The 57,671-nt window shown below is 67.6% G+C and carries 46 protein-coding genes, 1 tRNA gene and 1 pseudogene (1 of these 48 running past the window's edge); 19 read left to right on the top strand and 29 right to left on the bottom strand.

Annotated elements, in window-relative coordinates; genetic code table 11:
- Window positions 1–30: 30 nt before the first annotated feature.
- A complete protein-coding gene (locus E4J89_RS03225; protein ID WP_136784676.1) occupies window positions 31–498 on the top strand; it encodes a tRNA (cytidine(34)-2'-O)-methyltransferase in 468 nt (155 codons plus the stop codon).
- Window positions 499–570: 72 nt separating this feature from the next.
- Window positions 571–1,155: an anti-sigma factor gene (locus tag E4J89_RS03230; protein WP_136784677.1), complete on the top strand. Its 585-nt coding sequence runs from the start codon at window positions 571–573 to the stop codon at window positions 1,153–1,155.
- A 185-nt stretch (window positions 1,156–1,340) separates the two neighbouring features.
- Here the strand turns inward: E4J89_RS03230 and E4J89_RS03235 are convergent, their stop codons facing one another.
- The 4 genes from E4J89_RS03235 to E4J89_RS03250 form a co-directional block, all read right to left on the bottom strand.
- A complete protein-coding gene (locus tag E4J89_RS03235) occupies window positions 1,341–2,087 on the bottom strand; it encodes a PIG-L deacetylase family protein (protein WP_136784678.1) in 747 nt (248 codons plus the stop codon).
- 5 nt (window positions 2,088–2,092) lie between these two features.
- Window positions 2,093–3,037 carry an electron transfer flavoprotein subunit alpha/FixB family protein gene (locus E4J89_RS03240; RefSeq protein WP_136784679.1) on the bottom strand — a complete coding sequence of 315 codons (945 nt, stop codon included), beginning with the start codon at window positions 3,035–3,037 and terminating at the stop codon, window positions 2,093–2,095.
- Window positions 3,038–3,070: 33 nt separating this feature from the next.
- Window positions 3,071–3,886 (bottom strand): electron transfer flavoprotein subunit beta/FixA family protein, encoded by an 816-nt coding sequence (locus tag E4J89_RS03245; RefSeq protein WP_205754389.1) that lies wholly within the window; start codon window positions 3,884–3,886, stop codon window positions 3,071–3,073.
- A gap of 151 nt (window positions 3,887–4,037) precedes the next feature.
- Window positions 4,038–5,564: a trypsin-like peptidase domain-containing protein gene (locus E4J89_RS03250; protein WP_136784680.1), complete on the bottom strand. Its 1,527-nt coding sequence runs from the start codon at window positions 5,562–5,564 to the stop codon at window positions 4,038–4,040.
- 336 nt (window positions 5,565–5,900) lie between these two features.
- On the opposite strand from E4J89_RS03250, the gene E4J89_RS03255 reads away from it, so the two are divergent.
- Both E4J89_RS03255 and E4J89_RS03260 read left to right on the top strand, forming a co-directional pair.
- Entirely contained in the window at window positions 5,901–7,955 is a 2,055-nt protein-coding gene (locus E4J89_RS03255; protein WP_136784681.1) for a TPM domain-containing protein, read from the top strand.
- Window positions 7,956–8,030: 75 nt separating this feature from the next.
- Window positions 8,031–8,798 (top strand): PspA/IM30 family protein, encoded by a 768-nt coding sequence (locus E4J89_RS03260; RefSeq protein ID WP_136784682.1) that lies wholly within the window; start codon window positions 8,031–8,033, stop codon window positions 8,796–8,798.
- 71 nt (window positions 8,799–8,869) lie between these two features.
- On the opposite strand, the gene E4J89_RS03265 is transcribed toward E4J89_RS03260, so the two are convergent.
- The 4 genes from E4J89_RS03265 to E4J89_RS03280 form a co-directional block, all read right to left on the bottom strand.
- Window positions 8,870–9,991 (bottom strand): hypothetical protein, encoded by a 1,122-nt coding sequence (locus E4J89_RS03265; RefSeq protein WP_136784683.1) that lies wholly within the window; start codon window positions 9,989–9,991, stop codon window positions 8,870–8,872.
- A gap of 148 nt (window positions 9,992–10,139) precedes the next feature.
- Window positions 10,140–10,213 (bottom strand) — tRNA-Met (locus tag E4J89_RS03270).
- A gap of 45 nt (window positions 10,214–10,258) precedes the next feature.
- Entirely contained in the window at window positions 10,259–13,183 is a 2,925-nt protein-coding gene (locus E4J89_RS03275; RefSeq protein ID WP_240691712.1) for a UPF0182 family protein, read from the bottom strand.
- Window positions 13,184–13,454: 271 nt separating this feature from the next.
- Window positions 13,455–14,588: a S16 family serine protease gene (locus E4J89_RS03280; RefSeq protein ID WP_240691676.1), complete on the bottom strand. Its 1,134-nt coding sequence runs from the start codon at window positions 14,586–14,588 to the stop codon at window positions 13,455–13,457.
- Window positions 14,589–14,865: 277 nt separating this feature from the next.
- On the opposite strand from E4J89_RS03280, the gene E4J89_RS03285 reads away from it, so the two are divergent.
- A complete protein-coding gene (locus E4J89_RS03285) occupies window positions 14,866–16,296 on the top strand; it encodes a zinc-dependent metalloprotease (protein ID WP_136784684.1) in 1,431 nt (476 codons plus the stop codon).
- On the opposite strand, the gene E4J89_RS03290 is transcribed toward E4J89_RS03285, so the two are convergent.
- Window positions 16,293–16,982: a YgjP-like metallopeptidase domain-containing protein gene (locus tag E4J89_RS03290; RefSeq protein ID WP_136784685.1), complete on the bottom strand. Its 690-nt coding sequence runs from the start codon at window positions 16,980–16,982 to the stop codon at window positions 16,293–16,295. The two genes, E4J89_RS03285 and E4J89_RS03290, sit on opposite strands and share 4 nt — an antisense overlap.
- 151 nt (window positions 16,983–17,133) lie before the next feature.
- Here E4J89_RS03290 and E4J89_RS03295 point away from each other — a divergent pair, with 151 nt between their 5' ends.
- Window positions 17,134–18,207, top strand: coding sequence for a TOMM precursor leader peptide-binding protein (locus E4J89_RS03295; RefSeq protein ID WP_136784686.1), 1,074 nt, complete (start codon window positions 17,134–17,136; stop codon window positions 18,205–18,207).
- A gap of 43 nt (window positions 18,208–18,250) precedes the next feature.
- On the opposite strand, the gene E4J89_RS03300 is transcribed toward E4J89_RS03295, so the two are convergent.
- Window positions 18,251–20,383, bottom strand: a complete 2,133-nt coding sequence (locus tag E4J89_RS03300) for an ATP-dependent DNA helicase UvrD2 (protein WP_136784687.1) — start codon at window positions 20,381–20,383, stop codon at window positions 18,251–18,253.
- The gene (gene nudC / locus E4J89_RS03305) at window positions 20,380–21,327 is read right to left on the bottom strand and encodes an NAD(+) diphosphatase (RefSeq protein ID WP_240691677.1); all 948 of its coding nucleotides are present in this window, start codon (window positions 21,325–21,327) and stop codon (window positions 20,380–20,382) included. Before nudC ends, E4J89_RS03300 begins: the two co-directional genes overlap by 4 nt.
- 162 nt (window positions 21,328–21,489) lie before the next feature.
- Here nudC and E4J89_RS19650 point away from each other — a divergent pair.
- Window positions 21,490–22,422: pseudogene (locus tag E4J89_RS19650) on the top strand (macrolide 2'-phosphotransferase); the annotation flags it as partial.
- A gap of 676 nt (window positions 22,423–23,098) precedes the next feature.
- On the opposite strand, the gene E4J89_RS03315 reads toward E4J89_RS19650, so the two are convergent.
- From E4J89_RS03315 to E4J89_RS03325, 3 genes are read right to left on the bottom strand one after another with little or no spacing between them, the layout of a single operon-like run.
- On the bottom strand, window positions 23,099–26,455 hold the full coding sequence (locus tag E4J89_RS03315) for an ATP-dependent DNA helicase (protein ID WP_240691678.1): 3,357 nt from the start codon (window positions 26,453–26,455) through the stop codon (window positions 23,099–23,101).
- Window positions 26,452–29,700: an ATP-dependent DNA helicase gene (locus E4J89_RS03320; protein WP_136784690.1), complete on the bottom strand. Its 3,249-nt coding sequence runs from the start codon at window positions 29,698–29,700 to the stop codon at window positions 26,452–26,454. The genes E4J89_RS03315 and E4J89_RS03320 overlap by 4 nt, the downstream gene beginning before the upstream one ends.
- The gene (locus E4J89_RS03325) at window positions 29,697–30,071 is read right to left on the bottom strand and encodes an MGMT family protein (RefSeq protein WP_136784691.1); all 375 of its coding nucleotides are present in this window, start codon (window positions 30,069–30,071) and stop codon (window positions 29,697–29,699) included. The genes E4J89_RS03320 and E4J89_RS03325 overlap by 4 nt, the downstream gene beginning before the upstream one ends.
- Before the next feature lie 116 nt (window positions 30,072–30,187).
- Between E4J89_RS03325 and E4J89_RS03330 the strand changes: the two genes are divergently transcribed.
- From E4J89_RS03330 to E4J89_RS03345, 4 genes are all read left to right on the top strand, one after another.
- The gene (locus E4J89_RS03330) at window positions 30,188–30,886 is read left to right on the top strand and encodes a 3'-5' exonuclease (protein ID WP_136784692.1); all 699 of its coding nucleotides are present in this window, start codon (window positions 30,188–30,190) and stop codon (window positions 30,884–30,886) included.
- 184 nt (window positions 30,887–31,070) lie between these two features.
- Window positions 31,071–32,063 carry an ATP-binding cassette domain-containing protein gene (locus tag E4J89_RS03335; protein ID WP_136784693.1) on the top strand — a complete coding sequence of 331 codons (993 nt, stop codon included), beginning with the start codon at window positions 31,071–31,073 and terminating at the stop codon, window positions 32,061–32,063.
- The gene (locus E4J89_RS03340; RefSeq protein WP_136784694.1) at window positions 32,060–32,797 is read left to right on the top strand and encodes a methionine ABC transporter permease; all 738 of its coding nucleotides are present in this window, start codon (window positions 32,060–32,062) and stop codon (window positions 32,795–32,797) included. Before E4J89_RS03335 ends, E4J89_RS03340 begins: the two co-directional genes overlap by 4 nt.
- Window positions 32,798–32,954: 157 nt before the next feature.
- Window positions 32,955–33,794, top strand: coding sequence for a MetQ/NlpA family ABC transporter substrate-binding protein (locus E4J89_RS03345; protein WP_136784695.1), 840 nt, complete (start codon window positions 32,955–32,957; stop codon window positions 33,792–33,794).
- Between the two features lie 90 nt (window positions 33,795–33,884).
- Here the strand turns inward: E4J89_RS03345 and E4J89_RS03350 are convergent, their stop codons facing one another.
- The 9 genes from E4J89_RS03350 to hemE form a co-directional block, all read right to left on the bottom strand.
- A complete protein-coding gene (locus tag E4J89_RS03350; RefSeq protein WP_136784996.1) occupies window positions 33,885–35,057 on the bottom strand; it encodes an AI-2E family transporter in 1,173 nt (390 codons plus the stop codon).
- A gap of 139 nt (window positions 35,058–35,196) precedes the next feature.
- On the bottom strand, window positions 35,197–36,531 hold the full coding sequence (hemL, locus tag E4J89_RS03355; protein ID WP_136784997.1) for a glutamate-1-semialdehyde 2,1-aminomutase: 1,335 nt from the start codon (window positions 36,529–36,531) through the stop codon (window positions 35,197–35,199).
- Window positions 36,532–36,607: 76 nt separating this feature from the next.
- A complete protein-coding gene (gene hemB / locus E4J89_RS03360; RefSeq protein ID WP_136784696.1) occupies window positions 36,608–37,582 on the bottom strand; it encodes a porphobilinogen synthase in 975 nt (324 codons plus the stop codon).
- Window positions 37,579–38,499: a uroporphyrinogen-III synthase gene (locus E4J89_RS03365; protein WP_136784697.1), complete on the bottom strand. Its 921-nt coding sequence runs from the start codon at window positions 38,497–38,499 to the stop codon at window positions 37,579–37,581. Before E4J89_RS03365 ends, hemB begins: the two co-directional genes overlap by 4 nt.
- 2 nt (window positions 38,500–38,501) lie before the next feature.
- Window positions 38,502–39,473: a hydroxymethylbilane synthase gene (hemC, locus tag E4J89_RS03370; protein WP_136784698.1), complete on the bottom strand. Its 972-nt coding sequence runs from the start codon at window positions 39,471–39,473 to the stop codon at window positions 38,502–38,504.
- A complete protein-coding gene (locus E4J89_RS03375; RefSeq protein ID WP_240691713.1) occupies window positions 39,470–40,606 on the bottom strand; it encodes a ferrochelatase in 1,137 nt (378 codons plus the stop codon). The genes hemC and E4J89_RS03375 overlap by 4 nt, the downstream gene beginning before the upstream one ends.
- A gap of 56 nt (window positions 40,607–40,662) precedes the next feature.
- Window positions 40,663–41,370: a hydrogen peroxide-dependent heme synthase gene (hemQ, locus tag E4J89_RS03380; protein WP_136784700.1), complete on the bottom strand. Its 708-nt coding sequence runs from the start codon at window positions 41,368–41,370 to the stop codon at window positions 40,663–40,665.
- Between the two features lie 64 nt (window positions 41,371–41,434).
- Window positions 41,435–42,910, bottom strand: a complete 1,476-nt coding sequence (gene hemG / locus E4J89_RS03385; protein ID WP_136784701.1) for a protoporphyrinogen oxidase — start codon at window positions 42,908–42,910, stop codon at window positions 41,435–41,437.
- 2 nt (window positions 42,911–42,912) lie between these two features.
- A complete protein-coding gene (hemE, locus tag E4J89_RS03390) occupies window positions 42,913–43,974 on the bottom strand; it encodes a uroporphyrinogen decarboxylase (protein WP_136784702.1) in 1,062 nt (353 codons plus the stop codon).
- A 191-nt stretch (window positions 43,975–44,165) separates the two neighbouring features.
- On the opposite strand from hemE, the gene E4J89_RS03395 reads away from it, so the two are divergent.
- Window positions 44,166–45,497 (top strand): glutamyl-tRNA reductase, encoded by a 1,332-nt coding sequence (locus E4J89_RS03395; protein WP_136784703.1) that lies wholly within the window; start codon window positions 44,166–44,168, stop codon window positions 45,495–45,497.
- 51 nt (window positions 45,498–45,548) lie between these two features.
- Here the strand turns inward: E4J89_RS03395 and moeB are convergent, their stop codons facing one another.
- Window positions 45,549–46,733, bottom strand: coding sequence for a molybdopterin-synthase adenylyltransferase MoeB (gene moeB / locus E4J89_RS03400; protein ID WP_136784704.1), 1,185 nt, complete (start codon window positions 46,731–46,733; stop codon window positions 45,549–45,551).
- 109 nt (window positions 46,734–46,842) lie between these two features.
- Here moeB and E4J89_RS03405 point away from each other — a divergent pair, with 109 nt between their 5' ends.
- The 3 genes from E4J89_RS03405 to E4J89_RS03415 are packed head-to-tail and all read left to right on the top strand — an operon-like array spanning window position 46,843 to window position 48,051.
- On the top strand, window positions 46,843–47,463 hold the full coding sequence (locus E4J89_RS03405; protein ID WP_240691679.1) for a TetR/AcrR family transcriptional regulator: 621 nt from the start codon (window positions 46,843–46,845) through the stop codon (window positions 47,461–47,463).
- Between the two features lie 58 nt (window positions 47,464–47,521).
- Window positions 47,522–47,746, top strand: coding sequence for a DUF3107 domain-containing protein (locus E4J89_RS03410; protein ID WP_136784705.1), 225 nt, complete (start codon window positions 47,522–47,524; stop codon window positions 47,744–47,746).
- Window positions 47,747–47,751: 5 nt separating this feature from the next.
- On the top strand, window positions 47,752–48,051 hold the full coding sequence (locus tag E4J89_RS03415; RefSeq protein ID WP_136784706.1) for a hypothetical protein: 300 nt from the start codon (window positions 47,752–47,754) through the stop codon (window positions 48,049–48,051).
- Window positions 48,052–48,058: 7 nt separating this feature from the next.
- Here E4J89_RS03415 and E4J89_RS03420 read toward each other — a convergent pair whose 3' ends face one another.
- Both E4J89_RS03420 and E4J89_RS03425 read right to left on the bottom strand, forming a co-directional pair.
- On the bottom strand, window positions 48,059–48,394 hold the full coding sequence (locus tag E4J89_RS03420) for a 4a-hydroxytetrahydrobiopterin dehydratase (protein ID WP_136784707.1): 336 nt from the start codon (window positions 48,392–48,394) through the stop codon (window positions 48,059–48,061).
- Between the two features lie 131 nt (window positions 48,395–48,525).
- On the bottom strand, window positions 48,526–49,221 hold the full coding sequence (locus E4J89_RS03425) for a ferritin-like fold-containing protein (RefSeq protein ID WP_136784708.1): 696 nt from the start codon (window positions 49,219–49,221) through the stop codon (window positions 48,526–48,528).
- A gap of 51 nt (window positions 49,222–49,272) precedes the next feature.
- Here E4J89_RS03425 and E4J89_RS03430 point away from each other — a divergent pair, with 51 nt between their 5' ends.
- From E4J89_RS03430 to E4J89_RS03440, 3 genes are all read left to right on the top strand, one after another.
- Window positions 49,273–50,835 carry an RNB domain-containing ribonuclease gene (locus E4J89_RS03430; RefSeq protein WP_136784709.1) on the top strand — a complete coding sequence of 521 codons (1,563 nt, stop codon included), beginning with the start codon at window positions 49,273–49,275 and terminating at the stop codon, window positions 50,833–50,835.
- Between the two features lie 310 nt (window positions 50,836–51,145).
- Complete coding sequence (locus E4J89_RS03435; RefSeq protein WP_240691714.1) at window positions 51,146–52,783, top strand: DEAD/DEAH box helicase; 1,638 nt, start codon at window positions 51,146–51,148, stop codon at window positions 52,781–52,783.
- On the top strand, window positions 52,783–53,745 hold the full coding sequence (locus E4J89_RS03440; RefSeq protein ID WP_240691680.1) for a DNA methyltransferase: 963 nt from the start codon (window positions 52,783–52,785) through the stop codon (window positions 53,743–53,745). Before E4J89_RS03435 ends, E4J89_RS03440 begins: the two co-directional genes overlap by 1 nt.
- Before the next feature lie 174 nt (window positions 53,746–53,919).
- Here E4J89_RS03440 and E4J89_RS19655 read toward each other — a convergent pair whose 3' ends face one another.
- From E4J89_RS19655 to E4J89_RS03450, 3 genes are all read right to left on the bottom strand, one after another.
- A complete protein-coding gene (locus E4J89_RS19655; RefSeq protein WP_240691681.1) occupies window positions 53,920–54,051 on the bottom strand; it encodes a putative transporter small subunit in 132 nt (43 codons plus the stop codon).
- 10 nt (window positions 54,052–54,061) lie between these two features.
- Window positions 54,062–55,759, bottom strand: a complete 1,698-nt coding sequence (locus E4J89_RS03445) for a sodium:solute symporter family protein (protein WP_136784710.1) — start codon at window positions 55,757–55,759, stop codon at window positions 54,062–54,064.
- Window positions 55,760–56,153: 394 nt separating this feature from the next.
- Window positions 56,154–57,020 carry a PHP domain-containing protein gene (locus tag E4J89_RS03450; RefSeq protein WP_136784711.1) on the bottom strand — a complete coding sequence of 289 codons (867 nt, stop codon included), beginning with the start codon at window positions 57,018–57,020 and terminating at the stop codon, window positions 56,154–56,156.
- A gap of 188 nt (window positions 57,021–57,208) precedes the next feature.
- On the opposite strand from E4J89_RS03450, the gene E4J89_RS03455 reads away from it, so the two are divergent.
- Window positions 57,209–57,671: the start of an aminopeptidase P family protein gene (locus E4J89_RS03455; RefSeq protein ID WP_240691715.1), read on the top strand. Its footprint extends 995 nt past the window's final position; only the first 463 of its 1,458 coding nucleotides appear in the window; it begins with the start codon at window positions 57,209–57,211; its stop codon lies beyond the right edge, outside the window.

Genomic DNA, 57,671 nt, shown 5'->3' on the forward strand with positions numbered 1-57,671 from the left:
CGGTGCTTCGGCGCGCTTAGGATGGAATCCGTGTTCCGCATCCTCTTCTACACTCCCGAGATCCCCGGCAATACCGGCAACGCCATCCGGCTGGCCGCGGTCACCGGAGCCGAACTGCACCTGGTTGAACCCCTGGGCTTCACCTTCGAAGACTCCAAACTCCGCCGCGCCGGCCTGGATTACCACGATCTGGCCGTGGTCCACGTCCACGCCAATCTGGAGGCGGCCTGGCAAGCCCTGCGGCCGGAACGGGTCTTCGCTTTTACCTCGGACGGTGAGACCTCCTACACCGACGTCTCCTACGTTCCCGGCGACGTTCTGATGTTCGGCCCGGAGTCGGTTGGGCTGCCGGATGCGGTCAAGCAGGATGCCCACGTGACCGCACGCCTGCGCCTGCCCATGCTGCCGTCCCTGCGGTCGCTGAACCTGGCCAACTCGGCCTCGATCGCCGTCTACGAAGCCTGGCGGCAGCACGGCTTTGCCGGCGCAAAGCTGTAGAGGCCGCCGGAAACAGCGGCGTGTCGTCGGCGAAGGAGCCGCCGCGCTTGGGGACCGATAGACTGGCACCCTATGGATACGCCACAGCCATCTGATCGCCTGGCCAGCCCCGCAGACTCCGAGGGGAACGACTACGCAGCAGCGGATGAGGACCATTCCGTACTGCACGCCGACCAGTTGACCGGCGGACCGGAAGAGGACGGGCGGCGGCACATGCCCGCGGTGACCAAGTGGCTGTTGTTGGCCCTGGCCGCCATCGTGGTGATCATCGGAGCCATCGCCGTCGCGGGGGCCCTCGGCGGAACCTCCGACCAGGACGTTGCCGACGCTCCCGACGTCGTCACCAGCCAGCAGGACGTCGAAGGCGGCGGCACCGTCGACGCCTCGATCTCGCTGGGCAAGAACGCCGCTGTCCTGACGTTCAATGATGTTGCGGCGTCCGAGGGACGCACCTACCAGGTGTGGCGGGTTCCGCTGGACGGCTCCGCGCCGGTATCGGCCGGAACTATTGATGCCGCCGACATCTCCGCAGGCAATCCCGTGGTGATCGATGGCATCTCCACGACCCGCGAACTGGCTGTCTCGGTCGAGGCACCCGGCGGGGCGGAGTCCCCCAGCCTGCCGTTCGCCGTGATCATTCCCACGCCGGCCGGCTAGCCCGCGCCGGCTGGCCGGACCCGCGGCGTTGGGCGGGCACAGCGTCGGGCCGCCACAGCGTTGGACCGCCACAGCGCTGGCCAGCCCGCGCCAAGCGGCGGAATCCTGCAGCAATTTGATACCCACGGCAGTGCCCGGCCCGCAGCGGCGCCGGGCGCTGCTGCCGAATCGGCAGACTTCCGGCGTCAGAAGCCGGCGATCGTCTCCGGAGTGTTGATCCCGACCACGTGGAACGCCTCCGAGCTGCGGCCTGCGGGAAGGCCGCCGCGTGCGGCGTTCTCGGCCAGATTCTGTCGCACCCGGGTGTCCATCGCGGCCAGGTCCGGGTGCTGGCTTGCGTGGATCCGGATGGCTGCCAGCTTGGTGTCGACCCAGTCGGTGATGTCCACGTGGTGGTTCTCCCGTTCCCGGGGGCCACCGTAGAACCACAGATAGGGCACCTTGTGGGCTGCCAGACCTTCCTCGAGCAGTTCCGGATAGGCATACGGGTTCTCCACTGCCGGGTAAATAGCACGGGTCACGATTTCGCCGCAGGCCAAGTGGTCCGGGTGGCTCTTCTGGATCCGCTCCCAGGCCCGCTCCGGGTGCATGGACAGCACGATGTCGGGACGGATCCGCCGCATCAACGCCACCGTCTGCCGGATGACTTCATGGGTGGGCTCCAGATAGCCGTCGGGCTGGTGCAGGAAATGCAGGTCCGTCACCCCGGCCAATGCGGCCGCCTTCGCCTGCTCGGCCGCCCGCAGCTCCACAATGTCGGCGCGCTGCGCGTCGTCGAAGCCTCCGGCGTCGCCGTCGGTCATGATGCAGTAACTCACCTGCACGCCCGCGGCCGTCCAGCGGGCGATCGTGCCCGCCGCGCCGAAATCCAGATCGTCCGGGTGGGCGGCAAACACCAGGACCCGCGCCGGCTTGAACTCAGCAGCCGTCATCGCCGCTAGCCCTTCCGCCGGCGGATCTCGGCGGCGGCCTGTGGCAACACCTCGGCCAGGTCGCCGACGATGCCGAAGTCGGCAATCTCAAAGACCGGCGAGTCGGCGTCGTTGTTGACCGCCACAATCACCTTGGCGGTCTGCATGCCGGCTTTCTGCTGGATGGCGCCGGAGATGCCGGCGGAGACGTAGAGCTGCGGCGAGACGGTCTGGCCGGTCTGGCCCACCTGTGCCGAGTGCTCGATCCAACCCGCGTCGGTCGCGGCCCGGGATGCACCCACGGCCCCGCCCAGCGCGTCGGCCAGGTCCTCGATCGGAGAGAAGTCTCCGCCGGTGCCGCGGCCGCCGGCAACCACCACGCGGGCCTCGGTCAGCGCCGGCCGCCCGCTGGCTGCCTTCTCCGCGCGGTGCGTGATGCGCGCCGCCGGACCGAAGTCCCCGACGTCGACCGTCGTCACTTCCGGCACCGCCGCGGCGTCCGCGGGAGCCTCGGTGACGGCGTTGGCCTTCACCGTGACAATCGGCGTACCCCGGCCCACCTGTGCCTGCACCGTGTAGGAACCGGCCAGCACGCTCTTGGTCACGGTCAGGTCGGCGGAGACCCCGATCGCGTCGGTGATCACGCCGGAGTCCAGCTTGATTCCGGTTCGGGCGGCAATCTCCTTGCCTTCGAACGTGTTGGGCAGCAGCACCGCGGCCGGGTCGGCTGCACGGGCGGCAGCGGCAACGAACGCGGCCTTCGGGGCCACCAGGGCTCCGTCCAGGTCCGCGGACGGGCGGTAGAGCGTCCCGACGCCGTAGTCCCCGAGCGTGGTCCGGACGGCGTCGGTGAGGTCTCCGTTGAACGCTGCCACCGGCTCGCCAATGGTGCGCGCCAGCGTGAGCAGTTCCAACTGGCCCTTGTGGAGGGCCTGGCCGGGGTGGTCGATAAAGACAAGAACTGTAGGCATGGTGCCGGTATCCTTCGCGGTTTCCGTGGCGGACTAGAGCAGGTTCTGGGCGGCCAGGAAGTCCACCAGGCGGATGCCGGCGTCGCCCTCATCGTTGATGATGGTGCCCTGCGATCGCGGCGGGCGTGCTTCGGCCGTCCGGACAGCGGTCCAGGCGCCGGCGGTGCCGACCTCTGTTGGCTGAATGCCCAGATCCGCCAGCGTCACTGTGGCAACCGACTTTTTCTTGGCCGCGATGATGCCCTTGAAGTTCGGATAGCGCGGTTCGTTGATCTGGTCCGTGACGGATACCAGCGCCGGAAGTTCGGCTTCGAGCGTGTCGGAATGCGTGTCCCCGTCGCGGCGGGCACGGACCGTGGTCCCGTCCAGTTCGAGGCTGGCGACGAAGGTCAGCTGCGGCAGGCCCAGTCGCTCGGCCAGCTGGGCAGGAACCAGCGAGGTTTCGCCGTCGGTGGAGGCCATGCCGGTGAGGACCAGGTCCACGTCGCCGAGGCTACGGATGGCGGCGGCCAGGACCAGCGACGTTCCGGTGGCGTCGGAGCCGGCCAGCGCGTCGTCGTTCACATGCAGGCCCTCGGTGGCGCCGATCTGCAGGGCTTTCTTCACTGCAGTGGCGGCCGCTGCCGGTCCCATGGTCAGCGCAATGACCCGGTTGCCGGCCTTCGGACCGCCGCGCTCCTCCGCCAACTGCAAGGCGGATTCAATGGCATATTCGTCCAGTTCGGACAGGATGCTCTCGGACCGGTCCACCGTTGCCGGATCGCCGGTCAGATGGCGGTCGAACTGTGCGTCCGGTACATATTTGACCAGCACCACGATGTTCAAGGCTGTGCCTGCTGCTTTTTGCATCCTCGCTGAACTTCCTTCCGCCGTCCACGGCCCGCGCGGGTGTTGCGGGTCGCTGCAAACACCCTAACCTTACCGGGAACGCCGGCCCGGTAAACACTTGCGGCCCCGCCGTGGGAAGCAGGGCCGCAGGAGCGTCGCAGGAAGGTGGAGGTCAGGCCTGACCCTCGCTCAGGGTCACGTCGGCGGTGTGTGTTTCGCCGCCGCGCAGGTAGGTCACCTTGACCGTGCTGCCGGCCGCATGTTCACGGATGGCGGCGGTCAGTGACTGGCTGTCCTCAATAGCCCGGTTTTCCACGCCGGTGATCACATCGCCCTTCTGCAGTCCGGCCTTCGCTGCCGGTGAATCCTTCACTACCTCGACCACGTCCGCGCCGACCGAGAATTGCGTGTTGCCGGCGGAATTGCCGGACGCCTTGGCGGTGACCGAGACCCCGAGCATGCCGTGGCTTGCCGACCCGTCCTTGATCAGTTCCTGGGCAACCCGCTGTGCGTAGTTGCTGGGGACGGCGAAGCCGACGCCGATGCTGCCGCTGTCTTCGCTGGAGGACGCGATGGCCACGTTGACGCCGATCACCTCGCCCTTGGTGTTCACCAGCGCGCCGCCGGAGTTGCCGTGGTTAATGGCCGCGTCGGTTTGGATTACGTTCAGGAAGATGCTGCCCTGGTTGGCGGACTGCTTCTCGCCGGGGAACTGGAAGTTGAACTGGTCGTTGGGACTGGGCTGGGCATTGTCGCCGGAATTTTCCGGAACCGCCGAGGACGAGACGCTGATGGTCCGGCTCAGCGTGGACACGATTCCGTCCGTGACGGTCCCCGCCAGCCCCAGCGGCGCGCCGATCGCGATCGTGGTGTCGCCGACGTTGAGCTTCCCGGAGTCGCCAAACGCCGCCGGGGTGAGGCCCTCGGCGTCGATCTTGATCACGGCCAGATCCGACAGCGGGTCGGTGCCCACAACCGTGGCCTTGTGCACCTTGCCGTCGCTGGTGCGGACTTCGACGTCGGGATTGGACGTTTGGCCGCCCAGCGTCACCACATGCGTGTTGGTGAGGATGTGACCCTCGGTGTCCAGGATGATGCCGGAGCCGGAACCGCCGGTATTGCCGCTGGCCACCGAAATCGTCACCACGCTCGGAGAAGCCTTGGCTGCGGCCGCGGTGATTTCGTTGACCGAATCGGTGTTGTTCACGATCAACTGCTTGGGGGCGTCGCCGGTAATCGATGTGCCCGCTGTTCCATCGGCCAGTGCCTGCGACCCCACGGCCACGCCGCCGCCGGCCAGACCCGCCAGCAGCATGCCGGCAATCAGCGTCCCGGTGCCGAAACGCTTTTTGGCGCTCACCGCGCTCTGCTGCCCGCCGCCGTAGCCGGATGTTGCCCCGTAGCCGTGGCTGCCGTAGCCACCATGGCCGGATGAAGTGTCCTGGCCGTAGGGCGGCGCGTTGTGCTGGCCGAAGCTACCCGGAGCGTACTGGCCGTATTGCAGCGTCGGGGAGGTCAGGGGCTGTGTCTGTTCCTGTCCGGGAACCTGCCGGGCCGCATCTGGGGCCGGGGAACTGAACTGCTCGGTGTCGTTGGCAGCGGACCGCTGCTCTCCGGACCCGTAGGCCGGCGGGTTCTGCGGCTGGGGCGGTACTGCCCGCGCGGGCCGCTGCTGCGGGTCCTGATTGTTCTCGGTCATGGCAGGTCCTTTCTTGGTCTGCAGTCCACTATGCACGGCGTCGCTGGGATAACGTCGCACGTTTCCTGAAAGGTTTCTGGGAAGCAGCCGGATGCGTACGACGGCGGTGCGTGGCGCCGTCTGGTAGCCCCGCAAGTCGCCAGAGCGGCGCAAGGAGCGGATCTGCAGGGGTCGCGGTGTCGCCTGTAGCGTTCGCCGCAGGCGGAGGGCACCGGTGGACTGCGTCAAATACAGGACCATAGAATCACAATGGCGGATCCGTCCCGGTTCGGGGCCGGAGCATGCTGACGAGCCGGGGCACCACGGCCCCAGTTTGCGTTTGCCGAAGGGACCTACATGCGTTCATCGTTCAGGCGTCTGGCGGCCACAGCCGGCCTGACCGCAGTCTTCCTTGCGCCGGCTTCACTGGCGCACGCCGTGCCTCCGGTCGACTTTCCGCCAGGCGAGTTTGTGATGGACCAAGCCGGCGTGCTGGGTGCCCGATCTGGTGAAGTCGAGGACGCCGTGCGCGAACTGCAGCAGTCTGAAGGCTTGAACGTCTACATCGTGTACGTGGACGAGTTCACCGACCCGACCGACCGCGGACAGTGGGTGCTGGACACATCGAAGCTAAACTCGATGGGCTCCACCGACAGCATGCTCGCCGTCGCCGTCGACACCCGGGAAGCGTACTTCCAATCCGCCCCAGGCAATCCGGTGGCTTCCAAAGACCAGAATATTTACCAGTCGGCCGTGCCCGAACTGAGCCAAGACCAGTGGGCCGACGCTGCCCTCACCACGGTTGCTGCCGTCAAGGACGCTGCGACGGGCGGCGATGGATCGGTCAAATCCGGCGGCGGTGTCTCGCTCGCCCCGGTGCTGCTGATCGGCGGCGTGCTGGTGGTGGGCGGCGGTGCGGCCCTGCTCTATACCCGCTCCAAGCGGAACAAGAAGCTCCGGCAGCAGCCGCAGCTGGTCCCCGGCCCCGACGGCCGTCCGCTCGATCCGCATGATGCCATGTCCGTTGTGGATCTGCGGAAGAAGGCCGGGAGCCTGCTGGTGGCCGCGGACGACGCGATCAAGTCCAGCGAGCAGGAACTGGGCTTCGCCATGGCGCAGTACGGCGATAAAGCAGTGCAGCCGTTCCGCCAGGACATCGCGGCGGCCAAGTCCCACATGATGGAGTCCTTCAAGCTGCAGCAGCAGCTCGACGACCATATACCGGACACCGAACAGGAGCAGCGCGCCTGGCTCGGCGACATCATCCGTCGCTGTGAAGCGGTCAATGATTCCCTGCAGGCGCACAAGGAAGACTTTGACGCGCTGCGGGAGCTGGAGAAAACCGCGCCGCAGGCACTTGAGCAGGCACGCGCTGCTGCGCAGGATACCCGAAGCCGCCTGGCTGACGGCACGGCGCGGTTGCAGGAGCTCCGCGGCCGCTACGCCGACACCGCGCTCCAACAGGTTGCCGACAACATCGATCAGGCCGGAGAGCGGCTGGATTTCGTCGAAAACGCAGCCACCACTGCACAGGGCAAGCTGGACGAGGGAGACCGCAGCGCCGCCGTGATCGCCGTGCGTGCCGCCGAGGAAAGCCTGCACCAGGCCAACATCCTGCTGGAGGCCATCGCCAAGACGGCCAAGGACCTCGACGACGCCCGGAACAGCATGGAACGGACCGTCTCCGATGCCGCCCAGGACATTGCCCAGGCCAAAGCCATGATGGCGTCCGGACAGCATCCCGAGCTGGCCGGGCCGGTGGCCGGTCTGGAAGCAGCGCTGTCCGCGGTCCAGCAGCAGGTCGCCGGAGGGCGCATCGACCCGATCATGATGGCGCAACGGCTTGAGGAAGCCATGGATCCGCTGGATGCCTCGCTCTCCGGCATCCGGGACGCGCAGGACCGCAACCGGCGAGCCAGGGAGGCCCTGCAGCACGCCATCATGTCTGCGCAGGCGCAGATCTCCGGCACCTCCGATTACATCCAGGCCCGCCGCGGAGGGGTCCGGAGCGAAGCCCGCACCCGACTGGCCGAGGCCGAACGGAACCTGGACCATGCCCTGGCGATCGCGGACTCCGATCCGGAACAGGCCCTGAATTACGCCCGGCAGGCCAACGCCCTGGCCCAGCAGGCCAGCCAGATGGCCCAACAAGACGTGGACGGCTTCGGCGGCATGGGCGGATTCGGCGGCGGCGGCATGTTCGGCGGCCGGGGCGGCGGGTTGGGCGGAGCCATCCTCGGCGGCATCTTGATCGATTCCATTCTGCGCGGCGGCCACGGCTCGCACGGCGACGGCGGGATCTTCGGCGGCGGCGGGGGTGACGTTTTCGGCGGCGGCGGCTTCGGCGGTTTCGGCGGTGGCGGCGGCTTCGGCGGCTTCGGTGACGGCGGCGGAGCAGGCGGAAACTTCTAGACCAGACAGGCCGGGCAGCCAACCGGCTGCCCGGAAGGCAAACAGTTCGAGTAACCCAGATCGAAAGGCATCACCGTGGTAAAGCACTCCATTTTCGGCCGCATCGCACAACTGGCCAAGGCGAACATCAACTCACTGATCGACCAGGCCGAAGATCCGCAGAAAATGCTGGATCAGATGGTCCGCGACTACACGAACAACATCGCCGAAGCCGAAAGCGCCGTCGCGCAGACCATCGGCAACCTGCGGATGCTGCAGGACGACTACAACCAGGACCTTGAGAACGCCAACAGTTGGGGCAACAAGGCGCTGGCTGCCAGCCGCAAGGCTGACGAGTACCGTTCCGCCGGGCAGGCAGCCGATGCCGAGAAGTTCGACAACCTTGCCAAGGTAGCGATCCAACGGCAGATTTCGTCGGAGAACGAAGCCAAGGGCGCCGAGCCGACCATCTCGTCACAAACCGAGATCGTTGAGAAGCTCAAGCAGGGTCTCAACCAGATGAAGTCAAAGCTCAATGAGTTGCAGAACAAGCGCGATGAACTGATCGCCCGTTCCAAGACCGTTCAGGCCCAGTCCCAGGTCCACGACGCGATCAAGAGCATCGATGTTCTGGACCCGACCAGCGAAGTTGGCCGCTTCGAGGAAAAGATCCGCCGCGAAGAGGCGAAGGTGCGCGGTCAGGCCGAGCTGGCTGCCTCCAGCTTGGATGCCCAGTTCGAGAGCCTGGAAGACCTCGGTGAGCAGACCGAGGTGGAGGCGCGGCTCGCCGCCCTGAAGGCCGGCAGCAGCGCGGGGCCGTCGTCACTCGAGGCGGGCAAAGAAGCGACGTCGGAAACCTACTGACCCTGCAGCCGACGCGGACGCGATGAATGGCTCCGGCCGCACCTGAAGAGGTGCGGCCGGAGCCTTCTTCTTTAGCGGCGGGGTTTCGCTGCCCGGAGGGAGCGGTGGCCTGCAGGGCGTCCGCGTTTGGCCGGGACATCCGGGGCGCGGCGGAGGGCCCGCGGATTGAAATGCCGCGGCCGGTGCTCGCCTGCCACCAGCGGGCCGGCCGGCTGTTCGCGCAGCCCCGTCTCTCCCCCGTCCTGGCTCGGCAGTGGTTGGCGGGACCCCCCGGTGGATACCGTCCGCGGCGTCGCTGCCGGCGATGCCGCAATTGACTCGACTGCCGCAGCAGCAGCTGGGCCGCGCAGCGACCCTCGTTGACCATCCCGGGGCTGTGGCTTACGCAGCAGGAGCCAGCCGGTCAGTGCCAGATAGGCAGCTGGGATCAGCCACACCGGAATGGTCTGCAGAGCATCGGTCAGTGCCCCGTGGACGCCGTGTGCGGCGTCGATCAGCCGGTCTTCGACCTGGGTTCCGGCGGCGTCGCGCACGGCGAAGAAGGCGTAGTAGGCGGTGCCCAGCCCGGCGAGCAGGAGCAGGTAGCCTTGCGCTTTATCCAGCATGAATCCGGTGGCGGGCCATCGCCGCCCGGCGGCGCCACCCAGCCATGATGCGGCGGCGCAGAGAAGACCGAAGCCGGCGAGCAAGCCGAGGAGGTAGGCAGCGATTTCCACACCGGCGGCGCCCGCACCGGTCCCCCGCTCACCTTCCATTCTCGCCAGCAGCTCCGGAAGCTGCGGCGCCAATGAAGCCAGTCCGGTCACTGCACCGGCTACTGCGAGGCCGGTCAGCCGGATGCGTGATCCACCAACCGGGGACGCTGCCTGCAGCAGCGGCACGCGGCCGCCCGCGACCAGGAAGGATGCCAGCAGCACGACCAGCATCCCCGTGCCGGCCGAGACATACGCCAAAGCGCCCGCCGCGTCCGCCGGGCCGCCCGGCACCAACAGCGCCAGCGTAAATGAGGCAGCATAGCCGCCGGTCAAGGCCAGCGCAGCGGCGGCAGACCAGCGCGTACCGCCTGATGTCGTCGGGTCGGAGGCACGGGCGGCGACCATGGCGAGCCATACCGGCAAAAACAGCAGGCTGCATGGATTGAATAAGGCTGCTACTCCGGCGGCGAGGGCATAGCTGGGCACTGATTCAAACATGGGATAAACAGCGATCTTTCCAGGGGAAAATCGGGACGGGTGAAACCATTCTATCCGCCGCGCCCAGCCCAGTGATCCGCGCCGGAAATGCTGCTGGGAACGCAAATGCCCCGTCCGAGGTGACCTCGGACGGGGCATTTGTGTTTCGTTGCGGGGAGAGGATTTGAACCTCTGACCTCTGGGTTATGAGCCCAGCGAGCTACCGAACTGCTCCACCCCGCGGCGCAGTGAATACTCTACCGGCCGCGGGATGGTGAAGCAAATCGATCAATTGCCCTCGGTGGCCGGGGGCGACGGCTGCTCGGTTGCCGCGCCGGCGCCGTCCGGGGCCTTCCCCGAGATGGCACCTTCGGCGTCGATCGCGTCCTGGAGCGCCTGCTGCAAGCGCTTCTGGGCTTCGCCGTAGGCTGCGAAGTCGCCCTTCGCCAGCGCTGCCTGCCCATCCTGGATCGCAGTGCGGGCCGTTTGCAGCGCCGTCTGCAGCTTTTCCTCGGAGGTGGTCGTTGACGGAGCCTCCGGCGTCGCCGGTGTCTCACCCACGTTGCCTTGGTCGCCGGTGGTGGCACCCGAGTCGCCTTGGAAGACCTGGTCCAGTGCTTCGGACAGCGTCGGGGCAAAGCCGACCGACTCGCCGAAGCTCACCAGCACCCTGCGCAAGATCGGGTAGGAGGAAGCGCCCGAGGACTGGACGTAGACCGGCTGCACGTACAGCATGCCGCCGCCGACCGGAAGGCTGAGCAAGTTGCCGTTGATCACTTCGGACGCGCCCTGGCGCAGCAGGTTCAGCGCCTGCGACACTTCGGTGTCCGAGTTGAACAGGTTCTGCGCCTGGCCGGGGCCGGGCACGGTGATGTCGCGCGGCATCTCGAGCAGCCGCATGGTGCCGTAGTCTTCCGCCTTCTCGCCGGCTTTACCGGTGCCGGCATCAGCGTTGACCGACAGGAATCCATACAGCACGTTTCGGGCCGGCTGGCTCGGCGGCGTGAACGGGATGAACGGAGTAGTCAGGGAGAACGAGGTCTGATCTTGGTTGGGCATCTTCAGCGACAGGTAATACGGCGGCTGCTTCACCGACGATCCCTCGCCCAGCGTCGGGTCCGCGGGAACGCTCCACGCGTCGGAGTTCTCGTAGAACTGGCCGACATCGGTCACGTGGTAGCGGGTCAGCAGTTCACGCTGCACCTTGAAAAGGTCCTCCGGGTAGCGGACGTGGGCCATCAGATCGGCCGACATTTCGCTGTACGGCTTGAGCGTCGTCGGGAAGACTTTTTGCCAGGCCTTGAGCAGCGGATCGTGGTCATCCCACGCGTACAAGTCCACCGACCCGTCGTAGGCGTCAACCGTTGCCTTGACGGAGTTGCGGATGTAGTTGACGTCCTCGGCCGGCAGCGCGACCGTGGCCCCTTCCCGGGTGGTCGAATCGGTCGTCGCCGATTCCAACTGCTGCGGGGTGGAGTACGGGAAAGCCTTGCTGGTGGTGTACGCGTCGACGATCCACTTCACCCGGCCATCCACGATCGCAGGATAGGCGTTGCCGTCCACCGTCAAGTAGGGAGCCACCTTCTCGACACGTTCGCGGGGATTGCGGTCGTAGAGGATCTGGGATTCGGAGTTGACGGCGTCGGAGACCATCAGGTCAGTGGACTGGAACTTCAGCGCGTACACCAGACGGTTGAACCAGTTGCCGATCCGCGGACCGCCATCGCCGTCGAACGTATTCCGGGTGTCGGTTTCGGCATTGGCGCTCTGCGGCCGGTCGATCTCGATCGGATTGCTGCCTTTGGGCGCGCCGACAATCGAATAGTCCGGCGACTTTTCGCCGAAATAGATCCTCGGCTCATAGCTGGAGTCATTGGCCAGTGCACCCTGGGTCGGGATTCCGGAGAGCAGGAAGGAGGGCTTTCCGTCGGGCTCGACCCTGGATCCGGAGGCTGCCACGACTCCATAGCCATGCGTGTACAGCAGGTGCTCGTTGACCCAGCCGGCGGGCACACCCGCGGTGTTCAGCTCACGGACCGCGATAACGGTGTCCTGCACCTCGCCGTCGATCTTGTAACGGTCCACGTTGAGGGTTTTGTCGAACTGGTAGTACTGGCGGAACTGTTCCAGCTGGGCAAACGCGTCGGAAACCAGGTTCGGGTCCAGCAGCCGGATGTTCGCCGTGGTCTCGGCATCCTTGCGGAGCGCACCGGCTTCAGCCTCCAACGTCGCCTTGTAGTTGGTGGACTCGATCTTATCCAGTCCGTACGCCAGTTGGGTCAGCGCAATATTCCGTTGGATGTAATCCGCTTCCACCTTCTGCTCGTTGGGCTCCACCTGGAAACGCTGCACGATCCACGGGTAGACGCCGCCGGCCAGAATGGCGGTCACGATGAGCATCGCGGTGCCGACGATCGGCAGGCGCCAGCGTCCGACAAACGCCGAAACGATGAACAGGATGGCCACCAGCACGGCGGCGACCGCCAGGATGGCCTTGGTAGGAATCACCGCATGGACGTCCGTGTACAGCGCTCCGGTCCACTTCCCGGCGTCGGACTGCACCGTGGCATAACGGTCCAGCCAGTAGTTGATGCCCTGCAGGATCAGGAAGAGCGCGGCGAATACGGCCACATGGATCTTGGCAGCGGTGGACGCGAAGAAACCCTTGTCCTCCAGCCGGATCCCGCCGTAAAGGTAGTGGGTCAGCAGCCCGGCGATGCCGGCGATCAGCACGACGCTGATCAGGAAGCCGTTGATGAAGCCCAGGAACGGCAGCGTGTTCATGTAGAAGCTGTAGTCCAGGCCGAACTGAGGATCGGTCTGGCCGAACGGCTGCTGGTTGAAGAACAGCAGCACGGTCTGCCACGCCGAGGCAGCCGCGGTGCCGGCGAAGGCACCCAGCACCACCGGGATGCCGATCATCAGCAGGCGGCGGACCGGTTCCAGCTGCTGCTGGTAGCGGTTCAGGTTGTCCTGCAGCGAGCTGTCCGGCGCGTACACCGGGCGCGAACGGTAGGCGATCCGCAGGCTGAAGTAGACGGCAAGGCCCATGATCAGGAACGCCGCTAGGAAAATGGCAATCCTGGTGCCGTTTTCTTTGAGGAAGACTTCCAGATAGCCCAGCTGGTTGTACCAGAGGATGTCTGCGTAAATCTGGGAGAAGAAGACGAAGCCGATCACCAGGACCGCCACCACAATCAGGGTGGGTACCAGTGCGGAGCGTTTCTTGCCAGAGTTGCTGGGCGGTGTTGGCCGGTCGCCGTAGGACCGGTCTTGTCCGAACGTCACTCGTTACCTCGTTGTTTGCGGGCTTAGCATCGCGGCGAACCCGCCGCTGCCGGGGATACACCCCCTAGTTACCACGAACGGACGTCTCGGAGGGTTCCTGTCCCATTCTGCCTTGTCAGCACCGGCCCGGGCGAACCGCGGCGGGGGTTAGCCCGTGACTGTTGCCTGAATGTGACCGCCCGGCAGCTGAAACGAATCAGCTGCAGCCGGGCAGGGATGACGTGTCCCCGCCCTCGCCGGCCAGTGTGACGGCGTGGACGGCCTCGTCCAACGTAGCCACCGAGACCACCTGCAGCCCGTCCGGAACATGGCCGGCCACCTCCGCGCAGTTGGCCTCCGGCGCCAGGAACACGGTAGCCCCGGCTTCTGCCGCGCCGACCAGTTTCTGCCGGATGCCGCCGATCGGACCGACGGTGCCGTCGGCGTCGATGGTTCCGGTCCCGGCGAAGTGCTTGCCGCCGGTCATTTCCCCTTCGGTCAGGGTGTCGATGATGCCCAGCGCAAACATCATGCCGGCGCTGGGGCCGCCCACGTTGTCCAGTTGGATCTTGACCTGGAACGGGAAGTCGAATTCGGTGCCCAGCATGACGCCCAATTGGTACACGCCGTCGCCGTTTTCCTTCGGGGCGACGTCCACGGTTTCCTTCCGGCCGTCGCGTGTGATGCCCAGTTCCACCGGCGCACCGTCACTGGCATTGAGTTCATCGCGCAACACGTCAATGCCGGTGACCGGCCGGCCGTTGACCGTCCGGATGGTGTCCTTGGCCTCCAGCTTCCCGGCTGCCGCGGCATCCGGAGTGAAGTCGGCTACCGACAGGGTCTGGGAGTACTTCACATCCAGCTGCGTCAAAGCCGCCGCGATAGAGGACTCCTGTGACGACGCCATCAACGCAGCGTTCTGCTGTTGGATGTCGTCCTGCGTCACGTCCGGCGGGTAGACCAGATCGGTGGGCGCGACGCTGCGCTGCGGGTTGAGCCAGGCGGCCAGGACCTGCAGCATGTTGACCTGCGAGTTGCGTCCGCCCTCCACGTACACCGTCGTGAGATCCAGGGCGCCGGACGTCTTGTAGGTCCGATGGTCCGGGACCTCGATCAGCGGCGTTCCGGAGACTTCGCCAATGGTGTTGATCGCCGGGCCGGGCGTCTCGATGACATATCCCGCGGGCAGCGCCAGTCCTACCACTCCGGTCACTACGGCCACGACGGCGGCGGCGGCCATGACCGGCCCCCTGCGTTCCCGGGGACGCGGCGCAACCGGCTGCTGGCCGGCGCCTTCGCCGGCCCGGCCGTCCATGCCCGGCTCGGTGCCGTTGTTGGTGGACTGTGTCACCTGATGAATTCCCTCTCGGAACGCTCCGGATTGCTTGCTGACGGCACTGCCGCCTGACGGCGCTGACGGTGCCTGCTCTAGCGTACGCCGTTGGCCCGGCATCGGCGGTCCTGGGGCTGCTCGGCCTAGAGCGAACTGCCCGTCCTCCGGCGCGACAAGGAATCCCGGCTGCCGGTAACGTTGGAGTGACGCAACATCCCGGGCGCTGTCGCCGCGGCCTCCGCGGCAGCGGCTGCGGCCCGTGCCCGTTCCAACCCCTCGAGGACCGGTGGTAGTGATGACCCCCAAGCAGCCAGATGACGACGCGCAGGATCCGCTGTCGGAGATGTTCGCCCGGCTCTTCGGCGGTCAGGCAGGGGACGTGGATCCCGCAGCTATGGCCAAGGCCGCAGGCCTGCCTTCCGACCCCAATTCGCTGGCCCAGATGTTCCAGCAGGTCCAAGCCATGATGAGCGCCCCGTCGGAGGGGCCCGTCAACTGGAAACTTGCCCACGAAAACGCCCGCAAGGTGGCAGCTTCGGACAGCGACCCTTCGGTATCCGCGCAGCAGAGCCGCGCGATTGACGAGGCGCTCCGCCTGGCGGAGATGTGGCTCGATCCCGCCACGACCATTCCCGGCACGGGAGTGATTGGCCGGGCATGGTCCCGAGCCGAATGGGTCGAGGCAACGTTGCCCACCTGGAAGCGGCTGACCGAGCCGGTTGCCAACAGCATCGCGTTTGCGCTGACCTCGGCGCTCACCGAGCAGGTGCCGGAAGAGATGAAGCAGATGCTCGGCGGGGCGCACTCCATGCTGCAAAACCTGGGCGGTGCGATGTTCGGCATGCAGCTGGGCCAGGCTGTCGGCGCGCTGGCCAAGGATGTGGTCAGTTCCAGCGACATCGGAGTTCCGCTGGTGGAGGGAAAGATGGCCCTGCTCCCGGCCAACGTCAAGGCCTTTGGTGAAGGCCTGGACATCCCCGCGCAGGACGTACTGCTCTTCCTGGCCATCCGGGAGGCGGCCCACACCCGGTTGTTCACCCACGTTCCCTGGCTGTCCGGCTACCTGCTGGGCGCGATCGAAAGCTACGCGCGCGGCATCCACATCGACATGAGCCGGATCGAGGAAGTCGCCCGCAACATCGACCCCAGCAATCCTGAGTCCATGCAGCAGGCGCTCTCGCAGGGCGTCTTCATGCCGCAGCGCACCCCGGAACAGGACGCCGCACTGATCAAGCTGGAAACAGCCCTCGCGTTGGTCGAGGGCTGGGTGGATGAACTCACCGCCAGCGCCGCGGCCAACTTGCCCTCCGCCCCGGCGCTGCGCGAAACGGTCCGGCGACGCCGTGCCACCGGTGGCCCGGCCGAACACGCGTTCGCGGCCTTGGTGGGCCTGGAACTGCGGCCCCGGCGGTTGCGCGATGCTGCAGCGCTCTGGGCTGCGCTGAAGGAGGAACGCGGGATCGAGGGACGCGACGACGTCTGGAACCACCCTGACCTGCTCCCGACGCCCGAGGATCTGGACGACCCGGCAGGCTTCAGCGCCCGCCGGAAACTGCTGGACGCCTCGGAAGCTGAAGTCGATGAGGCGCTGCAGAAGCTCTTGAGCGGCGGATTCGACGAGCAGCCGGATGGCGGTGGCTCCCCGGACCAGGACGGGCCTTCCGACGGGGAGGATGACGGTTCGGAGGGCGGCCAGGACAACTCCGGCAACGGCGACCGCAGCTAGCTAGCGCCCTCGCTCTCGCCGTCCAGCACGTCGCCGTCACCCTCAAGCACGTCGCCGTCGTCGTCCTGCAGGCCGCGGCCCATGGCAAAGGCTGCGCCGGAGAGGAAGGCCTTGGCCCGCTCCAACTGGGGGTAGGGCTGCAGCAGCCGCCAGAAGCGTGGCCCGTGTCCTGCCTCCAGCAGGTGGGCGAGCTCGTGCAGGATCACATAGTCCACCACCCATGCGGGCATCTCTTTGATCTTGTCCGAAATGCGGATGGTGCCGTGCGCCGGCGTGGCCGATCCCCAGCGGTCGTTCTGGTTGGACACCCAGCGGATGCTTTCCGGCACGGCGTCGCCGGCCAAGTAGCGCTCCGACAGCTCTGCCGCGCGGCGGGCCAGCTCGGCGTCATTGGTTGCAGTCCGGCCCGCCGGACGCGCCGTGCGGGTCTCGAGTTTGGCCAGCATCCGCCGCACCCACTCCTGTTCCTGCGCCTGGCTAAAGTGCCCGGGAATGGAGATCACGGCCGCCCCGTCCCGCCATGCGGCCGAGACCGTCCGGCGCCTCCGCGCGGAGCGTTTGACCACCACGGGGGCACCGTTGGATGTGGTCAACGGCACACGATCTCCGGCGCCCGCCACCAGCGGCACCGGCCGCGAGGTTGCTGCTAAACCGCGGGAATTCTGCGTCTGTTCTGCTCGGGACATGCGTTGAGGTTACCGGGTGCCTCCGACCGGCCGCATCCGCTCATGGCTCCAACCCCGCTTTCTGTGGATAACCATCCGGCAACGGCCAGCGCCGTGCCAGCATGGACTATCCAGTTCGCTCCCGGTCAGGGGACAACCGCAAGGAGGCGCCATGGCTCGGCTGAAACTCAATCCCGGCCTGCGCATGGTCGAATTCGCAGCCGGCCGTGTGCAGTTCGGCCTAGGTGCCGGCGGCCTGGTGCTCGAAGGAACCGAGGAAACCGACCGGCGCTTCCTGCGCCGGCTGCGCCAGGGCTTCGAATCGGCCGAACTGGACGCAGTGCGCACGGACTGTGGCCTGACGGCGGAACGGGCCGCGATGCTGCTGGCGGCGCTGGCTCCGGTGCTGGTTCCGGATTCCGGCGGCGAACGCTTGTCCGGTTTGCGCGCGGACCGGCTGGCCCCGGACGCCCGCCACTGGTCTGCCGTCTACTCGGCCGATAGCGAGGGATCGCTGGCCGCACGTAGCCGCTGCGTGGTGCAGATCATCGGGCTGGGTCGCACCGGTGCAGCGTTGGCCACGGCCTTGACGGCTGCCGGCGTGGGTACGCTTCTGCTGGAGGACCCGGCGGTGGTGGGCCCGGCGGACGTGGGCTCGGGCGCCTTCCGGATCACCGACATCGGGCTGACCAGAGGACAGGCTGTTAGGCGCGCGGCGCGCCAGATCGATCCGACCGTCGCCTGCCATCTCTTGCCGGGCTCGACCGCGGAGCAAGGCGCCGCCGGCATTTTTCCGCGGGCGCTTAACCTGGCCATCTATCTCGACCGCGACGTGGCAGACCCTCGGGTCTCGGCCGCGCTGCTGAGCCGGGGCCACCCGCACCTGAGCGTCCTGGTGCGCGAACACGACACCTTGATCGGACCGCTCGTGGTCCCAGGCCACACCAGTTGCCTCGGTTGTGTGGAACTGCACCGAACGGATGCCGATCCGGCGTGGCCGGAAGTCGTTGCCCGGCTGACCGGCACGCCGGTGAAAGCGGCCGGCCGGATTTCCGCCGACGAGGTCTCCCAGTCGGTAGCGGCCGCCGGTTTGGCGGCCCATCAGGCTCTGCTGTTCCTGGACGGACGGAATCAACCGGGCAGCTTTTCCGCCGTGCTCAAGCTCGAAAGCGGTGACGGCACCGTGACCCGGCACGCCTATCCCCCGCACCCGGGCTGCGGCTGCGTACTGGCGGCTGCATCCTGACACCGGCCGGTACCACTGGGAACCGCGGCAGCGGCCGACAGGCTCAGTTCGCGGCGAGGATCCGCAGCACGTCTTCGCCGTAGCGCTCCAGTTTGGCGGGTCCCACGCCGGCCAGCTTGGAAAGCTCGGGGAGCGACTGCGGCCTGGCCTCGGCGATCGCCACCAAGGTGGCGTCGGTGAAGATCACGAAAGCCGGCATCGACGCGCTGCTGGCGGTGTCTTTGCGCCACTCGCGCAGCGCCTCGAACGTCGACTCCTCGTAGGTGGGCGGACAGTTGTGGCACCTGCCGACCTTGCGCTCCGCACCGCTGCCCAGCAGGGTCCCGCACACCCGGCAAACCGCCGGGGCGGCCTGCTTACGGCGGGCCGGGCGCTGGCCGGATACGCTGCGAACCGAGGATGATGATGCCGGCCGGAGCCCGTCCAGAAACCGTGACGGCTTGCGGTTGGCGCGGCCGCCCGGAGTCCGGGCCAGCGACCAGGAGAGCGCCAGATGCTGGCGGGCACGGGTGATGCCGACGTAGAGCAGGCGGCGTTCTTCATCCACGGCCTCGTCGGTATCGGCGAAGGAGATCGGCATCAGTCCCTCGCTGAGGCCGACCAGGAACACCGCGTCCCATTCCAGGCCCTTGGCCGAGTGCAGCGATGCGAGGGTAACCCCCTGCACCGTGGGAGCGTGCTGTGCCGCCGCGCGTTCATCCAGTTCGGCGACAAAGTCCAGCATGGTGAACACGCCGCCAGCTGCCGAACCGCGGGCTGCATCCAGTTCATCGGCCAGCCCCACCAGCGCGGCCAATGATTCCCAGCGCTCACGCACTGCCCCGCCGGCCTGCGGCGCTTCGCGGGTATAGCCCAGGTTCGCCAGCACATCGCGGACCAGTTGCGGTACCGGCTCGGTTCCCGCAGCGCGGGACGAAGCGCGCAGCTGCAGGATCGCATCGCGGACCTCCCGACGCTGGAAGAACCGCTCGCCGCCGCGCAGCTGATAACCGATGCCGGCACTCGCCAAAGCCTGCTCGTAAGCCTGCGACTGGCCATTGGTCCGGAAAAGCACCGCAATTTGGGCGGCCGCCACACCGTCGTCGAGCAGACCGCGTATGCGGGTGGCCACCTGCGCCGCCTCCGCCTCGTCGTCGGCGCACTCGGTGAAGGACGGCTCCGGTCCCGCCGGGCGCTGGGCAATCAGCTCCAGCGGCGTCGGCCAGCTGTCCCCGCCGCGCGACGGCTGCCGGGTGCGGGCGGCCAACAGCGAATTGGCCAGCTGCACCACCTGGGGTGTTGAACGGTAGTCCCGGACCAGCTTCACCACATCGGCGCCGGGGAAGCGTTTGGTGAACTCCAGCAGATGGCGCGAGGTCGCGCCGGTGAAGGAGTAGATGGTCTGGCTGGCGTCGCCGACCACGCACAGTTCGTCGCGGTCACCCAGCCAGAGATCCAGCATCCGCTGCTGCAGCGGCGAAACGTCCTGGTATTCATCCACCACGAAGTGCCGGTACTGGTCCCGTACGGCGGCGGCGACCTTTGCGTCCTCTTGCAGGATCCCGACGGTGATCAGCAGGACATCCTCAAAGTCGATGATGTTCCGGTCCGTTTTGACGTCCTCGTAGGCCTGGTAGAGCCGCGCCACCGTGGTCTGGTCGTAGCCTGCCGGCGCCGCACGCCCGGCCGCCCGGCGGACATAGCTCTCCGGCGTGAGCATGGAGACCTTGGCCCACTCGATTTCGGCGGCGAGGTCGCGGATGGCAGCCCGGTCCGTGGTCAGCCGCAACCGCCGCGCAGCTTCGGCGATCACGTTGGCCTTGTGGTCCAGCAAACCGGGCAGCGGACCGCCGACCGCCTGCGGCCAGAAGAACTGCAACTGGCGCAGTGCCGCGGCGTGGAAAGTCCGGGCTTGCACGCCGCCGACGCCTAGGTCACGCAGCCGGGTCCGCATTTCGGCAGCCGCCCGGGCGGTGAAGGTTACCGCCAACACCCGCTGCGGCTGATACACCCCGGTGTGCACGCCGTAGGCGATCCGGTGGGTAATCGCCCGGGTTTTGCCGGTACCCGCTCCCGCGAGGACGCACAACGGGCCGGCGAGACTGGTGGCCACCTGCCGCTGTTCCTCGTCCAGCCCGGTCAGGATTTGTTCCTCGAGGCTGCCCTCCGGCCGGGGCACCGCCGCCGCAGCGCTCATTGCCCGGCCTGCGGCAGCTCGCCGCCGTACCAGTGCTCGATCAGCGCGCGGGCAATGGAGATGCCGCTGGCGACCTGGACCTCGTCGGCCTTCAGCGCCGCGGCCAGTTCCGCACGGCTGAACCAGCGTGTGTCCAGGATCTCCACCCCATCCGGCACGGAAACCGCGTTGGTTGCCACGGCGGTGAAACCGATCATTAACGACGCCGGGAACGGCCACGGCTGGGAGCCAAGATACGTGGGCGAATGCACCACGACGCCGGACTCCTCCTCAATCTCTCGCACCACCGCCGCCTCCAGCGACTCCCCGGGTTCCACGAATCCGGCCAAGGTGGAATAGCGGCTGGCCGGCCACGCGCTGTTGCGGCCCAACAGCAGCCGATCGTCCTCGTCAATCACTGAAACGATGATCGCGGGGTCGGTGCGCGGGAAGTGCTGGCTGCCGTCGGCGGGGCAGCTGCGAACCCAGCCGCCTTGCTCGATTTCCGTACGCTGCCCGCAGCGCGGACAGTGCGTGTGCGTCAGATGCCAATTGGAGATGGCCAGGGCTTCCACGAACAGTCCGGCGTCCTGGGCCGAGAGCTCCGCTGCCACATCGCGCAGGCTCAGCCACTCGCCGTCGTACGCCTCCGGTTCCGCGCCTTCGGGCAGGACGGACAACACAATCTCGGTGCCGACCGGTACGTCCGCCCCTTCCACCGCCCGGCCCAGGTAGACGGACAGCTCGGTGGCGGCCCGTTCGCGGCTCGGGAACAGCGCGATCCGGCCGCCGCGGACCAGCGTTTTGCCGTTTGCGATAAGCATCACATAGGTGCTGTCGCTGCCCCAGATGCCGTCCAGCAGGCCGGGGTGGCTGCGCCGTTCGCAGCCGCGGTCCATGGTGGTGCGCGCCAGCATCAACTGGCCCAGCGGCGGGAACCCGGCGGAGGCGGTGCTAAGACTCATGCATCTACCGTACTCACCGCGCGGCCCGGACCGTTATTCGGACAGCGGCTTCTGTGGAATGCCCGACGGCGGTGGGCTCGGGTGCAGCTTGCGACACCGTTCCGGCGACTCGCCGCGGCCGTGGACCGGCTGCCGGTACCGGTTGCACGTACGGTGGACTACGTGAGAAAGACACCTCTGGAGCTGGCGGCGATAGCCAGCGCGGCCGTACCCGGGTTGACGCCCACGGGCGTTGCCGGCTTGCCAGACGATGCTGCGGATTTCCAGTCCGCTGTGCTCACCGACTCGGCCGGCAAGCGGTGGCGGGTGCGTTCGCCCAAGCACGCCGAGGCCAGCATGCGGCTGGAAACGGAGCTGCTGGTGCTCCGCGCCTTCTCCCCTGCCATCCGTGCAGAGTTGCCCTTCCAGGTGCCCACTGTCGCCGGAACCGTGCAACAGACCGAACTGCGCACGTTTGTCTACAACCACGTGCCCGGCAGCACGCTCGGGCTGGAGGCGCTGGTCGCCTCCGGTGCCTCCGTCCCGGTGTCGATCGGACGGGCAACCGCCGGCATCCACGATCTGCCGCCGTCCATGGTCGACGCCGCCGACCTGCCCAGTTACACCGCGGACCAGTTCCGCCAGCGCAAGCTCAACGAACTGGACCAGGCCGCCACCACCGGCAAAATACCGCCCGCCCTGCTGCGCCGCTGGGAGCACGCCCTGGAAGACGTGGCCCTGTGGAAGTTCAACCCGTGCGTGGTGCACGGTGACCTGCATGAAGACAACCTGCTGGTCCATGACGCCAGTGTCTCCTCGGTGACCGGTTGGACCGACCTGCGCATCGGCGATCCGGCCGACGACTTTGCCTGGCTGGTGGCCGTGCACGAGCAGTCGTTCGCCGACGTCGTCCTGGAGTCCTACCGGAAGTACCGCAAGGATCCGGTGGACCCCCACTTGATGCGCAGGGCAGCGCTGGCCGCTGAATTCGCCTTGGCGCAGTGGCTGGTCCGGGGTCTGGCAGCGGACGACCAGGCAATGGTGGATGAAGCCGTGGAGATGCTGAACGAACTCGAATCGGACGTTGCGGAACACGGCGGCCAGCCCATCAGCGTCACCGCTCCCCCGCCGCCGGCCGTCCCCCCGACCATCCTCGCGGCAGCGCCGGAGCCGGAGACCGCAGGTGCCTCTGCGGGCGCCGCCGGCGCGGCGAGCGCTGCTCCCACGGCCATGCCGGAGGACGGCGATTCAACGGGCGCCGCTCAGGACAAGGTTGGAGAATCCGGTTCCGCCGCGAACGAGAACTCTTCAGCGGGGGGCGGGACTCCCGCCGCCATCGACGGTCCCCGCGTGCACCTTTCCAGCGGTGCCGGTCACGGGAAAGTGACCCTGCTCCCGGTTGAGGAACCGGCGGCCGACGCAGGTGCGTCGACAGCGCCCACGGGCTTGCCCGCCAGCCAGGCTCCTGCCGGCCATAATCCGGGCGCCGCCCCTCCGGCTGACGTGGCTCCTGCCGGCCAGGCTACGTCCGGCGATACTCCGGTCGCCGCCCCTCCGGCTGACGTGGCTCCCGGTGGCCACGCTCCGTCCGGCCACACGCTGTCCGGCCAGGAGAGCAGCGCACCAGAGAGCAACAGTCCGGAAAACAGCGGTCCGCGCCCGGCAGAATCTCCCAACCGGGAAGATGCCCCGGAAACCGGCCCCGCGTCGGTCGATACCACAGCTTTGCCGGTCATCAACCAGCAGTGACCGGCGCCGCGGCAGCCGTCGCCGCGACCGCCGGGCCGGGCTTCTAGGCGTAGGCCCGGAGCACGGCCGCTTCCAGTTCCTCTTCACCGGCGAGATCGTGCGGTCTCACCAGCTTGTCCTGGGGCACGTAGTAGAACGCGGCCTTGACCTGGTCCAGATCGAAACCCTGCAGCCTGGCCCACGCGAGCCGGTAGACAGCCAGCTGCACCGACTTGACGGCCAACTGCCGGCCTGTCGGCGCCGTGCCGGTCTTCCAGTCAATAAGGTCCCAGCAGCCGTCGGCATCGCGGAAGACGGCGTCGATGCGCCCGCGCACCACCACGTCGCCGACCCGGGTCTCCACGGGTACCTCGATGGCTGTCGGCACCCGGTCGGCCCATTCGGAGTTCTTGAACGTTGTGATCAGCCCGTCCAGGTCGTACGCTTCGTCGACGTAGGAGTCGGCCGCCCCCGGATACTCCTCGAGGTCCAGCATTCCGGTGGTACCGAAGAATTCCTCGATCCAACCGTGGAAGGCCGTGCCCTTCCTGGCTGCCATGCCTGGCTTGCGCGGCACCGGGCGGCGCAGGCGCCGTGTGACTTCGTCCGGATCGTCGGCCAGGTCCACCAGCAGCGAAGCCGAGATGTGTGCGGGCAACTGCACTTCTCCCGCCGTTGGCGCGGCATTATGCCGCTCCAGTAGCAGCCTGGCTTCATGCGCCCAGGCCGAATCCGCGGGCGGCGTGCGGTCCTGCGCGAGCGATTCGAGAACCGACTGCGCTGCTTGTTCCATCGCTGCGCGGCGGCCGGCACGTTGCCGCTGCGGGACTCCGTTGCGGTAGATCCGCGGCCCTTCCAGTGGGTCGTAGGGCCACAGGGCCGCTTCCACTTCGGCGCGGAACGGGTTCTCCGGCCCAAGATCCTCTTCCTGCACCCACTGCGCCACCTGCACCGTGCCGGGTTCGCTCTGCGATAACTCGTGCAGTTCGGCCAGAAAGACGGAGGTGGCCGTCGGCTTTACCTTGCTGCCGGACCAGCCGGCGGAACTGCAGACCAGCAGGTGTTTGGCGCGGGTGTAGGCCACGTAGGCCAGCCGGCGCTCTTCGTCTTCACCGTGGGCTTGGACATCCGCTTTGTAATCCGCTTCCGCGTTCAACCAGGACAGCTGGTCCGGCTGATCGGTGTCCCACTGGGGCAGGTCGGAGCGGTCGCCGCGCAACGGCCAGGGCAGCGCGGCGTGGCCGCTGCTCCACCGGCTGTCCGACGACGAGGGGAAAGCGCCGTCGTTGAGCCCGGGCACGAAGACCGCATCCCACTCCAGCCCCTTGGACGCGTGGACGGTGAGCAGTTGCACGGCATCATGCCGGACATCCACCTGGGCCATGTCCAGGCCGCCTTCCTCGGCGGCGGCGGCCTCCAGCCAGGCGAGGAAGGCGAGCAGGTCCACGCGTTGTGAGGTCTGCATGAAGGCAGCCGCGGCGTCATGGAAAGCATCAAGATTGCGCCGCGCCTGGTGGATGCTCTGGCCGGGTTTGGAGGCGACCTCGATGTCCAGCAGCATGGTGCGCTCCACTTCACCCAACAGCAGGGTCAGGTCATCGCCGATGAAGCTGCGCAGGTAGCGGACCTCGTCCGCCAGACGTGCCAGCCGCTCGAGCGCGGCAGGCGTCAACGAGCGTCCATAGCGGGAGGTCCATCCCGGCCTGGGCAGCCGGTCGAGGGCCTCGATCAGGGACGCAGACTCGGCCAGGTCGTGTTCGACGACGGTTTCCGTTGCCCCCTCATCGCGGTCCAGCTCCGGGGCTTCGCCGGCCCGGACGGCGCTCAGGCGCTGGCGCTCCAGGTCGCGCGACCAGTCGGCCAAGGCCATGAGGTCGGCGGGGCCGATCCGCCATCGGGCACCGGCCAGCAGCCGCATGAGTGCATCGGAGCGTCCCGGATCTGCCAGCACCCGCAGCGTGGCCACGAGGTCCACGATGTCCGGCTGGGCCAACAGTCCGGCCAGCCCGACAATTTCGTAGGGAATGCCGCGTTCGTCCAGGGCCTTGGCGATCCCGGGGATTTGGGCCCGCCGCCGGCACAAAACCGCGGCGCTGACCTGCTCCGCCCGGCCGGTTTCCGGGTCCCTGGCGAAGACCGTCTTCCTCGCACGTTCGATCGCGTCGGCAACGGCATTGGTTTCGTCCGCCTCCGTCGCGTACCGCCCCAGCACCACAGTCCCTTCCGTGGCTCCGGGCCGGGGGCGCAGCGGCGGGACACTGATCCTGCCGGGACGCGGCCGGTTCGGGTCTTCCCTGTTCAGCGGCGAGGAAATCCGGTTGGCCATCCGCAGGATGTTTTCGCTGTTGCGCCAAGCAACGGTCAGGAACCCGGCCGGAGCGGGGGCACGGCGTCCGTCGTCGTCCACCAGCGGGAATTGCTCTTGGAAAGCGAAGAGTTGGCCGGTTGAAGCACCGCGGAAGCCGTAGATGGACTGGTTGGGGTCCCCCACCGCGGTCACGGCGTGCCCGTCGCCGAACAGTTCGGAGAACAACACCATCTGCGCGTGCGAGGTGTCCTGGAATTCATCCAGCAACACCACCTTGTAGCGGCTGCGTTCGAGCTCGCGGGCCTGCGGCACTTCCCGGGCGATGCGGGCGGCCAGCGAGACCAGGTCGCCGTAGTCCAGGACACCGCGTTCCCGCTTGGCGCGGTTGTACGCGCCGGCGAGGCCCGCCACGGTGATCCGTGTCCGCAGCCGATCCAGCAGTTTCCGCACGTCCTGCTTGGCCGGCTTGGTGCTGCCGTCCACATAAGGGAGGGCGGCCATCCGCTCCACCTCCGCCGCCAGGTAATCGGCCGCCTGCTCAGGGGTCACCAGATGCTCCGAGCATTCTCCGGCGAACTGCATGACGGAGCCGACCAGCGTCGACTTGGCGGCGGCCAAGTGTTCGATCGGGCCGTCATAGGCTTCCACAACGTGGCTGGCCAGTTGCCAGGACTGCGCCGTGCCCAGCAAGACCACGTCGCGTTCAATGCCCAGACGCAGCCCGTAGTCGCTGACCAAGCCGTTGGCATATGAGTGGTAGGTGGAGACCTTGGGCTCCACGAACCCGGCGGCGTTGTCCGGCTCCTGCGGCAGCAGCCCCTTGCGGTCCAGCCTGGCCAGCTGGGCGCGGATCCGGGCGGCAAGTTCCCCGGCGGCCTTGCGGGTAAAGGTGACCCCGAGGATTTCGTCCGGCCGGACCAGTCCGTTGGCCACGAGCCAGACGACGCGGTCGGCCATGGTGGCCGTCTTGCCGGATCCGGCGCCGGCTATGACCAGCAGCGGCTGCAGCGGGGAACTGATGATGGCGGACTGTTCCTCGGTGGGCAGATGCTGGCCCAGCGAACCGGCAAGTTCTTCCGGGGTGTAGGTGGTGGTGACCGATCCGATGCTCACTCGGTGACCTGCTTTCCTTCTGCGCACAACGGGCAAATTTCCGGTGCCCGGCAGCCGTGGCCGCCATTCCGGGACCGCTGCGGGTCGTGCCGGGCTTCAAATTGCGCGGCAGACATCAGTGCCGCCGCCTCATGGATCATCGGCGTAGCCCAGTCTTCGCCGTCGGCCAGGCTGTCCTGCTGCTGGACCTTGACCGTTTTCAGGTCCTGGCCGAGTTGGACCAGGGAGGCGCCGCCGGGGGCCGGTTGTTGCCCGGAAAAACCACCGGCCTGCACCGCCGCCTGGTAGCTTCCGAGCTGTGGGTGCCGTTCCAGATCCGCTTTCGTCGGGGCAGAACGGCCCGTTTTCAGGTCCACGATATGCAGCCGCCCGTCGGCGTCCAGCTCCAAACGGTCCACCTGTCCGCGGAGCCTGGCCACGCGCTCGGGCCCCTGCAAATCGACGGAGAAGTCCTGCTCGACGCCGACCAAGCTCCGGCCTTCCGCCCGCATCTGGACGACGTACTGGGCAAGTCTGCGGACCATGCCTTCGGCCCGGTTGAAGTCCAACTGGCCTTCCCAGTTTTCCTTCATGCCCAACTGCGGCCAGCGGCGGACAAGTTCCGCCACGTATTCGGTCCCCGTGCCGTCGGGAAAGTCCTGGGCAATCCCGTGGACCAGCGTGCCCAGGCTGCGGGCGAAATCGGTGGCGGCCTCTCCCCCGGCGGCCTGGATGAACCAGTCCAGCGGGGACTTTTGGACGGCCTCCACCTTCGACGGGGACACCGGGACAGGTTCACCTTCCGGCACCACCGGTGCTGTGCTGCTCAAGGGCAACAGTCCCCACCAGTCGCGCGGATGCGCACCGGGCACCGGTACCGGGCTGGCAGCCAGCATGGCGAGGACGGCCGCAGCGTCGGCGGCCGGTTCCGGACGGTCCGTTGCCTGCTGGGCGGCCTGGCGGAGTTCCGCGGCCAGAGCCCGCACCGTGCGCGGCCGGAGTACTTCTGTGGGCGGGCGCGGAGTCTCCGGGTCCAGCCACGGATCAACCAGGTCCAGAAACTGGGACGGCTGGGCATCTTCTGACTGCACGGCCGTGCAGATCAACCGGCGTTCGGCTCGGGAGATGGCGGTGGAGAAGCTGCGCAATTCGTCGTACCGGATCTCGCGCAGGCGGGCCACCGCGTCGATCCGCCGTGCTTCCTCAACGCCGTGTTCCAAGACGTCGACGAACTGGGTACTGCCCAACAGTTCACCGCGCAGCCTGGTGTTCGGCCACACTCCCTCCTGGACGCCTGCGACGATGACCAGCGGCCAGCCACGTCCAGCCGCCGAGGCCGGAGTGAGCAGTTCAACCGCCTCCCGCAACTGTGCCCGCGGCGCCAGGTTGTCCATCGGCAGTTCCTGGTTGAGCAGGTACTCCAGGAACTGCCGCGGGCTAGAGCCGGGGAGCTGGTCAACATACCGTTCGGCTGTCTGGAACAACGCCATCATTGCGTCGAGATCCCGGTCGGCCCGCACCCCGGCCGGCCCGCCTTGCAGCGCCTGTGCAGCCCAGCGGTCCGCCAACCCGGCTGCGGACCACAAGGCCCACAGCACCGTCTCCGCATTGGCCCCCGGCGCGGCCGCTGCCTCCCGGCCCGCCTGCAACATGCGCGCCACCCTGCGTGCGGCCCCGCCTTCCCTCCCGAGTGTGCTGAGGAACGCAGCGTCGCCCAGTGCCTCCACGAGCAACGCATCGCTGGAGCGGCCCCCGCCGCCCAGCAACTCTTCGCGCCGCAGGGCCTGGCGAAGGCGGCGCAAGTCGATCGCCGTGGCACCCCCGAGCCGGGAGGTCAGCAGTGAAACCGCGCTGTCAGCGGTGAGCAGGTCCGGGTCGAGCGCCATGGCCAACGCATCCAGCAACGGCCGGACCGCGGCTTCATCGCGCACGGCGGTCTCTGCCACCGGAACTTTCACCGCGATGTCCTGCCCCGTGAGATAGCGTGCCAGCGCGGAGAGCTGGCCGCCGGTCCGGACGATCACGGCCATCTCGCTGAGCCTGTACCCCTCGAACAACCGGGCTTCGAGAATCCGTTGGGCCACATAGCGGTGCTCGTGGACGGGCGAGGCCACCACATGCGCACTGGCGGACGGAGCTCCGGCCCTGAGCGCGGCACCCGGGGCTGCTTCGGCGTGTGCCCTCGGTGCAGGATGGACGAGTTCGCGGGCGCGGTGGGCGCCGGCAACCTGGGAGATCCTGGCCGCGGTGGATTGCCAGGCGGCGGCGACCGCCGGCACCATCCGGTGCGAGGTAGTCAAGACCAGTGTCCGCAGCGGTTTCTCCCGGGTGCCGAGGAGCCCCGGAAGTTTGCCAATCACGTCCGGCCGGGCGCCGCGGAACCCCTGGACGACAGTGTCCGGCGAGGCGGCTAGCAGGGCGTCTTGTCCCTCGACAAGCAAGGCCAGCAGCTCGAAGACGGCGGGATTGGCTTCCTGCAGGTCGTCCGCGAGGATCAGCTGCAGCCGGCTGCGCTCCCGCTCAAGGAGGCCCGGATGCTCCAGCAAAAGCTGGCGGGCCGAGGTAATGATGCCGGCCGGGTCGAAGGCCTCGGGCATTCGGAGGTCGATCAGATCCCGGTATTCGCGGTACAGCCGTGCCGCCGCGGTCCAGTCCGGGCGGCCGCACTCGGCGCCCAGGAGTTCCAGCTGCGCGGCGGTGCTGCCATACTCGGTCAACCGGTCGAAAAGCTGGCGGATTTCCTGCCGGAAGCCGCGGGTAGCCAGCGCCTGCTGCAGGTCTTCCGGCCAGCCCGCACCTTGGCCGTATCCCGCACGGTGGCCTGCCAGCAGCTCGGCGATGATCTGGTCCTGTTCCGGTCCGGACAGAAGTCGGGGCGCCCGCTCCACCAGCGGAAGCAGCCCCTCCACCCGGGCCCGGCGGATCAGGTCAAAGGCGTAGGCTGACCAGGTTCTGGCCGGGGATGTGCCCAGGCTGCGGTCCAGTCGCGCCGTCAGGGCATCCCGCAGTCGCGAGGCAGCCAGCCGGTTGGGGGCCATGAAGAGCAGTCCGGCCGGGTCCAAGCCGGTCTCCTGCACCCGCCGAACCGCATGCTCGACCAGGGCGGTGGTCTTCCCTGTACCAGGACCGCCGAGCACCAGCACCGGGCCGCAGCCGGCGGGCAGGCCGATGACGTCGCCCTGGTCGGCACTCGGCAGCGGGGCACCGGCAGAGGTGGCTTCGGGCCGGACCAGCTTCAGCCCCGCCGGTGGCTTCGTCTCCATCATGCGCCCATCCCATCAGTCGGCTCGGACACTTTGCGCCGCAGCCGCTCGATCGCTGCAAAATCTTCGGGCCGGGGCATCCAGCGGGCCTGGGCCATGCGGACCTTGGCCGGTCCGGCGGCCGGCTCCGCCAGTGGTGTCCCCTCCTGGCGGTAGTGCGTCACGGCCCGCGCCATCAGCTCATCGGGCAAGGAACCATCGGCACGAATGATGCGCCACCACGGAGCGGCATCCCCATGCAGGGACATGATCCTGCCGACCAACCGGGGCCCGCCCGCATCGAGCAGCTCGGCCACGTCGCCGTACGACAGCACGCAGCCGCGCGGCACGATCGCTGCGAGGTCCAGGACCGCCTCTACTACCGCTTCCCGCATTACACCATTGTAATTTGATCCGCCCGGGCTGCCCGCCCCAAGCCGACAGCGCCAGTTTTCATACGCGCCGCTGCGCCTCCCGGATTTCGTCCGACCCGGCGGCTACGGTTACCGGTATGAACAGCTGGCATGAACGCCCCCGGGCCGCATTCGATCTGGAAACCACGGGCCGCGATCCGCATACTGCCCGGATCGTCACGGCTTCCCTGGTCCTGGTCGACGAAGCGGGACGTCCCGTGCAGGAGCGCGAGTGGCTGGTGAATCCCGGCGTCGACATTCCCGCCGAAGCTGCAGCGATCCACGGGATCAGCACGGAGCGGGCACGCGCCGAAGGCCTCGACGCGGCCGCCGCCACGGCCGGGATTGCCGAGTCGCTGGCAGCGCTCTTTGACGCCGGCATTCCAGTCATGGCCTTTAACGCCGCCTACGATTTCACCGTGCTGGCCAACGAATGCTCGCGCTACGGCTTCCCAGCCCCCACGGCGGCTCCGGTGATTGATCCGTTTATCCTGGACAAGCAGATGGACCGCTACCGGCGGGGGAAACGCACCCTGGTAGCGCTGTGCGAGCTCTACGGGGTGCGCTTGGAGGCTGCGCACACGTCGGCGGCGGACGCCCTGGCAACCATCGGCGTCGCGGATGCCCTCGCGAGCCGTTATGCAGCATTGTGCATCGACGCCGTCGAACTGCATGAACGGCAAATCGGCTGGTGCGCCCAACAGGCGGCCAGCTTTCAGGAATGGTTGCGGCGCACTGATCCGGAAGCAGTCGTGGACGGCGTCTGGCCCGTCCGCTTGATGCCTGTGACTGTTTGAGGAACCCCCGGACCCGCAACTCCGTCGATCCCATCGATCACCCTTCTGTCAACTTCGGGTCGCCGTGTGACGCAACCTCTTGTCGAATTCCGGCGCACTGGCGCGGCTGTCATAATTAAGACTTGGCGGCGACGCGTGCTATGGCGTCCGCCAATGCTTCCTGACTTCAATTCCCCGAGGTTCCATGATCACCGTTACCGACCTGCGCAAGGTCTACCGCCAGGGCAATCGCGAAGTGGTGGCCCTGGACGGCGTCAGCCTGTCCGTTCCCAAGGGGTCAATCCACGGCATCGTCGGCCATTCGGGTGCCGGCAAGTCCACCTTGGTGCGCTGCCTTACCCTGCTGGACAGCCCGACGTCGGGCTCCGTGTCGATCAACGGGGCGGAACTCAGCGCAGCCCGGGACGCCGACCTCAGATCGGCCCGGCGCCGCATCGGGATGATCTTCCAACATGCAAACCTGATGGACTCGCGCACCGCCGCCCAGAACGTGGCGCATCCGCTGGAGCTCGTCAAGACGCCCAAGGCGGCGATCCGTTCCAAGGTGGCCGAGCTGCTCAAGTTGGTCGGACTCGAGGGGTTTGAGAACGCCTACCCGTCCCAGCTCTCCGGCGGCCAGCGCCAGCGCGTCGGCATTGCCCGTGCCCTCGCCTCTGATCCGGACGTCCTGCTCTGTGATGAGCCCACGTCGGCGCTGGACCCGAAGACCACCGATGAAATCCTGACGCTGATCCACGACCTCACGCAGCGGCTACAGCTGACCGTGCTGGTGATCACGCACGAAATGCAGGTCATCAAGCGCATTTGCGACTCGGTCTCGCTCCTGGAGGCGGGCCGGATCGTCGAACATGGTCCGCTGCGCGATGTGGCGGCCGATCTCGGCGGCCGCCTGTCAACCACGCTGTTGCCCCTGCCGCCGGCCGAAACGAACGGCAGCGGCACGGTGCTGGAGATCCTGTATTCAGGCGACAGCGCGTCGGAACCGGTGCTCACCGGGGCCGCGCGCGCCTTTGGCATGGACCTGAATGTCCTGGCCGGCAGCGTGGAGTCGTTGGCCGGCACCCAGTTCGGCCACCTGCGCATCCAGTTGCCGACCGGTGCGGACACCGCGTCCTTGTCCCGTCACTTGACCGGCCAGGGCGTTGCCGTACGCGTCGTCCAGGAAGAGACAGCATGAACTTTATCGACGAACTGATGACCAACCCGGCCCTCACCAACGCCCTGCCCAAAGCCCTCGGCGAAACCTTGCTGATGGTGGGTGTCTCGGGTGCCTTTGTCCTGCTGATCGGCCTGCCACTGGGTATCTTCCTCTACACCAGCGCACCGGGAGGCCTGCGGCCCATGCGGGTAACCAACCGGATTGTGTCCGACGTGATCGTGAATATCACCAGGTCCATCCCGTTCGCCATCCTGATGATCGCGCTGATCCCGGTGGCCCGGGCGATCACCGGCACCTCGATCGGCGCCCTTGCGGCCTGCGTCTCGCTCACCATCGGCACCGTGCCGTTTTTCGCCCGCTTGGTGGAAACCTCTCTGCGGGATGTCAGCTCCGGCAAGATCGATGCCGCACTGGTGATGGGCTCAACCCGCTTGCAGATCGTAGCCAAGGTGCTGGTTCCCGAAGCGTTGCCCGGGTTGGTAGCTGCCTTCACGACGACGCTGGTCACCTTGGTGGGCTACTCCGCCATGGCGGGCCTCACCGGCGGCGGCGGCCTCGGCCAGCTCGCCTACAACTACGGCTTCCAGCGTTTCGACACCACGGTCATGCTGGTCACGATCGTGATTATGGTCATCCTCGTCCAGATGATCCAGTGGATCGGCGACGCCTCCGCCAGGCGGGTGGACCACCGCAGTGCGGCCACCGCGGGCGCCAAGAAACACCGGCGCCACGAGCCCGCCACCGCTGTCTGACCGGTCACCCGTCAGTTCAGGGACAATGCAGTCCCGCTCCCCCATGCTCCCGCCGGCCGCGAGGCCGCGGAGGAATGCAGCCAGTAGCCGCTAGCTGCACCATATCCGGGATGAGCCGCCTTCGGCTGCCCCGGTTAGTTGAAAGGAACGCACGCAGATGCGTAAAGCACTAACCCTCATTGGTACCGGCCTGGTTGCGGCCTTGGCGCTGACGGCTTGCGGTGGCTCTGATTCCACCCCCAGCGCTGATGCCACGCTGGATCCGGCCAATCCCACGACGATCACGGTGGGTGCCACTCCGGTTCCGCAGGGCCGGATTTTGCAGTTCGTGGACGAGAACCTGGCCAAGGACGCCGGCATCGACCTGGACATCAAGGAATTCACCGATTACCAGACTCCGAACATCGCCCTGAGCGATGGGTCGCTGGATGCCAACTATTTCCAGCATCTGGCCTTCTTCGAGCAGCAGGTGGCCGACAAGGGCTACGATTTCGAGCACGGCGAAGGCATCCACATTGAGCCGTACGCCGGATTCTCCTCCAAGCACAAGACCGTCGACGAAATCCCCGACGGCGCAACCATTGCGGTCACCAACGACCCCGGCAACCAGCCCCGCGCGCTGAAGATGCTCGAGGCCGCAGGCCTGCTGAAGGGCATCGAGGACGATTCTGCGGCATTGACGCTGACCAAAGAGCAGAACCCCAAGGGCCTGAAGTTCGAGGAGAACCAGCCCGAGATCCTGGTCCAGCTGATCGACGATCCGAAGGTCGACCTGGCCATCATCAACGGCAACTTCATCCTGGACGCCGGCCTGAAGACGGAGGATGCGGTAGTCGTTGAATCCGCCGAGAACAACCCGTATGCCAACTTCCTGGCGTGGAAGGCCGGCGACGACAACCCGGCCATCGCCAAGCTTGACGAACTGCTGCACAGCCCGGACGTGAAGAAGTTCATCGAGGAGACCTGGCCCAACGGCGACGTGTTCCCCGCTTTCTAAGCTCCGTCCCAGGTCGCTGACCCCAGCGTCCGCAACGGAAAAGACGAGGTCCCCGGAAGCTTCCGCTTCCGGGGACCTCGTCTTTCTTGGTCAGCGCACCGCTGGCCGGCGGCGCTGCCGGACCGGTGCCGGCGGCTCGCCGGAGTTCCGTCCCGTCATCACCTGGATGACCACCCAGGACACCGCCGTCACCGGTACCGCCAAGACCGCACCGATGATGCCGCCCAGGATGGTCCCTGCGGTCAGCGCCAACAGGATCACGAGGGAATGCAGGCTCACGGAGCGCCCCATCACCACCGGCTGCAGGAAGTTGCCTTCCAATTGCTGCACCACAATCACGACGGCGACCACCACCAGGGCGGCGACCGGCCCGTTGGCCACCAGCGCCACCAAGGTGGCCAGGACGCCGGCCACGGTGGCGCCGACGATCGGAATGAAGCCGCCGATGAAGATCAGTACGGACAGCGGTAGCGCCAGCGGCACCTGCAGGATGAACAGGGCCAGGCCGATGAAAAAAGCATCGACAGCGGCTACGGTAGCGGTGCCCCGCACGTAGCTGCCCAGCACGTCAACGGCACGGGTTCCGGCTTCTTCCAGCTTGGGCCGGCGGGCCGCCGGGAACCAGCTGAGCAGGAAGCCCCAGATCCGCGGACCGTCTTTGAGGAAAAAGAACAGGATGACGGCCATCAGGACTGCACCGGTGATGATTTCCGCCGCTGTCGACAACCCGCTGAGTGCACTGCGCCCGGCGGCAGCGCTGGTCAGGAAGTCCACCACCGAGGCCAGCGCTTCATCGATCTGCCTTTGGCTCACCGGCAGCGGGAAGTTGGCCATCAGCTCCTGCAGCTTCAGCCAGCCCTCGCTGGCGGAGCGGACCAATTCATCCGATTCGCTGCGGACCGCGAAGACGATCCCGGTGACCACCCCGCCGAGAACGGCGAGGATCCCGAGGAACGCCGTGGCCGTCGCCAGCGCCGGCGACCAACCCCAGCGGCGCAGCAGTCCCACCACCGGGTACACGGCCGCGGCCAAGATCAGGGCAATCAGGAACGGGATGAGCAGCAGACGCAGTTGCAGCAGCCCGTAGATCACCACCACGGCCAGCGCCAGCGCCAGCAGCAGCTGGGCCGAACGGGTGGCGGTACGGCCCAAATGGTCCGACCACATGGTCTGCGGCGGTAGGTGATGCGCCACCTCCGGCGTCGTGCGTGCACCGCCGTCGTGCTTGTCCTGCATTTGCCTGCGCCTGGACAACAGGCCCATCTGCGCTCCCTTGGTTTGACGATTCGGCAACCGGTCCCGCGCGGGGACCGACCTCTTCATCAGTCTGCCATGCCATGGTCCGGCCCGCGCACGGCGGAGGGCGCCCGGCGCTGTCCGGCGCCGGGCCTGGAGCAGGGGCTCAGTCCGTTGGTTTGGCCGCCGCGGCGGCACGCGCGGCCGCCGGCAGGGCCGCGAAGATCTTGTCCATCGCGGCGTCGTCGTGCGCGGCGGACAAGAACCAGGCTTCGAAGACCGACGGCGGCAGGTAGACGCCGTCGTCGAGCATCGAGTGGAAGAACGGCGCGTAGCGGAACGCCTCCTGGGCCTGCGCGTCGGCGTAGTTGCGCACGCCGTTGGCCGAGGTGCCGAAGGCCACGCTGAACAGGTTCCCGGCTGTCTGGATGCTGTGGTCCACGCCGGCATCGGACAAGGCAGCGGACAGCGCGCCCTGCAGTTCGCGCGAGCGGGAATCGATAGCCGTGTAGACATCCTGCGTTGCGGCGGTCAGGGTCGCGACGCCGGCCGCCATGGCGATCGGGTTGCCGGAGAGCGTGCCTGCTTGGTAAACCGGGCCCACCGGGGCCAGGTAGTCCATCACGTCCGCCCGGCCGCCCAAGGCTGCCACGGGCATGCCGCCGCCGATCACCTTGCCGAAGGTCAGCAGGTCGGGCACGAAGGGATCGGTGGCTCCCTCGGCGCCTCCGGTCAGCCCCCAGTAGCCGGCATAACCGGTCCGGAACCCGGTCAGCACCTCGTCCAGGATCAGCAGCGCCCCGTGTTCGCGGGTGATCCGGGACAGGGCCGCGTTGAAGCCGTCGGCCGGCGTGACCACGCCCATGTTGGCAGGTGCCGCCTCGGTGATGACCGCGGCGATCTGGCTGCCGCGGGCGGCGAAGACCTCTTCCACCGCGCTGATGTCGTTGTACGGCAACACCAGCGTCTCGGCGGCCGTCGCCTCGGTGACGCCGGCCGAACCGGGCAGCGCCAGCGTGGCGAGTCCGGAGCCCGCGGCGGCCAAGAGTCCATCCAGGTGGCCGTGGTAGCAGCCGGCAAACTTCACAATCAGGTTGCGGCCGGTGTAGCCGCGGGCCAGCCGCACCGCGGTCATGGTTGCCTCCGTGCCGGTGGAGACCATCCGCAGCCGTTCGACGGCGGAGACCCGGCCGACCACCAACGCGGCCAGCTCTGACTCGGCCGGCGTCGACGCCCCGAAGGACAGGCCGCGGTCCACTGCGGAGTGCACGGCTTCCAGCACACCCGGGTGGGCGTGGCCCAGCAGGGCCGGCCCCCACGAGCAGACCAGGTCCACATACTCACGGCCATCGGCGTCGGTGAGGTAGGCGCCCTTGCCGCTGACCATCATCCGCGGAGTTCCGCCGACTGAGCCGAAGGCCCGCACCGGCGAGTTCACGCCGCCGGGCATCAGCTGGCGGGCGCGTTCGAAGAGTTCCTCGGAGCGGACGGCTTCAATCATGGTCATGGTTCCTTATCTCACAGCTTCAGTCCGCTGCGGACTGTGGTGCCCGCAGGCGGCAGGGAATCGGGGGTGGCTACTTCAGCCAGCGGGCCAGTTCAGGGGCCCAGTAGGTCAGCACCATATCGGCACCAGCGCGGCGGATGCCGAGGACCGATTCAAGGATGGCGGCCTTCCGGTCGATCCAGCCGTTGGCGGCGGCCGCCTCGATCATCGCGTACTCGCCGGAGATCTGGTAGGCAGCCACCGGGACCGGGGACATTTCCGCCACGTCGGACAGCACGTCCAGGTAGCTCATCGCCGGTTTGACCATGATCATGTCGGCGCCCTCGGCCAGGTCCAGCTCCACTTCCCGGATGGCTTCCCGCCGGTTGGCGGCATCCATCTGGTAGGTCCGCCGGTCTCCGGTCAGCTGCGAATCCACCGCTTCGCGGAAGGGACCGTAGAAGGCCGAGGCGTATTTGGCGGCGTAGGCCAGAATCGCGGTGTCCTGGTATCCGGCCTCGTCCAGCGCCTGGCGAATCACAGCCACCTGGCCGTCCATCATGCCGGAAGGACCCAGCACGTCGGCTCCCGACGCCGCCTGGACCACCGCCATCTCCGCGTAGATCGGCAGCGTGGCGTCGTTGTCCACCGTGCCGTCCTCGGCCAGGACGCCACAGTGCCCGTGGTCGGTGAATTCGTCCAGGCACACGTCGCCCATCACCACCAGGTCGTGGCCGACCTCGGCCTTCACATCGGCAAGGGCGCGGTTCAGGACGCCGTCGGGGTCCACGCCTGCGCTGCCGACGGCATCGCGTACCTCCGGGATACCAAAGAGCATGATGCCGCCCAGCCCCAGTTCCACGGCCTCGGCGGCCGCCCGCTTGAGCGAGTCCGTGGTGTGCTGGACCACGCCCGGCATGGACTGCAGCGGCACCGGTTCGTTGATGCCTTCGCGGATGAACGCGGGCAGGATCAACTGGTTCGGATGGGTCCGGACCTCCGCGGTCATCCGGCGAATCGCTTCGGTGGCCCGCAGTCGACGGGGCCGGTGATAGGGGAAGCTCATGGCGTTCCTTCCGTTTCGGTGGGCTGGTGCCCCAGCGATTGTGCGAGCGCGTCGGCAATGCCCGACGGCGTCGGTTCGGCAGCCGTGGCCGCGATCTGCAGCCCCAGCTCGGCCGCCTGCCGTGCCGAGCTGGCACCGATGGCGATCAGCCGGACGCCGGACGGCCAGTGGTCAAGCAGGCCGGACAGCCGCCGCGTCACGCTGGGCGAAGTCAGGATGACGGCGTCGACGCCGCCGTCGAACGCGCGGCTGCGGAAATCGGCAACCGTGATCAGCTCCAGGCCGTCGGCGCGCTCGAGGGAGGCGATCTCCAACGCTGCCGTGAGCCGGAGCTCGGGCCGGGCGGGATAGTCCACGGTCCGGTAGGCGGTCACGGGCAGCACCTGCCAGCCCTTTGCCATCAGGCCCTCGAAGACCGTGGGGGCGGCGATGTCCGCCTGCGGCAGCAACACCATCATCCGATCCGTCGAGCGGCTTCCGCCGTCGGGTGGCAGCGGCCAAGCATCCACCAGGCCGACTGCGTCCATGCTGCCGGACGGAACCAGGTCCACCGAGAGTCCTTCTGCTTCCAGCGCCCTGGCGCTGGGCGTACCGACGGCGGCAACCTTGGTGTCGCCGACCAGGGCCGCCAGGCTGGTTCCGCGGTCCAATGCGCAGGCTTTCAGCGCCCGCACCGTGGTGATGCTGGTGATCACCAGCCAGTCCACCTTGTGCTGGGCCAGCAGGGTGAGCGCTTCGTCCAGTTCGCCGGGATTGTCAGTCCGCTCAAAGTCGATCAGCGGCATGACGCTGGCCGAGGCGCCCCGCCGCCGCAGTTCGGCAGCCATCCCGGCCGCACGGTCCGGGGTGCGAGGCAAGACCACCCGCAGCCCGGCGAGTTGGTTTTCCGGCGCTCCGCGCTGCCGCAGCAACGCCATGGTCAGCGGCCAGCCTGGCTCATCAGGTCGCCGGCGCCCCTGCCCAGCAGCTCTTCAGCCAGTCGGGCCCCCAGCGCCACAGCGTCCTCGGAGCCGGCGGCCGGTACCTGCTGCTCGCCGTGCAGCAGCCGGCTGCCGTCGGGGCTGCAGACCACTGCCTTGAGCACCAGGTTGCCGGCCTCGACCCGAGCCAGCGCGCCCACCGGAGCGCTGCAGCCTGCTTCCAGACGCGCCAGCAGCGAGCGTTCGGCAGTCACGGCCAGGCGGCTTTCCGCGTCGTCGTAATCGGCCAGCGCGCCCGCCAGAGCGGTCCCGGCTGCTGCATCCGCCACCCTGCATTCCACCGCCAGGGCTCCCTGCCCGGGAGCGGGCAGCATGACCGACGGGTCCAGCAGTTCAGTAACATGCTCGGTCCGGCCCAGGCGTGCCAGTCCGGCGGCGGCGAGCACGACGGCGTCAAGATCGGCGTGCTTTCCTTCCACCCTCGGCTCACCGGTCAGTCCCTTGACCCGTCCCAGCCGGGTGTCCACGTTCCCGCGGATGTCCACCACGTCCAGATCCGGACGGGCGGCGCGCAGCTGGGCGGCCCGGCGCGGCGAACCCGTGCCCACCTTGGCCCCGGCCGGCAGTTCGGCAAGGGTCAGGCCGTCGCGGGCGCACAGCGCGTCCCGGACGTCCACCCGCACCGGAATGGCTGCGATCTGCAGCCCCTCCGCCACACCGGTGGGCAGGTCCTTGAGCGAATGCACGGCCACGTCGCAGCGGTCGTCCAGCAAGGCCTCGCGTAAGGCGGCGACGAACACGCCGGTGCCGCCGATCTGGGCCAGCGAGCCCTTGAGCACGTCGCCCTCGGTCTTGATCCTGACCAGTTCGTACTTCAGCGCTCCCCCGGCGGCCAGGGCCTCGGCCACCGTCGTGGTCTGGGTGACGGCCAGGGCGCTGGCCCGGGTGCCCACGCGCACGGTAACGGTCATGGCTGCGCCACCACCCCGACGGTCGAATCCATCCCGGCAACGGTCGGCTTCTCGCCGCGGCGGTTGGCGCAGCAGCCGGGCATGCAGACATCCATCCACGGGCCCAACGCGCTCAGCGCGGGGCGCTCCGCCTGATGCTGGTCCACGGTCCGTTCGCAGACGAGGTCCACCAGGCCCTCGACGAATTTCTGGTGCACGCCGGGCGTGGGGATGCGGGCGGCGGCCAGGCCGAGGGTGCGGCATGTTTCCAGCGCCTCGGTGTCCAGGTCCCAGACCACCTCCATGTGGTCGCTGACAAAGCCCAGCGGCACGATGACCACGCCCTTGACGCCTTGCGCCGGCAGTTCCTCGATGGCGTCGTTGATGTCCGGTTCCAGCCACGGCACGTGCGGCGCGCCGGAGCGGGACTGGTAGACCAGCGACCAATCGACGCCGGCAGCTTCCGGCACCCGTTCCAGTACCGCGCGGGCGGTGGCCAGGTGCTGTGCCACGTAGGCGCTGCCGCCCTCGTACTCCACACCGCGCGGGCCGGCGTTCTCGGCGTCCCCGGTCGGAATGGAGTGCGTGGCGAACAGGATGTGGATCGGAGCGTCCCCCTCCCCCTGCGCGGCCAGGTCGGCGCGGACCCGGTTCAGGCCTTCGGCGAGTCCTTCCACAAAGGGCTCCACGAAGCCCGGGTGGTCGAAGTACTGGCGGACCTTGTCCACTTCCAGCTTTCCGGCCAGCCCGGTCTCCACCAGCGCCATGCCGAAGTCCTCGCGGTACTGGCGGCAGCTGGAATAGCCGGCGTAGGCGCTGGTGCTCACGGCGAGCACCCGGCGGTGGCCGGCATCATAGGCTTCCTTGAACACGTCGGTGACGTAGGGATCCCAGTTCCGGTTGCCCCAGAGCACCGGGAGGTTGATTCCGCGGCGGGCCAGCTCGGCTTCCAGGGCGGATTTCAGCGCACGGTTCTGCGCGTTGATCGGGCTGATCCCGCCGTTGGCCCGGTAGTGGGTGGCGACTTCCTCGAGCCGTTCGTCGGGGATGCCGCGGCCGCTGGTGACGTTGCGCAGGAACGGAATGACGTCGTCCTGGCCCTCGGGTCCGCCGAAGGAGGCCAGCAGCAGCGCGTCGTACTTCTTCGGCTGCATCGTCCCGTCCGGGGCCACGCCGGCTCGCGGGTCGAAGGACTGTTCGGCTGGCTGGCTCATCGCAGCACCTCGGCGATTTCGGCGGTGCTGATGCGCTTGCCGGTGTAGAACGGGATCTCTTCGCGCACGTGGTTGCGGGCGTCGGTGTAGCGCAGGTGACGCATCAGGTCCACCAGGTCGATCAGCTCGGGGGCTTCCAGGCCCAGGATCCACTCCCAGTCCCCCAGGGCGAACGAGGCCACGGTGTTGGCGAGCACCTGCGGGTAGTCACGGCCCAGCATGCCGTGGTCGCGCAGCATCTTGCCGCGCTCTTCGGCGGGCAGCAGATACCACTCGTAGGAGCGCACGAACGGGTAGACGCAGAGCCAGGCTTCCGGCTCCTTGCCCAGCGAGAAGGCCGGCGCATGGTTCTTGCTGAACTCGGCGTCGCGGTGGACACCCATGGCGGACCAGACCAGCTCGGTGGCGGCGAACAGGCCGGTGCGGCGGATGGCGCGCACGGCGGCCTGGAGCTCGTCCGGCTGCGGGCCGTGCAGCCAGATCATCACGTCGGCGTCTTCGCGCATGGCGGAAACATCGTAGGCGCCGCGCAGCGTCACCTTGCGGCCGGCAAGTTCTGCAACCGTGTCATCGAACGCTGCTACAGCGGACGGGTCCGCCGGTGCACCGGTGCGCTTGAAAACCGTCCAGAGGGTGTAGAACAGCTCCTCGTCGGTGCCGCCCGAGGCGGGGGTTGCTGACTCTGACTTTGCCGATTCGCTCATGCTTACCAGTCTGCCTTCTGCATCGTAATTAATCGAAAACTTTGCTTCTACACATTGTAGAAGATCAAGCTGCGGGTTGCAGCCGGGCTGCGAGCTCCCGTGCGCGGCGGCGTGCGTCGCCCACCACGGCCACCAAACCGGTGCCGGCGAGCCACGCGCCGGTCGCATCGATTCCCGCCTGGGAGGCCAGTTCGCGGCGCACGGCAGCTACCCGGTCGCGGTGTCCCAGCGTCGCGGACGGCAGCGCTCCGACCCAGCGGACCACCTTCCAACCCACCACGTCGTCGTCTCCAATGCCCACGCCCATCAGCGAGGTGGCATCGGCCAGCGCCTGCCGGTAGAGCGCGTCGTCGTTCCAGCCGGTGAAGTCCTCGGCTCCCTGCTGCCCCACCGCGCGCCCGTAGGAAAGCCGCAGCACGTGGCTGCCCGGGCCGGCCTCGTCCGCCAGCCACGGCCACTTCGCGGTGGCGTGGGTGAGGGCCTTCGCCTTGATCTCCCGCACCGAGGGCGCCACCAGCAGACCGGTTCCGCGCGGCATCGCGTCCAGCTCGGGCAGATCCACCACCAGCGTCACCAGCGCCACCGAAGGGCCGGCTTCGGGTTCCAGTCCGGCCAGCGCCGGCACCGGGCCTGCCAGCAGCCGGACCGCGGCACCGCCGTCGGCGGCCATCATCACCGCGTCCGCCGTGAAGGTGCCCGCTGGAGACTCCACCAACCACCCGTCGTCGTGCTTGCCGACCGCAGTGGCCGCCGCCCCCGCATGCAGGGAAACGTGGCGGGTCTTCAGGTCAGCCAGCAGCGCCTCGGTCAGCCGCCCCATTCCGCCGGCGATGCCTGCCACGTTGGATCCGGCCGGGGCAGCCTTGCGGATGGCGCCCACGGCAGCAGTCAGCGAACCGTGCGAGGCCACCGAGGCGCGCAGCCCCGGCATCACCGAATCCACCTCCAGAACATCGGGATCCGCCGAGTACACTCCGCCGACCACCGGCGCCACCAGTTTCTGGAGCACGCCCTCGCCCATCCGGGTTCGCACCAGTTCGCCCAGGCTGAGCTGCTCGCGGCGCAGCAACGATCCCAGCGGCATGACCTTGTCGCCGGAGGCACGCAGCGCTGCCCGGCGGCCGATGGCCCGGACCACGTCCGGGTCCGCCAGATCCGCCGGGATGCCGAGCACACCCGTCTTGGGCAGCCGCTGCGCGCCGTCCGGCAGCTGGATCCAGGCACCGGCGGGGTTCGGCTGCACCAGGTCGGCGCCCAGCCCGAGTTCGGCGACCAGGTCGGAGACCACGCTGGAGCGGGTGGCGAAGGACTCCGCGCCGGCGTCGAGCGTCAGCCCGCCAAGTTCGTGCCGCGTCACGCAGCCGCCGAAGCTGGCGCTGCGTTCCAGGACCGTCACCTCGACGCCGGCCAGGGCCAGCTCGCGGGCGGACACCAGACCGGCTATTCCGCCACCGATGACGACGGCGGTGCTCGGCTTGGGCTTGCGCCCGGTCTGCCGGTCGGAGCGCCGGGAGGCGTGCTGCGGGACGGGGTGCTGCATGGTTACGGGGCCACCGAATGGATCAGTTCGACCACGCGGGTCAATACCGTCGGGTCGGTCTCCGGCGGCACCCCGTGGCCCAGGTTGACCACGTGGCCGGGCGCGGCGCTGCCGGCGGCCAGCACATCGCGAACATGCGCCTCGAGCACCTCCCAGGGCGCCGACAGGAGCGCGGGATCGATGTTGCCCTGCAGCGGCGTGCGGCCGCCCAACCGGCGGTTCGCCTCGTCCAGCGGCAGCCGGTAGTCAACGCCGATCACGTTGGCACCAACGTCGCGCATGGCGACGAGCAGTTCGGAGGTGCCGGTGCCGAAGTGGACCAGCGGGACGTCCAGATCGCGGACATGGTCGAGGGCGCGGGTCGACGCCGGGGCTACCCGCCGACGGTAGTCCGCCAGCGAGAGCGAACCGGCCCAGGAATCGAACAGCTGCCCGGCGCTGGCGCCGGCTTCCAGCTGGGCGCGCAGGAATTTGCCGGACGCGTCGGCGGCCCAAGCGGCCAGCGCGTTCCAGGTCTCCGGATCCGCATGCATCATGGTGCGCGGGCCCAGATGGTCGCGGGACGGCCGGCCCTCCACCATGTATGCCGCGAGCGTAAACGGTGCGCCGGCGAACCCGATCAGCGGCTTCTTGCCGAGTTCCGCCACGGTCAGCCGGACCGCTTCCCGGATCGGCTCCAGCGCCTCGTCCGTCAGCTCCGGCAAAGCGGCCACGTCGGCGGCGGTGCGGACCGGGGCACCCAGGACCGGGCCCACGCCGGGGACGATGTCCACATCAACGCCGGCCAGCTTCAAGGGGATGACAATATCCGAGAAGAAGATTCCGGCATCCACGTCGTGACGCCGCACGGGCTGAAGCGTGATCTCGGAGGCCAGCTCGGGCTTGAGGCAGGCATCGAGCATGGCGATGCCCTGGCGTGCTTCCCGGTATTCGGGCAGTGACCGGCCGGCCTGCCGCATGAACCAGACAGGACGGCGGCCGGGCTTGCCTCCGCGGTAGGCAGTGATCAGGTCGGAGTCAGCGGTACGCCCGTCCACCAAAGGATGGGAAGCATTCAGTGTCATGACATAGATTCTCATCCAGTGGCTGCACTTCTGGCCAACCGGGCGGCGCGCTTCCAGCCGCAACGCCGCTCCCCCGCAGGCCGAAGTGGGCAATCTCACCGCCGCGGACGGCGCGGGAGGCAGGTTAACAAAGGGTTAATGGGCGAAGCTTGAATGAGCTGAGGCTTCCTTCCCGCTAAGATAGAGGCGCTGTGGTCTTACTTTCACTCGTTGCAACTCATTCCAAGGTCGATCTGGAAACGGTCGCCCGCCTGAGCGCCGGCACCTCCCGGATCGATACAGGCGTGCTCGCAGACGGGTCCCCGGTCTCCGGCGCCGTCGTCCTGGCCACCTGCAACCGGGTGGAGGTGTACTGCGAGGCCGAGAGCGAATCCGATCTCGAATCCGCCCGCGCCGCCCTGATCGAGCAGATCAGCCGCAGCTCGGGTCTGGACGAATCACTGGTCGCCGACTCCTTCGATCTGAACACCGGCGAGGATGTTGCCCGGCACCTGTTCGCCGTTGGGGCCGGCCTCGATTCTGCAGTTGTCGGCGAACGCGAGGTGGCCGGCCAGGTGCGCCGGGCGCTGATCGAAGCCCAGGAGAAGGGCACAGCCAGCGGCGGGTTGGTCCGCTTGTTCCAGACCGCCTCCCGTACCGCCAAGGATGTCGGCACGCAGACCGCCCTCGGCGGACGCGGGCTCTCGATCGTTTCCGTCGCCCTAGACCTGGCCACCGATCTGGCCGCCGACAAGGACTGGTCGGGCAAGCAGGTTGTCCTCTTCGGCACCGGCGCGTATGCCGGAGCCACCATGGCGCTGCTGCGCGAGCGCGGCTGCACCCAGATCAGCGTCTATTCCTCGTCCGGACGCGCCGAGACATTCACCGAAACCCGGGGCGGCGAACCGTTGACCCGTGCCGCGCTGGGCCCGGCCATTGCCGCCGCCGACGTGGTCATCGGATGCAGCGGCGGCGACAACCAGGTCAGCGCCGAGCGCGTGGCCGAGGTGCGCACCGGCGTCGACAAGCCGCTGACCATCATCGACCTGGCGCTGAGCCACGACTTCGACCCTGCCGTTGGCGGGCTCGAGGGCGTGGAACTGATCACGCTGGAATCCGTGCGCATGGCCGCGCCCGAAGAACAGGCGGAATCGGTCCAGCAGGCCGCGGAGATCGTGGCCACCGCGGCCCGCAGCTTCGAAGCCAGCCAGCAGGCACGCAGCGTGGACACGGCCATCGTGGCACTGCGCAAGCACACCATGCAGGTGCTGGAGAACGAGCTGGAGAAGGTGCGCTCCCAGCACGGCTGCACAGGGCCGGCCCAGGAAGTCGAATTCGCCATGCGCCGCATGGTCAAGCAGCTGCTGCACCTGCCCACCGTGCGGGCGCGCGAGCTGGCCGCTAGCGGCGAGCAGGACCGCTACTTTGCCGCGCTCGAAGCGCTGTACGGCATCACGGTGGAGGAACCGGTGCTGCCGGCAGCCGCGGATGCCGCCTCTTGTCCGGTGGCAGTGGTGCGCGACGACGACGCAGCCACCGCCTGATCCGCCGCCTCCGGAGCGACGGCGGCTGGCCCGATACAGACGGGCGTTGCCTCAGTACACGGGCTTGGCCGGCTCCACGTCCCTGACCCACGCCAGGATTCCGCCGTCGAGATGGGACACCCGCGTATAGCCCTGCGCCAGCAGGCTCTCCAACACCTCGGATGAGCGCGCTCCCGACTTGCAGTGGAACACCAGGTCTTGCTCCCGCGGCAGGTCACCGATGGCCTCGCCGGACAGGATCCGGCCCTTCGGGATGAGAACCGCACCGGGAATGCTGACCACCTCGTATTCGCCGGACTCCCGGACATCAATCAGCTGGAAATCCCGCGTGCCGGCATCGCGGTCGGCCAACATGCGGGAGAGCGTGCGGGCGTCCACGGCGTGGTCAGAGTCCACGGTCCGCACCGGGGCCACTCCGCAAAAGGCCTCGTAGTCGATCAGTCGGGTGATCGGCTCGGCGTCCGGATCCTTGCGCACCTTCAGCTCACGCCAACTCATCTGGAGCGCGTTGAAGATCAGCACCCGGCCCAGCAGGGTCTGCCCGATTCCGGTGATCAGCTTGATCGCCTCGTTCACCATCACCGACCCGATCTGGGCGCACAGCACGCCCAGCACGCCGCCCTCGGCACACGACGGCACCGAGCCGGGCGGGGGCGCCTCCGGGTAGAGATCCCGGTAGTTCGGGCCGTAGGCATCCCAGAAGACGCTGACCTGTCCGTCGAATCTCAGGATGGAGCCCCACACGTACGGCTTGCCCAGCAGCGCGGCGGCGTCGTTCACCAGATACCGGGTGGCGAAATTGTCCGTGCCGTCCAGGATCACGTCGTACCCGGCGAAAATGTCCAGCGCGTTCCCGGAGTACAGCCGCACTTCGTGCAGCACCACGTCGACGCCGGGGTTCAGGGCCAGGATGCTGTCCCGCGCCGAGGCCGCCTTGCTGCGCCCCAGGTCGGCCACGGTATGGATGACCTGGCGCTGCAGGTTGCTGGCCTCGACGTCGTCGTCGTCCACAATCCCAATCCGGCCCACACCGGCTGCGGCCAAATACAGCATGGCAGGCGAGCCCAGGCCGCCGGCGCCGATTACCAGCACCTTGGCGTTCTTCAGCCGGAGCTGGCCAAGCATGCCTACTTCCGGGATGATCAAGTGCCGCGAGTAGCGTTCGGTCTCGTCCTTGGTGAGCGATGCCGCCGGCTCCACCAGCGGCGGCAGCTGCCCGGGTCCCTGGGTGGTCATTGTTCCAATCTACGCCGCTGAGCGGTTACTGGTGCGTAAACTGGTCGGGACTGACACCTACTGTGGCGCTGCGATCCTGACCGGGCGCCGGAAGAGGCCGTGTATCGCCGTGACGACAGAACCCCGCCCCGCTGCCAGACCCACCCGCCTCCCGCGGGAGGAACGGCGGCGCCAGTTGCTGCAGGCGGCGCATGAGGTGTTTGTGGCCAACGGCTACCACGCGGCGGCGATGGACGAAATCGCCGACGCCGCCCACGTGAGCAAGCCGGTGCTCTACCAGCACTTCCCGGGCAAGCGCGAGCTGTACCTGGCGCTGCTGGACCATCACTTGGAATCGCTGAATGCCATGCTGATGGCCGCCTTGAATTCGACCACGGACAACAAACTGCGTGTGCACGCAACGATCCGCGCCTACTACCAGTTCATCGCGCAGGACAGCCAGGCCCACCGGCTGGTCTTTGAATCCGATTTGAACAACGACCCCGATGTGAGCTCCCGGCTGGAGGACTTCAACGCGCGGCTGGCCAGTGCCATCGCCGATGTCATCGCCGAGGACACCAAGCTGTCCGAGGTCGAGGCGACCCTGCTGGGCCGTGCCTTGGCCGGCATGGCGCAGATCAGCGCGCGGCACTGGTTGCGTGCCGGCGGCGACCTGGACCAGGACGCCGCCAGCGAACTGATCTACCGTTTAGCTTGGCGCGGAATTTCACGCTTCCCGAAGGAACCCTAGGATAGATTCGCCAGTAGGGAACCTACCCGCAAACAGCATTCAAGCAGGAGGCATCAGCGTGGAAGTCAAGATCGGCATGCAGAACGTCGGCCGTGAAATTGTGCTCGATTCGTCGCAGTCGCCGGACGAAGTGGCCGAGATTGCCAGCCGGGCCATGAACGGCGGTGCCGAACTGCGCCTGACCGATGCCAAGGGGCGCCTGGTCATCATTCCGTCCAACGTCCTGGCCTACGTCGAAATCGGCGCTGAAGGCCCCCGTCCCGTCGGCTTCGGCGCGCTCTAGCCGTCATGGTGCCGCTGGTCCTGCTGGTGCTGGTAGCCGCCGCCGTGGGTTTCACGGTGTGGGCCGTCGACTCACGCCGGAGCGCTTATGGCGTGCTGCTGCCGCCCGGCATAGCGGTGGCATCGGCGGTACTGCTCTGGTTCATCCTGACGGCCGCGGGCCTGGCCTCCGAGCCCGGTGTGCATTATCTGTCGTGGCTGCTGCCCATGGCGGTAGCCGTTCCCGCTGCATGGACGGGTGCCTGGTTGATCGGGCGCCGCCGCGTGCAGCGGGACACCGAGCGCCTGACCGCGCTGCTGGGCTGAGATAGGGCTACCCGGGGTAGGCCTCCGGGTCCGCGTCCGCGGACAGCTTCCGCGCCAGCACGCTGACGGCCGCAGCCGCGGACACGTCGCGTGTGGTGACTTCGGCATCGGCGTCGTGCGAGGTGAACCGCAGGAACACTTTGTTGTACCGCCAGTCCAGGTCCGGATGGTGCTGCTGCTCCTCGGCGAGGTCGCCCACGGCGGCAATGAAATTCAGGGCCTCGCGCCCGTTGTCCAGAGTGAACACGCTGACCAGCGCTCCCCCTGCGTAGCGCCACTGCGGCAGTCCGCCCAGCTGCCGGTCGATCTCTTCGCTGCTCAGTACGTCCTTGGCACGTCCCACGTTGTCCTCCCGGGTCCACTGCACGGCTAGGGACGGCCGCCCGGCACCGCCGCCCAAGCCAGCGCGTGCTGTTGAGGGGCCGTCCTGACCGCCACCCTACCGGCGATACCGCCGGCTTTGAAGGGCTCCGCTCACGCGGTCAGGCCCAGATCGTTCATCCGCCGGGAGTGGTTCTGGGTCAGCTGGGCAAACAGCTCTTCGGTGGCTCGGGCCTGCCGGTCCGGATCCTGGCCGCGCATCAGCTCGCTCAGGACGGCCCGCTCGATCCCGATCCGCTGCGCTTGGGTCAGCGCCTCGCCGACCAGGCGGCGCCCCCACAAGGCCAATCGCGAGGACAGCCGCGGATCGTCGGCAAGCACCTGCTTGAGCCGGGCGGCGATCATCGAAATCTGTTCGGTGTTTTCCTTGATCCGGGCCACCAGCTTCTGCGTCTCGCTGTCGAGTGCGCCGGCGATGTGCAGGTAGAAGTCGCCCAACACGCCGTCGGTGACGTAGGCCTTCATTAAGGATTCGTACCAGTCGGCCGGCCTCGTCCGGTCATGGAAGGCATCGATCGAGGGCTGGAACGGGGCCATCGCGGTCTCGACGTCAACGCCGAGTTGCTCCAGCTGGGCGGCCACCGCCTCGAAATGTTCAAACTCGGTCACGGCGAGCCGCCCCACCGCAGCGCGGTCGTGCAGGGTGGGCGAAAAGCGTGCGTCGGAGGAGAACCGCTCGAAGGCGGACAGTTCGCCGTAGGCCATGACGCCGTACAGGTCGATCAGGAATTGCCGGCGGCGGTCGGAATCCTCTCCGGCCGCCGCGGGCACAGTGCTCTCGGTGCTCATGAATTCAAGGGTAGCGTCCCATTTCGCCACGGCTGCCGTTAGGCTAACCCTGTGCCGTCCCCGCATTTGGATTCGAAGGTCAACGAGTCCCAGCACCTGCTGGCGCGGGTGCTGAATGACCTGCGGACAGAGTTCGACCTGCCGCAGGAGTTCGACGCGGGCGCACTGGCCGAAGCGCACGCCGCCGTTGCCGCCCACCAACTGCCGGAGACCGATCTGACGTCGCTGGAGTTCGTCACCATCGACCCGCCGTCATCCACCGATCTGGACCAGGCGATGTACATCGAGTCCGGCAACGCCGGCTACACGGTCTGGTATGCGATCGCCGATGTTCCGTCGTTCGTGGCGGCCGGCGGGGAACTGGATGCCGAAACGCGCCGGCGGGGTCAAACCATTTACGCCCCGGACGGGCGGATACCGCTGCATCCGGACGTCATCGGCGAGGAAGCCGGGTCGCTGTTGGCGGACCAGCTGCGGTCGGCTTACGTGTGGCGTTTTGAGCTCGACGCCGGTGCCCGCGTTACCGCGGCCTCGCTCGAACGGGCCAAAGTACGCAGCCGGGCCAAGCTGAACTATGAGCAGGTGCAGCAGGACATCGATTCAGGCGACGCGGCACCCACCCTGCTGCTTCTGAAGGAAGTGGGCCTCAAACGGGTGGAACTGGAGCGGGAGCGAGGCGGCGCCAGCCTGAATGTTCCGGACCAGGAAATCGCCCACGACGGCCGACACTACTTCATTGTCACCAAGCCCCCGCTGCCGGTGGAGGATTGGAATGCGCAAATCTCGCTGATGACCGGGATGGCGGCAGCCCGGATCATGCTGGAAGGCAAGATCGGCATCCTCCGCACGATGCCGGGACCCGATGCCGAGGCCGAAGCCCAGTACCGCCGGCAAACCGAGGCCTTGGGCTTCCCGTGGCCGCATGATGTGGCCTACGGCGACTACCTGCGCAGCCTGGACACCACCGATCCCCAGCAGCTGGCCCTGATGCATGCGGCCACGGCGCTGTTCCGCGGCGCCGGTTACACGCCGTTCGATGGCGAATTGCCCGCCGAACAGCTCCAGGCAGCCATCGCCGCCCCCTACGCCCACACCACCGCGCCGCTGCGCCGGCTGGTGGACCGGTTTGTGCTGGTGATCTGCCATGCGCTGTGCGCCGGTGAGCCTGTGCCGCAGTGGGCGCGCGATGCCTTGGACGAATTGCCCAAGCTGATGGCGGCCTCCGACCAGCTGGCGGGGCGGGTGGACCGCGCGGCGTTGGACGCGGTGGAAACGGCGCTGCTCAGCCACCGGGTCGGCGAGGAATTCGACGCCGTGGTCATTACCGGCACCCGCAGCCCGGGAAACGGAAACGGCAACGGCAGCGCAAACGGGAGCCACGGCAACCGCAACGGCAACGGAAAAGTCCTGGTGGCGGGCCGCGGCAAAGGCAGCGGCAATGGCAACGGCAACGGCAACGGCGCCCAAGAGCCGTATGGCGTGGTCCAGCTCAGCGATCCTCCGGTCACCGCGCGTTGCACGGGGATCCTGGAGGCAGGGGCCACCGTGCGCGTCCGGTTGTCCGTGGCGGATATCGAGGAACGGCGCCTGCGCTTCGAATTGGCCGACGGATAGCCGTCCTTCGGTGCGCCGAAAAGCCCGGTTTGCCCCGCACCGGTAGACTTAATGGTGTAGTACTGGATGCCCGGTCGTTGATTGAGTGATTTGAATCCATCAACAGATCAGCCCCTACGCGATCTTAAACCTCCTTGCCTGCCGTTTCCGGCCGGCCGGGAAAGCAGTTGTTAGCCCGCGATCGGCTTCCACTGGTTGCGCCACGCTTCCGCTTTGTTCCGCTGCCGCATCATCTGTGGCAGGACCGTTGAGCACCGGCGGCGTCGGCGCCTGAATGAACGGTATGTAATTGAACACTGACAACATCCAAGTGGGCGGCGAACAGCTCATCCACGCTGACAACAGCGCCGAAGAACTCGCCGTGGAGGCCTCGCTGGCCTCGGACGAACGCCCGCACGAACTGCCCAAGCAGACCTTTGCCGATTTTAATGTCCGCGCGGACATTGTGCGTTCGCTCTTCGACGCCGGCATCACCCACCCCTTCCCGATCCAGGCCATGACCCTGCCGGTCGCCCTGGGCGGCCACGACATCATCGGCCAGGCCAAGACCGGCACCGGCAAAACCCTGGGCTTCGGCATCCCAGCGCTGCAGCGGGTCATCGGGCCGGATGACGACGGCTTCGACAAGCTTCCGGTTCCCGGCGCGCCGCAGGCCCTGATCATCGTGCCGACCCGCGAACTGGCGGTCCAGGTTGGCAACGACCTCACCACGGCTTCCAAGCAGCGCAATGCGCGCGTTGCCGTCATTTACGGCGGCCGAGCCTATGAGCCGCAGATCGAGATGCTGCAGAAGGGCGTGGAGGTCGTGGTCGGCACCCCGGGCCGGTTGATCGACCTGCACCGGCAGAAGCACCTGAGCCTGAAGAACGTCCGCATCGTGGTGCTGGACGAAGCCGACGAAATGCTGGACCTGGGCTTCCTGCCCGACGTCGAGACCCTGCTGGCCGCCACCCCGGCCGTCCGCCAGACCATGCTCTTCTCCGCCACCATGCCGGGACCCGTCGTCGCCATGGCGCGGCGCTACATGACCCAGCCGACGCACATCCGGGCCGCCGACCCGGATGACGAAGGCATCACCAAGAAGGACATCCGCCAGGTTGTCTACCGGGCGCACAACCTGGACAAGGACGAGGTGGTGGCCCGTATTCTGCAGGCCGAAGGCCGCGGCCGGACCATCATCTTCACCAAGACCAAGCGCACCGCCGCCAAGCTGTCCGAGGAACTGGTGGACCGCGGATTCGCCGCCGGCGCCATCCACGGCGACCTCGGCCAGGGCGCCCGCGAACAGGCCCTGCGGGCCTTCCGCAACAACAAGGTGGACGTGCTGGTTGCCACCGATGTTGCCGCCCGCGGCATCGACGTGGAGGACGTGACACACGTCATCAACTTCCAGTGCCCCGAAGACGAGAAGACCTACCTGCATCGGGTGGGCCGCACCGGCCGGGCCGGCAACAAGGGCACCGCCGTCACCTTTGTCGATTGGGACGATGTGCCGCGCTGGGGCCTGATCAACAAGGCCCTGGGACTGGACGTGCCGGAACCGCAGGAGACTTACTCCTCGTCGCCGCATCTGTTCACCGACCTGAACATCCCCGAAGGCACCAAGGGCCGGCTGCCCCGCAGCCAGCGCAAGCTTGCAGGCATCGACGCGGAAAGACTCGAAGACCTGGGTGAGACCGGCAAGCGCCAGTCGCGTTCCGGCGGCCAGCGGCAGGACGGCGGCCGTGGCGGATCCCGCCGCGCCGGCGCACACCAGGGCGGACCGCAGAGCCGGTCCGGCTCGGGCAACCGCCGCCAGCGCCGCAGCGGCGAGGAGGCCCCCGCGGAGAGCCCGGCCACCGCTTCCGCCGAGAAGCCCCGCCGGAAGCGGTCGCGCACCCGCCGCCGCAACGGCGAGGTCGTCAACCAGGCGGCCAAGCAGGGCACCGACGGCGCCAGCGGGGAATAGTGGCCGACGCCCGCTGGACGCAGGACGGCAGCTCGCTGGTTGTCAGGGCGGACAACGCCGACTTCCTGCCCACGCTGCCGGACGGCGCCTTCACCATGATCTATCTGGACCCGCCCTTCAACACCGGGCGGGTCCAGCGCCGGCAACAGACCTCGATGGTCCGCAGTGCCGACGGCGAAGGCGACCGTGTCGGGTTCAAGGGAAGGTCCTACCAGACGGTCAAAGGCACGCTCGCCAGCTACGACGACGCCTTCGACGACTACTGGTCCTTCCTGGAACCGCGGTTGTCCGAAGCCTGGCGCCTGCTGGCCGACGACGGCACGCTCTACCTGCACCTGGACTACCGCGAGGTGCACTATGCCAAGGTGCTGCTGGATATCCTGTTCGGCCGCGAAAGTTTCCTGAACGAAATCATCTGGGCCTACGACTACGGTGCCCGGGCCCGCAACCGCTGGCCAGCTAAGCACGACAACATCCTGGTCTATGTGAAGAACCCCAAGGCCTACCACTTCGACAACACCGAAGTGGACCGCGAGCCCTACATGGCACCGGGCCTGGTGACTGCGGAGAAGGCCGCACGCGGCAAACTGCCCACGGATGTCTGGTGGCACACCATCGTCTCCCCCACCGGCCGGGAGAAAACCGGCTACCCCACGCAGAAGCCGGAGGGGCTGCTGCGTCGCATGGTGGCCGCCAGCAGCCGCCCCGGTGACTGGGTCCTGGACTTCTTTGCCGGTTCGGGGACCCTTGGCGCGGTGGCCGCCCGGATGGACCGGAAGTTCGTCTGCGTGGACCAAAATCCGCAGGCCATCGACGTCATGCGCAAACGGCTGGGCAACCATGCCACGGTCATCGATGCCGTCGAGACCACCGCCGTCGGTAACGGCGAGACAGCCGCCGTCGGTAACGGCGAGGCAGCCGCCGTCGGGGCCGGAGAATCGGCAGCCCTGCCGGCCGGCTGACGCGGTTCCAGGGGCCTGCGGCGCCGGCCAGGGCGCCGCGCTCTGGGCACCGCGCTCTGGGCACCGCGGTCTGGGCACCGCAGGCAGCCTCAATAACGGCGGGGCCCGGAATCAGTTGCATGAACTGGTTCCGGGCCCCGCCGTCGTTGGGGAACAGGGTCCACTGCTGGGCAGCTAGATGATGCTGCGTCCCTCGCGGCGGGACTCGGCCCACTCCTTGAAGAACCCGCGGGAGATGACATAGAGGGTGCCGGCCACGATGACCGGCCAGATGAGGACGTAAACCGTCAGGAGCAGAGTCTCCATGGTGGTCTCCTTACTTCAGCGCCGCGGTGTGGCCCGCGACATCGGAATCGGCAGTGGACGTTGCAGCTTCGTCGGGGTCGAAGTCGCCGATGCGCTGCTTGATGGTGTCGAAGTCGAAGTTCATCGTGCTGCGTGCCGACATCAGGTAGCAGACCACGGTGCTGACCGCGTAAGCGACCAGGGAACCGCTGAGGACTGCGTAGTCGTGCAGGTTCCCGATCGCAAACGGGGCGGCGATGATGGCACCTGCGGCAGCAATGATCTTGGCCCACTTGAGACCGAAGAAGCCGAAGGCCATCAGGCCCAGCACCACGCCGATCCCGACAACCGAGATGACGTCGAAGACGATGCCGATCGCGCCATCCATCGGCAGCCAGCCGAAACGGACCGGCAGGAAGGTGGCCAATGCCACCACGACGGACACGGTGAAGGCTTTGTTGGTGACCTTCTCCCAGTAGAAGCTGGCGATCACCGGGAAGACCAGCGCGCCCCACAGTGCGCCCACGAAGACCAGCAGATCCAGGATGCTCATCTGCCCGCTGGCGAAGTACAGTGCTGCCGCGGTGGCAACAATCATGGTCACGCGGCCCACCAGCAGCATGGTCTTGGCGTTGGCCTTGTCCTTGCCCACGGTCTGGCCATAGACATCGGCCATCATGATCGACGACAGGGCCGAAAGGTCCGAGTCGGCTGTCGAGGACAACGCCCCGATGATCATGATCAGGAAGACGCCCAGCAGGATCGGATGCAGGTAGGTGGAAGCCATTTGCGGGATCAGGTTGTTCAGGTCGCCGCCAGCCGGAGCCAGGCCCAGGTAGAGGGCCATCACGCCCAGCATGCCCACGCCGATCACGGTGGCGCCGTAGCCCACCGTGGCGGTGACGAAGGTCTTCTTGATCAGGTCCTCGCGCACGGCAAAGAGCCGCTGTGCGATGGTCTGGTTGCCGATGGCGTAGGCCAGCACCGCCGCGATGTAAGGCGCGCCCTGGTTCAGGAAGGCCTCGCTGGAGAAGAAGTTCGACTGCTCGGGCGTCAGGTTCTGCGCGCCCGCTTCAAACATCCCCGGTCCGCCTGCCGCAAAAAACACGGCAGGAATGATGACGACGACGGCGCCCAGCATGGCCAGCACCTGGGCGAAGTCGGTCAGCACCGAAGCACGGAAACCGGACCACAGGGTGTAGAGCAGCACGCCGGCTGCCACGGCGATGACGCCCTGGCCGAAGCTGAACGGAGAGAGCAGCGCCACCAGCGCGCCACCGGCGATGAAGTTCGAGGTCAGGCTGATCAGGCTGCCAACAACGTTGGAACCGGCCAGCATCAGCTGGCTGGAACGGCCGTGGCGAACATACATCACTTCCGCCAGCGTGTGCGCCTTCGGTGCCACCGCGCGGATCCGCCTGCCAAAGGGGTAGATGAACAGGATCATCAAAGCGCCCCAGAGGCCGTAGTGGATCGGCCCGGAAATACCGTAGGTGTAGCCGGACGTCGCCGAGGCATACATGGACGACGCCCAGATCCAGGTGGCCGTCATGCTGGCCGCCGAAATGCCAAAGCCCAGCTTGTTGCCGGCGGTCATGTAGCCGTCGGCGTTCTCTTTCTTCTTCCCGATGAAGGCAGACATCAGGAGCGTGCCGCCGTAAAACAGCACAAGCAGCAGAATCACAGTCCAGCCGCTGAGTTGGTAGAAATCCGCATTTTCGTGCGTCATTCCGTTCCTCTCGTTCATGGCCAGCCCACCGGATGCCAGCCAGGCCAAGTGCGCGCCGAGCATGCAGGCTCGATTGCCGTGTGGTCCGGCCAAAAAGGCATCGACCGAGGAATCCGGTGGTGGATTCGAAGCGCGCTGTCCCGCCCGGAACTGACCCGGACCCCAAAAACCGCCGCTTGTCCGCGGCACAAAAATGACGGCGCATCGTCCTCGCGCCGTCCAACACAGGCAGTTGCTGTCTGTCAGTCAACTGCGGGACATGGGATGCCCGTCGGGACAGTTTTTCCGGATCATGGACATCGGAAACTTGCCCGGAGGGAGCATCAAGTGCAGCATGACTCTAACATTTTTCGGCGGCCGGACCGGAAAACGGTCATAACAAAGCCGTAACCAGTCAGCGGGCGAGCCGTCCCGGCAGGTAGGGCTTCGCGCCGGAGCCGAGGGCCAGAATGCGGTCCAGCATCTCCGGGTCCGTGGTGTTTTCGCCCAGCCGGTTCGGCTTGCCGGTGCCGTGATAGTCGCTGGAACCGGTGACCAGAAGATCGTGCCGTGCGGCGATCCGGCGCAACTTTTGCCGGCCGGATTCCGGGTTGTCCCGGTGGTCGATTTCCACGCCGGCCAGTCCCGCCTCAATCATCTGCGCAAAGACAACATCGCCCACGATCCGGCCCCGGCTGCTGGCCACGGGATGGGCAAAAACCGGCACACCTCCGGCTTCACGGACTAACGCGACGGCGGTGGCAGGGTCCGGTGCGTAGTGCGGCACGTAGTAGCGCGAGTGCGCGGTCAGGATCTGGGCAAAGGCCTCGCTGCGGTCGGCCACCACTCCGGCGGCCACCAATGCGTCGGCGATGTGTGGCCTGCCGATCGTCGCACCGTGGCCCAGATGGTTGGTGGTGACTTCGGACCACGTGATCGGAAAGTCTTCGGCCAGCAGCTCCACCATGCGTTCGGCCCGCGTCATCCGCGCATCGCGCGCCTTGTCGATTTCCGCCAGCAAACCGGGATGTGCTGGATCGTGCAGGTAGGACAAGAGGTGGACGCTGATGCCCTCGACCGTCCGGCAGGTGACTTCCATGCCCGGCACGAACCCGATGCCTGCCTCGGCCGCGGCGTCGTGGGCCGCTTCCCATCCGGCGGTACTGTCATGGTCGGTCAGCGCCACCACATCCAGACCGGCGGCTGCTGCGGCCCGCATCACTGCGGCGGGCGGCTCGGTGCCGTCGGAAACCGTGGAATGCGTGTGCAGGTCGATCATCACAGCACCAATTTACGCCAGGACCTCCACCGACGGCGGATGTTGGCAGCGCCATGGGCCGATGAGACGATGGACCGGTGAGTACTTACCAGGAAGAAAACGCTTCGCAGCAGGCTGCCGGTGAGCAGCCGCTCGAAGACCGTGTCAACAACCGATCCCAGCGCCCCGAATCGGATGCCTTCAAGGAATTCATGGGCAGCCACTGGGCGCCGGCCGACTCCTCCGCCGTCGAGCAGGCAGCCGTGGCGCCCTACGCTGCGCGCCGCCGCCGTGCCCTGTCCGATCAGTTCCAAGGCGAGCGCCTGGTCATTCCGGCAGGCCCCCTGAAGGTCCGCTCCAATGACACCGACTACCGCTTCCGCCCGCATTCGGGTTTTGCGCACCTCACCGGCTTAGGTCTGGACCATGAGCCGGACGCGGTGCTGGTCATGGAGCCCACCGAGGCAGGGGCCGGCGACGACGGCGGCCACCACCGTGCCACGCTGTACTTCCGCCCGATGTCCGGCCGCGATTCCGCCGAGTTCTACGCGAACGCCCGCTATGGCGAGTTCTGGATCGGACCCCGGCCCACGCTCAAGGAGCTGAACCAGCGGCTGGACCTGCCCACCGCCGACTTGAGCGAACTGGAAGTTGCGATCACCAAGGACGCCGGTG

It is taken from the genome of Arthrobacter sp. CAU 1506, from assembly GCF_005047635.1.
Lineage (GTDB): Bacteria > Actinomycetota > Actinomycetes > Actinomycetales > Micrococcaceae > Crystallibacter.

Excerpts from the sequence above, each read along its gene's own strand:
- E4J89_RS03345 (WP_136784695.1), top strand. The coding sequence starts at position 32,955 with ATGCGTAAAGCACTAACCCTCATTGGTACCGGCCTGGTTGCGGCCTTG.
- E4J89_RS03240 (WP_136784679.1), bottom strand. The coding sequence starts at position 3,037 with ATGCCTACAGTTCTTGTCTTTATCGACCACCCCGGCCAGGCCCTCCAC.
- E4J89_RS03245 (WP_205754389.1), bottom strand. The coding sequence starts at position 3,886 with ATGCAAAAAGCAGCAGGCACAGCCTTGAACATCGTGGTGCTGGTCAAA.
- hemB (WP_136784696.1), bottom strand. The coding sequence starts at position 37,582 with ATGAGCTTCCCCTATCACCGGCCCCGTCGACTGCGGGCCACCGAAGCG.
- E4J89_RS03445 (WP_136784710.1), bottom strand. The coding sequence starts at position 55,759 with ATGACGCACGAAAATGCGGATTTCTACCAACTCAGCGGCTGGACTGTG.
- E4J89_RS03425 (WP_136784708.1), bottom strand. The coding sequence starts at position 49,221 with ATGAGCACCGAGAGCACTGTGCCCGCGGCGGCCGGAGAGGATTCCGAC.
- nudC (WP_240691677.1), bottom strand. The coding sequence starts at position 21,327 with ATGAGTCTTAGCACCGCCTCCGCCGGGTTCCCGCCGCTGGGCCAGTTG.
- E4J89_RS19655 (WP_240691681.1), bottom strand. The coding sequence starts at position 54,051 with ATGGAGACTCTGCTCCTGACGGTTTACGTCCTCATCTGGCCGGTCATC.
- E4J89_RS03365 (WP_136784697.1), bottom strand. The coding sequence starts at position 38,499 with ATGGCGTTGCTGCGGCAGCGCGGAGCGCCGGAAAACCAACTCGCCGGG.
- E4J89_RS03415 (WP_136784706.1), top strand. The coding sequence starts at position 47,752 with ATGGTGCCGCTGGTCCTGCTGGTGCTGGTAGCCGCCGCCGTGGGTTTC.
- hemL (WP_136784997.1), bottom strand. The coding sequence starts at position 36,531 with ATGATTGAAGCCGTCCGCTCCGAGGAACTCTTCGAACGCGCCCGCCAG.
- E4J89_RS03320 (WP_136784690.1), bottom strand. The coding sequence starts at position 29,700 with ATGATGGAGACGAAGCCACCGGCGGGGCTGAAGCTGGTCCGGCCCGAA.
- E4J89_RS03255 (WP_136784681.1), top strand. The coding sequence starts at position 5,901 with ATGCGTTCATCGTTCAGGCGTCTGGCGGCCACAGCCGGCCTGACCGCA.
- E4J89_RS03230 (WP_136784677.1), top strand. The coding sequence starts at position 571 with ATGGATACGCCACAGCCATCTGATCGCCTGGCCAGCCCCGCAGACTCC.
- E4J89_RS03375 (WP_240691713.1), bottom strand. The coding sequence starts at position 40,606 with ATGCAGCCGAAGAAGTACGACGCGCTGCTGCTGGCCTCCTTCGGCGGA.
- E4J89_RS03350 (WP_136784996.1), bottom strand. The coding sequence starts at position 35,057 with ATGGGCCTGTTGTCCAGGCGCAGGCAAATGCAGGACAAGCACGACGGC.
- hemQ (WP_136784700.1), bottom strand. The coding sequence starts at position 41,370 with ATGAGCGAATCGGCAAAGTCAGAGTCAGCAACCCCCGCCTCGGGCGGC.
- hemC (WP_136784698.1), bottom strand. The coding sequence starts at position 39,473 with ATGACCGTTACCGTGCGCGTGGGCACCCGGGCCAGCGCCCTGGCCGTC.
- E4J89_RS03285 (WP_136784684.1), top strand. The coding sequence starts at position 14,866 with ATGACCCCCAAGCAGCCAGATGACGACGCGCAGGATCCGCTGTCGGAG.
- moeB (WP_136784704.1), bottom strand. The coding sequence starts at position 46,733 with ATGACCACCCAGGGACCCGGGCAGCTGCCGCCGCTGGTGGAGCCGGCG.
- E4J89_RS03340 (WP_136784694.1), top strand. The coding sequence starts at position 32,060 with ATGAACTTTATCGACGAACTGATGACCAACCCGGCCCTCACCAACGCC.
- hemE (WP_136784702.1), bottom strand. The coding sequence starts at position 43,974 with ATGACACTGAATGCTTCCCATCCTTTGGTGGACGGGCGTACCGCTGAC.
- E4J89_RS03265 (WP_136784683.1), bottom strand. The coding sequence starts at position 9,991 with ATGTTTGAATCAGTGCCCAGCTATGCCCTCGCCGCCGGAGTAGCAGCC.
- E4J89_RS03330 (WP_136784692.1), top strand. The coding sequence starts at position 30,188 with ATGAACAGCTGGCATGAACGCCCCCGGGCCGCATTCGATCTGGAAACC.
- E4J89_RS03325 (WP_136784691.1), bottom strand. The coding sequence starts at position 30,071 with ATGCGGGAAGCGGTAGTAGAGGCGGTCCTGGACCTCGCAGCGATCGTG.
- E4J89_RS03250 (WP_136784680.1), bottom strand. The coding sequence starts at position 5,564 with ATGACCGAGAACAATCAGGACCCGCAGCAGCGGCCCGCGCGGGCAGTA.
- E4J89_RS03295 (WP_136784686.1), top strand. The coding sequence starts at position 17,134 with ATGGCTCGGCTGAAACTCAATCCCGGCCTGCGCATGGTCGAATTCGCA.
- E4J89_RS03300 (WP_136784687.1), bottom strand. The coding sequence starts at position 20,383 with ATGAGCGCTGCGGCGGCGGTGCCCCGGCCGGAGGGCAGCCTCGAGGAA.
- hemG (WP_136784701.1), bottom strand. The coding sequence starts at position 42,910 with ATGCAGCACCCCGTCCCGCAGCACGCCTCCCGGCGCTCCGACCGGCAG.
- E4J89_RS03290 (WP_136784685.1), bottom strand. The coding sequence starts at position 16,982 with ATGTCCCGAGCAGAACAGACGCAGAATTCCCGCGGTTTAGCAGCAACC.
- E4J89_RS03235 (WP_136784678.1), bottom strand. The coding sequence starts at position 2,087 with ATGACGGCTGCTGAGTTCAAGCCGGCGCGGGTCCTGGTGTTTGCCGCC.
- E4J89_RS03335 (WP_136784693.1), top strand. The coding sequence starts at position 31,071 with ATGATCACCGTTACCGACCTGCGCAAGGTCTACCGCCAGGGCAATCGC.